This window comes from Pseudoalteromonas sp. SCQQ13, from assembly GCF_015864415.1.
GTDB classification, from domain to species: Bacteria; Pseudomonadota; Gammaproteobacteria; order Enterobacterales; family Alteromonadaceae; genus Pseudoalteromonas; species Pseudoalteromonas nigrifaciens.
Map to the genome: position 1 here is coordinate 1 of NZ_JADYXG010000023.1, position 55,457 is coordinate 55,457.

39 protein-coding genes and 1 pseudogene are annotated in these 55,457 nt (G+C 39.7%); 17 read left to right on the forward strand and 23 right to left on the reverse strand.

What is annotated here, in order from left to right; all coding sequences use genetic code 11:
* Nucleotides 1-456: 456 nt before the first annotated feature.
* Entirely contained in the window at nt 457-1,590 is a 1,134-nt protein-coding gene (locus I6F41_RS15665; RefSeq protein ID WP_197108738.1) for a DUF1570 domain-containing protein, read from the reverse strand.
* 2 nt (nt 1,591-1,592) lie between these two features.
* On the reverse strand, nt 1,593-2,069 hold the full coding sequence (locus I6F41_RS15670) for a hypothetical protein (protein ID WP_197108739.1): 477 nt from the start codon (nt 2,067-2,069) through the stop codon (nt 1,593-1,595).
* 544 nt (nt 2,070-2,613) lie between these two features.
* Between I6F41_RS15670 and I6F41_RS15675 the strand changes: the two genes are divergently transcribed.
* The gene (locus I6F41_RS15675; RefSeq protein WP_197108741.1) at nt 2,614-5,766 is read left to right on the forward strand and encodes a DUF3427 domain-containing protein; all 3,153 of its coding nucleotides are present in this window, start codon (nt 2,614-2,616) and stop codon (nt 5,764-5,766) included.
* A 445-nt stretch (nt 5,767-6,211) separates the two neighbouring features.
* Here the strand turns inward: I6F41_RS15675 and I6F41_RS15680 are convergent, their stop codons facing one another.
* Both I6F41_RS15680 and I6F41_RS15685 read right to left on the reverse strand, forming a co-directional pair.
* Nucleotides 6,212-9,367 carry a DEAD/DEAH box helicase gene (locus I6F41_RS15680; RefSeq protein ID WP_197108742.1) on the reverse strand — a complete coding sequence of 1,052 codons (3,156 nt, stop codon included), beginning with the start codon at nt 9,365-9,367 and terminating at the stop codon, nt 6,212-6,214.
* A gap of 5 nt (nt 9,368-9,372) precedes the next feature.
* Nucleotides 9,373-9,978 (reverse strand): class I SAM-dependent methyltransferase, encoded by a 606-nt coding sequence (locus I6F41_RS15685; protein ID WP_197108743.1) that lies wholly within the window; start codon nt 9,976-9,978, stop codon nt 9,373-9,375.
* Between the two features lie 570 nt (nt 9,979-10,548).
* On the opposite strand from I6F41_RS15685, the gene I6F41_RS15690 reads away from it, so the two are divergent.
* Together I6F41_RS15690 and I6F41_RS15695 are read left to right on the forward strand one after the other, a co-directional pair.
* The gene (locus tag I6F41_RS15690) at nt 10,549-12,150 is read left to right on the forward strand and encodes an ABC-F family ATPase (protein WP_011329728.1); all 1,602 of its coding nucleotides are present in this window, start codon (nt 10,549-10,551) and stop codon (nt 12,148-12,150) included.
* 923 nt (nt 12,151-13,073) lie between these two features.
* Complete coding sequence (locus I6F41_RS15695; RefSeq protein WP_011329727.1) at nt 13,074-13,967, forward strand: tetratricopeptide repeat protein; 894 nt, start codon at nt 13,074-13,076, stop codon at nt 13,965-13,967.
* Here I6F41_RS15695 and I6F41_RS15700 read toward each other — a convergent pair.
* The 5 genes from I6F41_RS15700 to I6F41_RS15720 all read right to left on the reverse strand — a co-directional run bounded on the left by I6F41_RS15700 (nt 13,957) and on the right by I6F41_RS15720 (nt 18,707).
* Nucleotides 13,957-14,277, reverse strand: a complete 321-nt coding sequence (locus I6F41_RS15700; protein ID WP_011329726.1) for a hypothetical protein — start codon at nt 14,275-14,277, stop codon at nt 13,957-13,959. The genes I6F41_RS15695 and I6F41_RS15700 overlap by 11 nt on opposite strands.
* Nucleotides 14,278-14,304: 27 nt before the next feature.
* Nucleotides 14,305-15,045, reverse strand: a complete 741-nt coding sequence (locus I6F41_RS15705) for a nuclear transport factor 2 family protein (protein ID WP_011329725.1) — start codon at nt 15,043-15,045, stop codon at nt 14,305-14,307.
* Between the two features lie 214 nt (nt 15,046-15,259).
* Entirely contained in the window at nt 15,260-16,003 is a 744-nt protein-coding gene (locus tag I6F41_RS15710; RefSeq protein ID WP_182684212.1) for a ferredoxin--NADP reductase, read from the reverse strand.
* Nucleotides 16,004-16,774: 771 nt separating this feature from the next.
* On the reverse strand, nt 16,775-17,476 hold the full coding sequence (gene deoD, locus I6F41_RS15715; RefSeq protein WP_011329723.1) for a purine-nucleoside phosphorylase: 702 nt from the start codon (nt 17,474-17,476) through the stop codon (nt 16,775-16,777).
* A 13-nt stretch (nt 17,477-17,489) separates the two neighbouring features.
* Nucleotides 17,490-18,707 carry a phosphopentomutase gene (locus I6F41_RS15720; protein ID WP_179807796.1) on the reverse strand — a complete coding sequence of 406 codons (1,218 nt, stop codon included), beginning with the start codon at nt 18,705-18,707 and terminating at the stop codon, nt 17,490-17,492.
* A 191-nt stretch (nt 18,708-18,898) separates the two neighbouring features.
* On the opposite strand from I6F41_RS15720, the gene udk reads away from it, so the two are divergent.
* Nucleotides 18,899-19,528: a uridine kinase gene (udk, locus tag I6F41_RS15725; RefSeq protein ID WP_011329721.1), complete on the forward strand. Its 630-nt coding sequence runs from the start codon at nt 18,899-18,901 to the stop codon at nt 19,526-19,528.
* A 17-nt stretch (nt 19,529-19,545) separates the two neighbouring features.
* Nucleotides 19,546-20,769: a NupC/NupG family nucleoside CNT transporter gene (locus tag I6F41_RS15730; protein ID WP_011329720.1), complete on the forward strand. Its 1,224-nt coding sequence runs from the start codon at nt 19,546-19,548 to the stop codon at nt 20,767-20,769.
* Between the two features lie 1,054 nt (nt 20,770-21,823).
* Here the strand turns inward: I6F41_RS15730 and I6F41_RS15735 are convergent.
* The 7 genes from I6F41_RS15735 to I6F41_RS15765 form a co-directional block, all read right to left on the reverse strand.
* Nucleotides 21,824-22,033 (reverse strand): cold-shock protein, encoded by a 210-nt coding sequence (locus I6F41_RS15735; RefSeq protein ID WP_002959120.1) that lies wholly within the window; start codon nt 22,031-22,033, stop codon nt 21,824-21,826.
* A 249-nt stretch (nt 22,034-22,282) separates the two neighbouring features.
* Nucleotides 22,283-23,854, reverse strand: coding sequence for a sensor domain-containing diguanylate cyclase (locus I6F41_RS15740; protein ID WP_331460890.1), 1,572 nt, complete (start codon nt 23,852-23,854; stop codon nt 22,283-22,285).
* Between the two features lie 305 nt (nt 23,855-24,159).
* Nucleotides 24,160-25,212, reverse strand: coding sequence for a hemin-degrading factor (locus I6F41_RS15745; protein WP_197108744.1), 1,053 nt, complete (start codon nt 25,210-25,212; stop codon nt 24,160-24,162).
* Nucleotides 25,213-25,257: 45 nt separating this feature from the next.
* Nucleotides 25,258-27,345 carry a TonB-dependent receptor domain-containing protein gene (locus I6F41_RS15750; RefSeq protein WP_197108745.1) on the reverse strand — a complete coding sequence of 696 codons (2,088 nt, stop codon included), beginning with the start codon at nt 27,343-27,345 and terminating at the stop codon, nt 25,258-25,260.
* A 146-nt stretch (nt 27,346-27,491) separates the two neighbouring features.
* Complete coding sequence (locus I6F41_RS15755; protein ID WP_011329713.1) at nt 27,492-27,905, reverse strand: biopolymer transporter ExbD; 414 nt, start codon at nt 27,903-27,905, stop codon at nt 27,492-27,494.
* Entirely contained in the window at nt 27,898-28,449 is a 552-nt protein-coding gene (locus tag I6F41_RS15760; RefSeq protein ID WP_011329712.1) for a MotA/TolQ/ExbB proton channel family protein, read from the reverse strand. Before I6F41_RS15760 ends, I6F41_RS15755 begins: the two co-directional genes overlap by 8 nt.
* Before the next feature lie 14 nt (nt 28,450-28,463).
* The gene (locus I6F41_RS15765; protein WP_193039094.1) at nt 28,464-29,216 is read right to left on the reverse strand and encodes an energy transducer TonB; all 753 of its coding nucleotides are present in this window, start codon (nt 29,214-29,216) and stop codon (nt 28,464-28,466) included.
* Between the two features lie 67 nt (nt 29,217-29,283).
* On the opposite strand from I6F41_RS15765, the gene I6F41_RS15770 reads away from it, so the two are divergent.
* From I6F41_RS15770 to I6F41_RS15795, 6 genes are all read left to right on the forward strand, one after another.
* Nucleotides 29,284-30,201, forward strand: coding sequence for a heme/hemin ABC transporter substrate-binding protein (locus I6F41_RS15770; RefSeq protein WP_197108746.1), 918 nt, complete (start codon nt 29,284-29,286; stop codon nt 30,199-30,201).
* Between the two features lie 5 nt (nt 30,202-30,206).
* Nucleotides 30,207-31,262 (forward strand): FecCD family ABC transporter permease, encoded by a 1,056-nt coding sequence (locus I6F41_RS15775; RefSeq protein WP_011329709.1) that lies wholly within the window; start codon nt 30,207-30,209, stop codon nt 31,260-31,262.
* Nucleotides 31,263-32,048, forward strand: a complete 786-nt coding sequence (locus I6F41_RS15780) for a heme ABC transporter ATP-binding protein (protein WP_089369029.1) — start codon at nt 31,263-31,265, stop codon at nt 32,046-32,048.
* Nucleotides 32,049-32,244: 196 nt separating this feature from the next.
* Nucleotides 32,245-34,044 (forward strand): glycoside hydrolase family 3 protein, encoded by a 1,800-nt coding sequence (locus I6F41_RS15785; protein ID WP_197108747.1) that lies wholly within the window; start codon nt 32,245-32,247, stop codon nt 34,042-34,044.
* A gap of 11 nt (nt 34,045-34,055) precedes the next feature.
* Nucleotides 34,056-34,784 carry a 5-oxoprolinase subunit PxpA gene (locus I6F41_RS15790; RefSeq protein ID WP_182684203.1) on the forward strand — a complete coding sequence of 243 codons (729 nt, stop codon included), beginning with the start codon at nt 34,056-34,058 and terminating at the stop codon, nt 34,782-34,784.
* A gap of 151 nt (nt 34,785-34,935) precedes the next feature.
* Entirely contained in the window at nt 34,936-36,954 is a 2,019-nt protein-coding gene (locus tag I6F41_RS15795; protein WP_197108748.1) for a S9 family peptidase, read from the forward strand.
* Between the two features lie 1,096 nt (nt 36,955-38,050).
* Here the strand turns inward: I6F41_RS15795 and I6F41_RS15800 are convergent.
* Complete coding sequence (locus I6F41_RS15800) at nt 38,051-39,652, reverse strand: isocitrate lyase (protein WP_011329704.1); 1,602 nt, start codon at nt 39,650-39,652, stop codon at nt 38,051-38,053.
* 238 nt (nt 39,653-39,890) lie between these two features.
* Between I6F41_RS15800 and I6F41_RS15805 the strand changes: the two genes are divergently transcribed.
* Nucleotides 39,891-42,074: a malate synthase G gene (locus I6F41_RS15805; protein WP_197108750.1), complete on the forward strand. Its 2,184-nt coding sequence runs from the start codon at nt 39,891-39,893 to the stop codon at nt 42,072-42,074.
* A gap of 224 nt (nt 42,075-42,298) precedes the next feature.
* Here I6F41_RS15805 and I6F41_RS15810 read toward each other — a convergent pair whose 3' ends face one another.
* The 4 genes from I6F41_RS15810 to I6F41_RS15825 all read right to left on the reverse strand — a co-directional run bounded on the left by I6F41_RS15810 (nt 42,299) and on the right by I6F41_RS15825 (nt 47,142).
* Nucleotides 42,299-43,024, reverse strand: a complete 726-nt coding sequence (locus I6F41_RS15810) for a YebC/PmpR family DNA-binding transcriptional regulator (protein WP_011329702.1) — start codon at nt 43,022-43,024, stop codon at nt 42,299-42,301.
* Between the two features lie 131 nt (nt 43,025-43,155).
* A complete protein-coding gene (locus I6F41_RS15815; protein ID WP_086995494.1) occupies nt 43,156-43,773 on the reverse strand; it encodes an HAD family hydrolase in 618 nt (205 codons plus the stop codon).
* A 424-nt stretch (nt 43,774-44,197) separates the two neighbouring features.
* Entirely contained in the window at nt 44,198-44,692 is a 495-nt protein-coding gene (locus I6F41_RS15820) for a DUF6702 family protein (RefSeq protein WP_058374662.1), read from the reverse strand.
* Nucleotides 44,692-47,142: a M1 family metallopeptidase gene (locus I6F41_RS15825; RefSeq protein WP_197108751.1), complete on the reverse strand. Its 2,451-nt coding sequence runs from the start codon at nt 47,140-47,142 to the stop codon at nt 44,692-44,694. Before I6F41_RS15825 ends, I6F41_RS15820 begins: the two co-directional genes overlap by 1 nt.
* Nucleotides 47,143-47,613: 471 nt before the next feature.
* On the opposite strand from I6F41_RS15825, the gene I6F41_RS15830 reads away from it, so the two are divergent.
* The 4 genes from I6F41_RS15830 (at nt 47,614) to I6F41_RS15845 (ending at nt 53,579) form a co-directional block, all read left to right on the forward strand.
* Nucleotides 47,614-47,856, forward strand: a complete 243-nt coding sequence (locus I6F41_RS15830) for a hypothetical protein (RefSeq protein ID WP_011329698.1) — start codon at nt 47,614-47,616, stop codon at nt 47,854-47,856.
* Between the two features lie 92 nt (nt 47,857-47,948).
* A complete protein-coding gene (locus tag I6F41_RS15835) occupies nt 47,949-49,196 on the forward strand; it encodes an exonuclease SbcCD subunit D C-terminal domain-containing protein (RefSeq protein WP_011329697.1) in 1,248 nt (415 codons plus the stop codon).
* Entirely contained in the window at nt 49,193-52,846 is a 3,654-nt protein-coding gene (locus I6F41_RS15840; RefSeq protein ID WP_197108752.1) for an SbcC/MukB-like Walker B domain-containing protein, read from the forward strand. The genes I6F41_RS15835 and I6F41_RS15840 overlap by 4 nt, the downstream gene beginning before the upstream one ends.
* A 73-nt stretch (nt 52,847-52,919) precedes the next feature.
* Nucleotides 52,920-53,579 (forward strand): class I SAM-dependent methyltransferase, encoded by a 660-nt coding sequence (locus I6F41_RS15845; protein ID WP_179807810.1) that lies wholly within the window; start codon nt 52,920-52,922, stop codon nt 53,577-53,579.
* Between the two features lie 103 nt (nt 53,580-53,682).
* Here I6F41_RS15845 and I6F41_RS15850 read toward each other — a convergent pair whose 3' ends face one another.
* Complete coding sequence (locus tag I6F41_RS15850; protein ID WP_011329694.1) at nt 53,683-54,135, reverse strand: Lrp/AsnC family transcriptional regulator; 453 nt, start codon at nt 54,133-54,135, stop codon at nt 53,683-53,685.
* Between the two features lie 104 nt (nt 54,136-54,239).
* Between I6F41_RS15850 and I6F41_RS15855 the strand changes: the two genes are divergently transcribed.
* The gene (locus I6F41_RS15855; RefSeq protein ID WP_011329693.1) at nt 54,240-54,884 is read left to right on the forward strand and encodes a LysE family translocator; all 645 of its coding nucleotides are present in this window, start codon (nt 54,240-54,242) and stop codon (nt 54,882-54,884) included.
* A gap of 409 nt (nt 54,885-55,293) precedes the next feature.
* Here I6F41_RS15855 and I6F41_RS18080 read toward each other — a convergent pair.
* Nucleotides 55,294-55,457, reverse strand: a pseudogene (locus I6F41_RS18080) (transposase); the annotation flags it as partial.

Sequence of the window (55,457 nt, forward strand, 5' to 3'; positions counted from 1 at the left end):
CGGGTGTGATCACGGGGAAATATCTCAGCATCAGCCTTCAAATTGTAGGCGGGAGTTTACCTCGCGCTTGGGCTTTTGATTGCAAATTTGAGTTTATATGTCGCGTTGGCGACGGCAACCAAAGAAAGGCAAACGCCGACCTCTCTTTGGAATCTCACAGCGCCCCGAGGAGCACACTATATCCTCAATTGTAATTAATAATATGAACGTAAACTCCGTGTATTCGCCGTCCATGGCAAAGTCACGGCTATCGCGCATTGCCTAAAGGGATTTAGGTACTTGGAATTTGTCGGGAACAAAATTCCGCCATGCGCAGCTATTATTCATCATTAATTCAATTTCGGGTGTGATCACGGGGAATTATCTCAGCGTCAGCCTTCAAATTGTAGGCGGGAGTTTACCTCGCGCTTTGTTTTTAGATCCGAGTTTAATTCGCGTAGTACTTTGCATAACTCCTTAAAAACTCTGTTTTCTAAATGGGGTTTTCAACCATTGTCTATAATCTTTATCCAATTGCGGAAAATGCTGATACAGCATATTTTTTAACTCTGCTGCAGTGAGTTTACTGCATGGCGATTTTTGCTCGGCTAGCATGATGCTTTTTAAAAACTGTTTGCCTTTATTAGAATCCATCAAAAAATATATAGCAGCCCAACTGCTCGCATAAAGTTTAGTGTCATCGCCTGTTTGCCACGTGTCATCTAAACCTATCAACCAATTAATAGTAAAAACACTTTGCGCTACGCGCTTATTATTTACCCAGCCAGGATGTGGCTCAACACTAACTAGTTGCATGCTGTTTTTGGTATATTCAAAATACTCAGCTAACCCCTCATTGAGCAAGCGAGGAGTCGAGCCTAATATTGCTTTGTTAACCGCATGCACCGCTTCGTGTACCGCTGTGCGCATAGCACTTTGCTCATTTCTATAATTTATTAAAGCTGAGTTGGTAGAATGAAAATACATACCATCGGTGTTTGTTGGATCGGCCCCGCGCAGTTTAATTGCTTGCTCATAGCTTCTTCGTGTTGCAAATACAGTTAAATTTAACCTTACTTTTTTTAATGCATCAACACCTATAATTTGGCCATACACCTTAAAAACAGTATTGAGCTTTATACGTAACTCTTCAGTAAACGATGGCGGTAAGTTAGCTGCATGTAGCGTTAATTCAAAGTAATCAAGCGGCTCAACAAAATCTGTGTCGAGTGTTGCTACCTCAAAGTCAGGCTTTTTATCACTAAAATGTGGTACGCCATTGCTATCTGTCCAGGTGTAAATATTGCCATTACGCTTATATTTAACTTTACCTAATGATACATCTACACAGCGCGTAGTGTCGGCTTGTGGTAAATGGTTTTGCATTGCAGTTTTAGAAGAAAATGACGGGGCAGCAGCCGTTTTTACAACGGTTAGTTCAGGCTCTTCTGCCATTTCAACTTTAGTTTTTATATCTTCGTAAATTGCCCTAAAACTGCCAATAGGATCATGATAATTGAATACCCGTCCTGTTAAATGATTAGCAATAAGTGCCGATGCAATTAACAGCACAATAAATACAAATAGCACTCGCCATTGTGTGTTTAACATATTTATGGCCGCTTATTCCACTGCTCTTCAAATAATCGTTTTTGCTCACCGCGGTACTCACTGCACCATACAAAATCGGATGACTCCATTCCCTTAGCTCGGCAACGTTTAGGTAAAGTATAAAACTCAGACCAAGCTTTAAGCTTACCTGGGTCGTTATAGCTATCACTATAAAATTGCATATTCGGCATTTTTGTGTGTAATAACGCGTTATTACTAGTGCTATAAACGGAAGATCGTTGATGTGTTCGATTGGTTTGTTTGGGGTTATCACAATGCTTTGCAAGTTCTTCAAATAAAGATTTGAATCGTGCTTTTAATCGCTCACCTTCTTTCACTCTATAGCCTTGACGCAACCGTGAACGTATTGTTTCACGTTCTTTTTCAATTCTGTCGCAGCGACTTTGTGAGTAGGATTCGTATGCTTGAGGTAACGTTGTAAATATGGCAAGTAGTATCAATAAAATCCATTTAATCATTATTTATCCTTAAATTGAGTGCTTTCTTCCTTTGAGCTCCTAGAGTGAATATAAGGGATTGGATATAAAATAGAAACAGATAGTTTAGGGGAATTACTAAGTCGTGCTTTAGCGCAATAGTAAAAGTAATTTTGTAGGCGTTAAGTTTGCTGACGCCAAAAGCGCAACTTTTGAATTGTAGGCGGGAGTTTACCTCGCACTTGGGCTTTTAAATTGCAAATTTGAGTTATATGTCGCGTTGGCGACGGCAACCAAAGAAAGGCAAACGCCGGCCTCTCTTTGGAATCTCACAGCGCCCCGAGGATCACACTGCTTCCTCAATTTAAATTAATGATATGAACGTAACCAGCGTAGATAGGCCATCCGTGGCCTAGCTACGCTTTTTAACAGCATCCATGCTGTAAATTACTCACCATTAATTCAATTTCGGGTGTGATCACGGGGGAGTTGTCTTAGCAGCTGCCTTTAGTTCAACAATGAGTTAATGCTTGTTTACATTGCATTTTTTAGTAAACTGAATGTTCGCAAACAGGGAGTGGTTTTAATGCAGCAAATTGGTATTTACGAGCAGTTAATTACGCAAGTAATTAAGCAAAACTTAAATCGTGATCAATTTTATGTAGGTGAGCGCCAGCTTGAAACGGCCGAAGCCGCAACATGGCTTTCACGCTTTTTAGGTAAGCTTGTTGAACATGCGATTGATGCAATCCCTAATTCAAAAAAGCGCTTAGAAGAACAAATTGACCTTGCCAACAACCTTGTACTTTGGCTTAAAGATCACATTCGTGATGACGAACTAATCAACGAAAATCTTATCGACAGCCAAGGCCGAATACTTACCGCGCTATTTAATACCCAAAACCCTATTGCGGCCAACCTTAAAGATTACTCAAGCGATATATTCCCACTCACAGGCCTTACACAAAGCGAATTATTTAGCGGTGCTAATGCAGGTATATCGCTCGAAACCGAGCTAAAGCGCGAGATAAAATCGTCCGACACTATTTATTGGTTGGTCTCATTTATAAAATGGACAGGGCTGCGCATATTTAAAAATGAGCTGGAAGCGTTTACCAAAAGCGGCAATAAACTCAAAGTTATTACTACTTCGTACATGGGCGCAACGGATGCTAAAGCCGTTGAGTTTTTAGCAAACCTACCAAATACCGAAGTAAAGCTAAGTTATAACAATCAGCAAGAACGCCTACATGCTAAATCCTACTTATTTATGCGCAATACGGGTTTTCATACAGGGTATATTGGCTCGTCTAACTTATCGCATTCGGCGCTTACCAGCGGCCTTGAATGGAACTTAAAAATTACCGCACAAGAAATCCCACACATAATAGCCAAAACCAAAAGTACCTTTGAAACCTACTGGGAATCAAAAGACTTCGAGCTATTTACAGGCGCTGTTGAGTGTAAAGAAAAGCTCATTAATTCACTTAACGAGCAACGCGGTGTTGGGCAACCAAGCAGCCTATTTTATTTTGATATAACACCAAAAACTCATCAACTCGCTATTTTAGAAAAGCTAAGTGCTGAGCGCAGCGTACATAAGCGTTTTAAAAACTTAGTGGTTGCCGCAACCGGCACAGGTAAAACTATAATATCGGCGTTCGACTTTAAAACCGTTTACGACAAAAACCCAAACGCACACTTTTTGTTTGTAGCCCACCGCGAAGAAATACTAAAACAAGCGCAAAGCGCTTACCGTGGTGTGCTTAAAAATAACGACTTTGGTGAGCTGTGGGTAGGTAACTACAAACCACAACGCTACAACCAATTATTTGCATCAATCCAAACGCTGAACAGCCAAATTGAATCGCTAAATTTAACTCACGATTATTACGACTACATAGTAATAGACGAAGTACATCACGTAAGCGCTGCCAGTTATCGCGCTATATTAAACCACTTTACGCCCACAATATTACTTGGCTTAACCGCAACACCAGAGCGACAAGATGGTGCAAATATACTCGATGATTTTTGTGGCGTAATAGCCGCCGAAATTCGCTTACCAGAGGCAATAAACCAGCGCCATTTATGCCCATTTCAATACTTTGGACTAGATGACGACACCGACCTAAGCCAAATAACATGGCGAGGCGGCCGTTACGATATAAGCGAGCTAAGTAACCTTTATACAGGTGAAAACAACCGCGCTAACAAAATTATATCCAGCCTTGCCGATATCGTAACCAATGTTCACGCTATTAAAGCACTCGCGTTTTGCGTAAGCCAAAAACACGCTGAATTTATGGCCTCTAAATTTAACTTAGCAGGCATAAACGCCGATGTACTCACCAGCAAAAACACCAATGAGCGCGCGGCTAAGCAACAAGCACTGCGCCAAGGCGAAATACAAATACTCTGTGTAGTTGATATTTTTAACGAAGGTGTCGATATTCCAGAGGTTGATACTCTGTTATTTTTACGCCCGACTGAAAGCCTAACGCTGTTTTTGCAGCAACTAGGCCGTGGTTTGCGCCTGCCCGATAACAGCCAAAAGCAGTGCTGTACCGTACTCGACTTTGTAGGCAATGCTCGCCCAGAATATGACTTTGCGAGTAAATTCCGCGCACTCATTGGTAAAAGTAACCAGCCAATAAAAACCGAAATCGAAAACAACTTCCCGCATCTACCGCTAGGTTGCCGTATAGAGTTACAAAAGCGCACACAACAAACAATATTAAAAAATATTCAGCAAGCCATAAACTCTAAACGCCGTTTACAGCAGCTGATAAATAGCTATTCGCAACATACCAATGACGCGCTAACGCTAAGTAACTTTTTACGCATAAACCCACAAGTCACGCTTGAGGATATATACAAACCAAAAGACGGTAGGATCGGCGGCTGGCATTGGTTAAAGGACGGTGAAATACCTGCAGAGCAAGCCGATATTTACGCCGCGTATTACCGCGCAATCAACACCCAATTACTCGGCTGCGACTCGCTCAGCTACTTATGCTTTTTACGTGATTTATGTAATAACGATTTTAGCTTTATGCCAACAGCACAAAACCAACAGTACGCACTTATGGCGCATTACAACTTTTGGGATTCCACTGGCACAAGTTTAGGCTTTAAAACGCTTGAACAAAGCTTACAAACGCTTATTCATCCAGCGTTACAGCACGAACTTGCACAAGTAATCACGCTTTTATTAAACCGCATTCACCAACAAGAAAGCGATTTAGCGTGTTTACCTAATCACGCCATAAAATTGCACAGCCGCTACACGCGCCAGCAAATACTTTCTGCATTTGGAGCGCACTCGTTTGATAAAAAATCGACAGCCCGCGAAGGCGTTTTAGAGTTTAAAAACCAAAATCTAGAGCTATTATTTGTAACGCTTAATAAGTGTGAAAAAACCTACTCACCCACCACGCTGTATCACGATTACGCAATCAGCCCCACCCTATTCCATTGGCAAACGCAAAACAGCGCTCGCCCTGAACACGGCCGTGGCCTTAGTTATATTCAGCACCAAAAAACTGGCAAAACCATCCTGTTATTTGTGCGAGAACAAGGCAAAGACGAAAACGGCAGAACTATGGGATTTGTAAACTACGGCGAGGTTAAATACCAAAGCCATAACGGCAGCCAGCCAATGAATATAACTTGGGAGTTAACAAACCCCATGCCAAGTAAAATGTGGCATGAGGCTGGGAAGTTAGCGGTTGGGTGATTAAAAATTAGAAAAGTCGTCTATGAATTATCTCCAATCTATCAACAAACACACCTTCCCCGTGATCACACCTGAAACTGAGTTAATGATGAGTAATTTACAGCATGGATGCTGTAAAAAGCGTAGCTTGGCCATGGATGGCCTACCTACGCTGGTTACGTTCACATCATTAACGTAAGTTGAAGATAAAGTGTGATCCTCGGGTGCGCCGTGGGATTCCAAAGGGTGGACGGCGGTATGCACCCTTTGGTTGCAATCGCCAACGCGATTAAACCTCGAATAGAGGCTTTTAAACCCTTTAAATCTTCATGCAAAAAAACAATTTATGAGCGCGATATAAAATAGCACCAACATATTAATTACACCGAAATTCAAAAGCTTCGCTTTTCGCGTCAGCAAGCTCTTCGCCTACAAGTTAAAGCGCGATATAAAATCGCACCTACAACTATTCCACAACTACCTGCTTAAACCGCGCAAATGTTCGCATGCTTTCATCAGCAATCATTACTTCATAATCTGGGTTTTGAGCGATTAACTCATATTGCCCATTTGGTAATTTATTAACTTTGCGCAGTAAATACTGCCCATCACCGCTTATATCGTCTCGCTCTATCGCGACTATTTGGCCGCGCAGCGATCCCGCTTTATCGGATGTTATAAGCTCAAGTAGTAGTAAGTCGCCATCAAGTATTGGGTTTTTACCGCCATTCATTGAGTTACCCGATGCATGCGCAAAAAAGTGTACTTGTGGGTCGAGCTTTCCTGCGCCAATTGGCGCAGCCATAAATTCCATATCGCTTTCATCCCCTGTTTTAAAATGCCCACAAGCAATTTTTATATTGGGGAAATACGGCAATTTGATTACTTCATTTACAGTTTTTAATTGGCTTGTAAAAAGCTCCTCATCATTACTGCTTTCTGTAGGAATAATATTTACGACTGAGTTATCAACTTGCTCTTCAAATGAAAGCAATGCTTTGAAGTGGTGGTTTTGAAGCTTAAAACCTATTTTTTGGTAATAATCTTTACCGTCTTGGATATATTGCTGCCTGATTTCGGCAAGTGCGTTCTCATCTAGCTTTTCCCACAGTACTGAGTCAAACGAAATAATGTTGAGGTCTTTTGCGTGATAAATAAAACGTTTACGCTCGAACTTTTCAAACGGGTTTGCTAATAAACTACGAGTTAAATAAGCAATATCGTTTAAGCGTTCTTTATCATTGAGTGGGTTTTTGTCTTTTTCTGCTTGTCCGAACTCTTGTTGTAACTGCTTGTAAAAACTTTGATATCGCAACACAAGTTTTGAAATTTGAGCTTCGCCTTGTGCATTACACTCACTTATAAAGGCAAGTAAAAAAGTAATTTTATATGAGAATGAATAATCTCGGCTTTGTAAAAATTCAAAGAAATCATCTCGTCTTGAATCTTCAGTACGTTCTTTAATATTTTTGTCTATTTTTATTTGTTTTAACTGTGATTCACTAAAATAGTTTAAAGTATGTTTACCAAATGGGTGCGTTTTTTCTGGGGTAATATCTCCTTTTTTAACCCAACTTTTTACCGTGCCTGTTGAAATAAATAACTCACGAGCAAGCTGCTCTTCATTTAGCAAACCTCCAAACTCATGTTCAAAAGTGAATATGTTTATTTTTTCAATACGGCGTTCACCTTCGTATAAACGATCTAACTCAATCGCTTCGCTTTCGGGTGTTGGAGCCTCTGTTTTTATTATATTTTCAAATGGCTTGTAAGTAGAAAAGTTAAATAAGCCATGTACTGACATTGGTTGCAAAGCTGCGCCATAGCTATCTACGACATCGACAACAATAAGCGCTTCTTTGTCTTTGTAATTACGCGTACCACGCCCTAATTGCTGGGTGTAAAGTACTTTAGACATTGTGGGTCTTGCCATAACTAAAATTTCAGTTTGTGGCGCATCCCACCCTTCGTTAAGTAGATCGCAAGCACATAAAAAGCGTATATCCCCTTTTTGATATTCATCAAGCCCTTTGCGATCAGAGCCATGTACTGCTTGTGCGCTAATTCCATGCTTATTAAACAATTGCGCCATTCGTTGGGCGTGCTTTATGTCGGTGCAAAACACAACACCTTGCTTTAGTGGCTGACCCTCAATTAAAGGTTCCGCAAAGTATTTATTGATTAAATCTACAATTAATTGATCGCGCGAAGGCACTAGTACGGTTTTATTTAAATCAGCCTTTACATAGTCTTTGCCGTTAAAACGTACTTGCGATAGGTCAATGTTAGATTGAAGCCGGTAAGCTCTTATTTGCGGAGCAAGTCCTTTTTGGATTGCTTGCTCTAAAGTTAAGTCGACTTTGTAGCGACCAAATATATCTTGCAGCTTTTGGGCATCGGGTCTTTCGTCTGTTGCAGTAAGCCCTAATAGTGTTTTGGGTTTAAAGTATTCAATTACTTTTCTTAACCCTGTTGCTACTGCATGATGAGCTTCATCAATCAGAATATAATCAAAAGATTGTGATTGCATGGTACTGTAATGGCGCATCATGTAAGCACTCGTTTGCACTACAACATCAAGTGTTGGATCTGTTAATAACTCACCCACTATTAATTGGGGATGTCTTAAACCTAATCGCTCTTTTAATTGTTTTTTTAAAGCTGTACTAGGTACTACTGCTAAAGCTTTTTTACATATACCAGCATCAATTTGATTTTTTAAATCTTCTATAAATACTTCTGTTTTGCCTGTACCAGTAGGTAAAACAACTAAAAAAGTACTTTTACCTTTCTCGCGCTGATTTGAAATACTATTCACAGCTTGATCTTGATGATCTAAAAGCTGAAATGATAAATCACGCTCTGCTAAGTATTTAGGTGCAGCACTAAAGCTTTTAGGATCACCGAAATAATCACGCATTTGATCACTAAATTTATAGTCATCGCTCATACCTCTGCTTGACCACCTAAAAACTAAGTAGCCATCGTAAACTAATGAGTTTTGCTTAAATAATTGCGAACGATAGCTTCTTAAACCAATTATAAGCGGGTGATGATAACGCTCTCCATTAAGTTCAATAGCTATATTACTTTGGCTTTTAGCACCATTATTTCTTGTTAAGACAAAATCTATATAGCGGACATGCCCTGCACTATCAATGTATTTACTTTCAGCTTCAAGTGCGTGTAAATATTGAGCGCCGAACACGTCTTCAAATAAGCAGGTAAAATTATACTCAGGTGGGGTTGGATCAGTGTGGGTTTCGGTGCGTTCGGCTCCAAATTTTTTTATTTTATCTAATTGTTGTTCTTCTGAACCAAGAAAAATATCAAGATCGGCTTGAAATTGCGTTTGTGTCTCAATTGATAAAGAGGTATCTAAATCATAAATAAAACGATACAAGCCTTGATACTTATGCATCAACTGGTTTTGGTGACTGGTGTATTCAACGTATTGATAGTCAGATAACTTTAATTGAAAAAGAGTTGTATCAATAAATACAGCTGGACTATTGTTTTTTATATACAGTCTGCCAACGGTATTTTGTTCTAGTAGCTTATAGCCATATTCCAGCAGCGCTTGGTCACAGTATTCAAACTGGTTTGTAATACTCATATTCATTATAGCTATTCGCCTATACTGGTTAGACGTTGCATTAGCGCATTGAGCCACACTTCACTTTCGCGCCCAGGCCGTTGATCGACTGTTTGCCATTGTTTTATTATTTTAAGTTGAGTGTGCTGATCAATTAATGCTGTTAAACCATTTTCAGTTAAATCGGTAAATTCGCGACCATTATGCACACGCTCTGTATCGCCATATTTAAACGATACATACAAAACACCATTTGGTTTTAGTGCATTTTGTAGGTTTAAAAATACCTGTGGTAATTCAGCTTTTGGCACGTGTAATAAACTGGCGCAGCACCAAATGGCATCGTATTTATTAACACAATCTAGCTGCTGGAAGGTTTTAACGTCGACGGGTTGTTGTAAGTAACTGCTTGCTAATGCGGCAAGCTCTGGGCTTGCATCAAACGCACTCACAGTAAAACCCTGCTTTTTAAAATAAGCTGCATCGCGGGCACTACCGCAACCTGCATCTAAAATATGGCCGTGTTCGGTAACGTGTGGCAAAAACTCAGCATACAGCACTGACATATCAACATTTAAGGTTGAATCACTAAAGCTTTGTGCGTTTTGATTGTAGTAACTAAGTGTGGAGTTTGACACGAGACACACCGCTCCTTGGCTTATCTGTTAATAACTAACGTATTATTAAGTTAGTATTCATTTAAAACAATTTACCTGATTGGTAAAAATAAATATAGGCTTATTAGTTATATAACCAATAAAAACTACGCCGTTATCATTAATACGCGCCTGCTTTTACAATTATGTAAATTTAGCCTTAACTTTTAAACAATTAAGTACAAGCTTTTGTTATTACTAAATTTAAAAAACCACACAACACGTTTAAATTAATCCGAAGGTATAATCGTGCCTACACATTAAAAGCTGCGCTTTTCGCGCCAGCAAGCTCAACGCCTACAGCCCATAAGCGCGAAGTAAACTCCCGCTACTCTTGTACATTAACCTTGGTTAATTTTTACCTAAAGCCTCAAGCCTGACATCTAAAACCTGCTCTTGCCATACGGGCTATTTTTTAAGTTTCTTTTACCTTTCATCTTTGGCTTTGGATCTGTATAATTCGCCAGCTAATTTACCCTATTGTCTGGTTCTTGTTTGTGGCGTTTTGCTGCAGCCTATCCCTGTCAGTACTTTTTCTAGGATTACATTTTTTTGATCTCCACCGCAAATATCACGATGCAGTTTGGCGCAGAGCCGTTGTTTGAAAACATTTCAGCTAAATTTGGTAACGGTAACCGTTACGGTTTAATTGGCGCTAACGGCTGCGGCAAGTCGACTTTCATGAAAATTTTAAGCGGGGCACTTGTGCCAAGTGCCGGTAATGTATCTATTACTCCTGGGTTAAAAGTAGGTAACCTAAGCCAAGACCAGTTTGCGTTTGAAGAATTTAGCGTAGTTGACGCTGTAATTATGGGCGACGTGGAGCTTTGGAAAGTAAAGCAAGAGCGCGAACGTATTTACTCTTTGCCAGAAATGAGCGAAGACGATGGCATGAAAGTAGCTGAGCTAGAAAGCGTATTTGCAGAAATGGACGGTTACACGGCAGAAAGCCGCGCTGAAGAAATTTTGCTAGAAGCGGGTATCGATAAAGAATTTCATTATGGCTTAATGGCAAACGTAGCGCCAGGCTGGAAACTACGTGTGCTTTTAGCACAGGCGTTGTTTGCAAACCCTGATATTTTGCTACTCGATGAGCCTACCAATAACTTGGATATTCATACAATTACCTGGCTTGCTAACGAGCTTAACAAGCGTAAATGTACCATGATTATTATTTCGCATGACCGTCACTTTTTAAACTCGGTATGTACACACATGGCCGATATTGATTACGGTGAGCTGCGTATTTACCCTGGTAACTACGAGAAGTTTTTAGAAGCTGCTGGCCTACAACGTGAGCAATTACTTGCTGAAAACGCGAAAAAGAGCGCTGAAATTGACGAACTACAAGACTTTGTTAACCGTTTTGGTGCTAACGCATCTAAAGCGAAACAAGCAAGTTCGCGTGCTAAAAAAATGGATAAAATTAAACTTGATGAAGTTAAATCGTCAAGCCGTATGAGCCCTTCGCTAAGCTTTGACGAAGGTAAAAAAATGTATCGCCAAGCGCTTGAAGTTAATAAAATTGGCCATGGCTTTGATGGCGAAATGTTGTTCTCTGGCGGCGACTTATTACTTGAAGCCGGCGCTAAGCTTGCGGTAATTGGCGAAAATGGTGTGGGTAAAACTACCTTTTTACGCTGTTTAGTAGACGAGCTTAAAAGCTTAGAGGGCGAAGTTAAGTGGTCTGAAAATGCTACTTTTGGTTATTGCCCGCAAGACAGCACTAAAGATTTTGATAACGACTTAACCTTGTTTGATTGGATGTCGCAGTGGCGCACCGCTAAGCACAACGATTTAATGGTACGTGGCATGTTAGGCCGTTTGTTGTTTACAGCAGACGATTCAAACAAAAAAGCGCGTAACTGTTCAGGTGGTGAAAAAAACCGTTTGTTATTTGGTAAGTTAATGATGCAAGACGTTAACGTACTAGTAATGGACGAGCCTACAAACCACATGGATATGGAAGCCATTGAAGCACTTAACAATGCGTTAAAAGACTTCCAAGGTACGCTTATTTTTGTAAGCCATGACCGTGAGTTTGTATCGTCACTTGCTACGCGTATTATTGATATTAAAGATAAGCAAGTAATCGACTTTCAAGGCTCGTTTGACGAGTACCTAGCCAGTTGTGAAGAGAAAAAAGTAGCGTAATAACAGCTTTTAAATACTCTATTTAAGTATTAAGTAAAAACGGTGCTAACTTTAGCGCCGTTTTTTTGTGCTTGTTATTTGCGTTTCGAGCTTGGGCTTTGGCCTGTGAGCAATTGTTTTTTAAGTAATTAACTCACAAAGAGAGTATGAGGCGCTGCGCTTTAGAGGGTGAAAAGAGCTGTAAGTTTCGAACTGCGGATAAAATGGAACAGCTCTACTCATTTACTCTCATTATCTACTCTTTGTGCAATTTTTGTAGGCGGGGCTTTATGCCGCGCATTTTAAATTTAAAAGCCTATTCACAAAGAGGCTATGAGGCGCTGCGCTTTCGAGGGTGAAAAGAGCTGTAAGTTTCGAACTGCAGATAAAATGGAACTGCTCTACTCATTTACTCTCATTACCTTCTCTTTGTGCAATTTTTGTAGGCGGGGCTTTATGCCGCGCATTTTAAATAATAGAATGATCGCTTTTAAAATAAGCGACGTAATGTAATGTGAAGGGCTTAAAAAGTTGGCTGTCGGGTAACCAAGGTCACTGTGTATATCCCCCTTCGCCATGTAAGTTAAAAAAGGTGTATTTTTTGATGATTTATACACCTTATTTATTTTTGTAACTTAATTTAAAGTATTGAATTGAGTTAAGTAATTGTTCAGCTTAGTCGCGTTATTATGCAATCTAACTTATTGTTTTTCCCTTTGACATTATGTTGTTTTAAGTAGTTTTTGCCAGCTCACCTTGAGCTGGTTTTTTTTGCCTAATTTTTATCAATAGCGTCTAAAAATGTCTAATTGCTGCAAACTAACGTTAATTACCTAACCAGCGCTATAAAGTGTTTAACGAAACAGCAACCTCCTCTAGTACCCTGAATCTGTGCATGTTAAAGTTGCCTTAGCGATTTATTGATTTTATTTATTAGGCGTACTATGCGTTACTTTTTATTACTATTGTTTATTTGCGTAACTTTTAATTCTACAGCAATCATTGCTGCTGAAGATGACCCTTTTTCGGCTCCCACCGAGCAGCAACAAAACCAAGCTGTTGATGGGCTAGCTGCTCCTATGTATAAACCGCTAATGGAGCGTTATATTCTTGATGAGCTTAGAGCTGTGCGTCAAGATCAGCAAAAACTGCGTGAGGATGTAACTAAACAAGTAACTCATGCCCAGCTAGATACCGCTGACCGTGCAATTACCTATACTACTGATACCATTAACAATGTATTTTTTATTATTACTGCTACCGCATCAATTTTAGTATTAGTTGGTTGGAACTCACTGCGCGATGTTAAAAATAAAGTAGAAGACATAGTAAATACCCGAGTAAGCGTTATTACCGATGAGTATGAAGATCGCTTAAAAATTCTTGAAGAAAAACTGCGCGTTCGCTCTGAAGAAATACTCAGTAACCAAGAACGGATTTCGGTCACTAATGAAGTTCATTCACTGTGGATGCGGGCTAATTTAGAAAGTGATTTTGCTAATAAAATTGAAATTTTTGACGAAATTTTAAAACGTAAACCCGAAGACGTAGAAGCTATTGCTTATAAAGCCGATGCACTGCTAGAAATTAACGACACAGCACAAGCTATTGAGCTATGTAACCAAGCAATAGAGATAGACAGCGATTATGGCTATGCTTATTGGCAACGTGCGTGTGCTTATGCGTTAATTCATGAACATGCCGATGCGTTAGCCGATATTAAAATGGCGTTAGATTACTCACCTAACTTACGCAATGAACTACTGCACGAGAGTGCGTTTGCTAGCCTACACGACAACGAAAGCTTTAACGAAATTTTGAGTGCGACTAGCGTTTAAAGTACAGATCTATTGCTTTACTGAGCAGCTCGTCGAGCTGCTCTTCAAACTCTACTATATTTATTTGAAAGTGATCAAAGTACAGCTTGGCCTGAACTTGCGATAAGTTGCGGCTATTTACGCTGTATTGACGTTCACTTTTTTGCTTGTCGTAACGAGGGGTAAATAAAAATTGCGCATAATATGGTGATTTAATATGCTTATTAGCATAGCGACAAAAATCTTCTATGTGGCTTAGCCCTTGTGGGCCTAAACAGCCTGGCTCTACCCGATACTCTAGGCGAATTTTTTTCTCGTCGTTTAACTGCATTTTGATACTTACTTACCTAGTTATGGGTTATCGAAAAAATAACACACGAATTATTTTACCATCTTTAACTTGATAGCTTGAAATAAGCTCTGAGCGTTTATCTATTACGTTTTTATCTACTGAGCAGGTTTCTGATAATTCATGATCAATTACTATGTCGCCATGTACTATGCGTTTAATTGGTGATGAATGAATGCATTTTAGCTTTTTAAACATTAAGCCATAACGGGCTATTAGTTTTTCTTTACCTTTAAATAGCAGCTCGTTAGGAAAAATATAAAATTCAACGTCTTCGGCATAAACCCGAATAAACTCTTCAATATTACGGGCGTTATAGGCTTTAACTAATTGTTCAATTACAGCTAATGATTCGCGCGATTGTTTGGCTTTTGTTTGCTGTTTTTGCGTTAAGGCTTCTTTAGCTTGCGTTACTACTTGCTCAGCTTTGGCAATAGCGGCGGCTTTTTCTTCTTTATTTTTAATTTTTTCAACTGGCTTAGGGGTTTCGGTGCCAAGTACTTTTGAGTCGTCTACTTTGTTAGGATCAACAACTGGTTTTGTTAATACTGCTTCTTTATGTTCTAGGGTATTGAGCCTATCTGTAGCTTGTTGCTTTGACTCGTCGGCAGCTTGCTGCTGTTTTTCAATTACAGGCTTAGCTTGCTCTGCACTGCTTTGCGCCGTTGTGTTGGTTTCTTGCTCTGTTGCGTAAACAAGTGCCGCGGCACCAATAAATATAAAAGCAAAAACGATAGGTAAAGATTTCATAGTTTTCCTAAAATGAGCACGAAATACTGTTAGGGCGCAACATAGCAAATTTTACGGTTTTGGGGTAGTGATTATCTGTTTAGTACTAGAGCATGTTTGGTATTTAGCATGGTTATTGCCCATTTAAAGGAATAACCACACTAAATAGGTACTTATTTACCTAAAAACCAAACATATTGCTACACGTTCAAGCGGGCAAAATACACACGCCTAACTACCAATATTGCTCAACCGTTATGTGGCCGGGGGTTCTACGGCGATTGCGTTGGTAATTTTGGCTTATTAGTAATTCGGTGGTGTCTTTTACCATTTGCGGATTACCACAGATCATAAACTGTGCATTTTCGGGCGTGGCATCTAGCCCAACGTGCGAAAACAATTGCTTATTAGCTATCGCATCCGTTATTCGTCCGTGCAACCCTACATCAGCTTGCTCACGACTCACTACGGGAATGTAATTTAACTGCTTAGGATGAGCTTCAAGTAGCGTGTTTATAAGCTCCTGATAGCTTAAATCGTCATTTAAACGTACACCATGTACTAGGTTTATATGCTGATACTTTTGCCATACTTCGCTCTGTTGTAGCATGGATAAAAATGGTCCCAAAGCGGTGCCGGTACTAAGCATCCATAACTGCTCGCTGGCGGGTATTTCGTCAAGGGTAAAAAAGCCCGTAGCACGGCGCTCTATTAATACATTATCGCCTGGTTGTAGCTTGGCTAAATGCGATGAGAGTAAACCGTCAACTACGTTTATTAGGTAAAACTCTAAATTGGGGTCATCGGGGGCATTAACGTAGGAGTAAGCCCGCGCAATGCGCTTATCGCCATCCATTATAGATAGCTTAGTAAACTGCCCCGCTTTAAATGGCTCAACGTCGGCATTTACCGTTATGCTAAATAACGAGTCTGTCCACCAAGTAATTGTTTTTACTGTTGCATCAACCCAATTAGACATAGTTAGCTCCTATATTATCGGCTATAAAGTATTAAGGTTACTGACTTACTTTAAATGTGCGTTTTAGAGCTTAAACCTTAACATTAAGTAACAAATACTTATAGAGTAATTAGCTGCCAAATTTTACGAGTGAAAATAGGAAATAAATAAGTAGAGCTAGATTTATTTTTCACACAATCCACAGCTCTTTTCACCCACTAAAGCACAGCGCCTCATTGCCTCTTTGTGAACAGGTTTTAATTTAAAATGCGCGACAACAATTTGCACAAAGAGAAGACAATGAGAGTAAATGAGTAGACATAAAACACATTGTTCTTGGCTTTGTTATTCCTCTAAAAGCGCAGCGCCTCATACCCTCTTTGTGAATAAAATGGGCTTAAATGTTTTTGCAAAAAGAGGAGAAAATGAAAGTAAATGAGTAGACATAAAACACATTGTTCTTGGCTTTGTTATTTCTTTAAAAGCGCAGCGTCTCATACCCTCTTTGTGAATAAAATGGGCTTAGATGTTTTTGTATAAAGAGCAGAAGGTGTGAAAGTATACAAACAGGTTTTAGCGCATTACGCCAGTAAGTTGCTTGGCTGCAAAATAATATCTGGCTTAAACTTAATTTGTAGATGCAGAGCTAACTCACGTTAAAAGCTAAAGTTTAAGCATAAAAAAAGCCGCATAAATGCGGCTTTGGGGTTTAGTCTCACTTCACTTTGGGCGTGTCTCCAAAATTTAGTGAATACGTTACCAAGGAACTGTTTTACTTAAATAGCCAATTACTTAGATAGACTCTAAAGCAATTTTAACCATTTCGTTAAATGTGCTTTGACGCTCGTCAGCAGGAGTTGCTTCGCCAGTGATCACATGATCACTTACTGTGAATAGCGCCATTGCTTTTGCGCCATATTCGGCTGCAACGCCATATAAACCGGCTGTTTCCATATCAACAGCAAGCACACCTAATTTATCTAAATCTTTATAAAAAGTGTCGTCGGCTTGATAAAATGTATCGGTAGTAAATACGTTACCTACTTTTGCTTTAATACCAAGATCTTTTGCAGCATTTACGCCGTTTAAAAGCAGGTCAAAGTCAGCAATTGCTGCAAAATCAGTACCGCGTACACGGGCACGATTTACATTTGAATCGGTACATGCACCTTGTGCAAAAATAACATCGCGTATTTTAACGTCGCTACCAATACCGCCACACGTGCCAATACGAATCAGGTTTTTAACCCCAAAAGTAACAATTAGCTCACGCGCATACAAAGACATTGATGGAATGCCCATGCCCGATCCCATAATGCTTACTGGCTTACCTTTGTAAGTGCCTGTAAAGCCAAGCATGTTACGTACACTGGTTACTTGTTTTGCGTCATCTAAAAAGTTTTCAGCAATATATTTTGCGCGTAGCGGATCGCCTGGCATTAATACTGTTTCGGCGAAATCACCTACGTTTGCATTGATATGCGGAGTACTCATTAATCTTTCCTTTTTATTTAGATGTAGTTAGCTTATCTATAAAGCCATCACCGTATTCAAGCGCAGGTAAGTTAAACCATTGTGCTAAGGTTTGACCTATGTCTGCAAAACTATTGCGCTCACCAAGTGGGGTGTCGGTCATACCCGGTTGGTAAGCAATTACTGGTACGTATTCACGGGTGTGCTCAGAACCTGGAAAGGTTGGATCGCAGCCATGATCGGCAGTAATAATTAGTAAATCATCGGCTTTTAGTGCGTTTAATATAGTTGGCAAATAATCGTCAAACTCTTTTAACGCTTTTGCATACCCAACAGGATTACGACGATGACCAAACATTTCGTCAAAGTCGACCAAGTTAGTAAATATTAAGCTGTGATCGGGCGCACTTTGCATTAATTCGTTGGTTTTTTTCAGCAAGTTTATTAACCCTGGTGCTTTATGCTTTTGGGTAATACCTTGATGTGCGTATATATCTGAAATTTTGCCAATACTTATTACTTCGCCACCGTCTTTTGCTAGTACGTCTAGCAATGTAGGAGCTGGCGGTAACACCGAGTAGTCACGGCGATTGCTGGTGCGGGCAAAATCTTGATTATTTGAACCCAAAAATGGCCGCGCAATCACTCGTCCTATATTCATTTCATCAAGTAGCGACCGTGCAGTTTCGCAAACCTGATAAAGCTTTTCTAGGCCGAATGACTCTTCATGCGCGGCTATTTGAAACACGCTGTCAGCTGAGGTGTAACAGATAGGTTTACCTGTTTTAACGTGCTCTTCACCTAGCTGCTCTAAAATAGTGGTTCCTGATGCATGGCAGTTGCCTAATATGCCTGGGATACCGGTACGAGCAATAAGCTCGTCAATAAATTCTTGTGGGAAGCTTGGCTGAGTTTTAGGAAAATAACCCCAATCAAATAAAACGGGTACTCCCGCCATTTCCCAATGGCCTGATGGCGTATCTTTACCGCTCGAAAGCTCTTTTGCGTATCCCCATGCACCTTGCGATGCTGAACGATTTGACACTAAACAAGGCTCTTTACCGGCCGCTTCGCAGGCATCAATTAACCCTAACTTTGATAAGTTAGGTAGCGATAATGCTGTGCCTGTTTCGTCATAATATGCTTTTAGCAGATGTGCTAAAGTATTCGCGCCAATATCACCAAATTTATCTGCATCTGGTGCTGCGCCAATTCCTAAACTGTCTGCCATTAGGATAATTGCTCTTGCCATTGTGACCTCCCGTTATTCAATATGGTTACTTTATCTGCTCTTCGATTTTTACGCACAGGACATAAGTCCTGTTTCATATAACCTAAACATTATAAATTTACGCCCTTAAGCGAAGCAAAAGAGATTAATCGTGTCTTTTTTGCTATTGTGATCTACCAACAATATATCTTCCTGTGTGGGTGAGAACTTTAGTGACACGAACTATTATAGCCATTGCTGGCGCATCAGCGTCGGGTAAATCTCTTTTTAGCCAAACAATTTACAATGAATTGGTTAATGAACTTGAACCAGGCGCTATCGCCATTATCGAAGAGGATGCTTATTATAAGGATCAGTCGCATTTACCGTTTGCACATCGTACGCAAACTAACTACGACCATCCTGATGCATTTGAATATAAGCTAATGCATGAGCATTTAACACAACTTCGTAACGGCCACGCTGTAGAAGTACCTATTTATGATTATGCACAACATACTCGCAGCGAAACAACGCGGTATGTAACTGCAGCTAAAATATTAATCGTAGAAGGCATTTTACTACTTAGCGATAAAGCGCTTAATAAAGAATTTGATATTAAGGTGTTTATAGACACTCCCTTAGACATTTGCTTAATGCGTAGAATGCAACGCGATATGGAGCAAAGGGGCAGAACATTACAATCTGTTGTTGAACAATACCAAGCAACTGTTAGACCGATGTTTTATCAATTTATAGAACCGTCAAAGCATAATGCAGATCTAGTTGTCACTCGAGGCGGCATGAATCGCGTTGCGATTGATATAATAAAAAGTAAAATTAAACATATTCTTCAAGAATAGTAACGGGAAACATTTGTATGACAACTTTTATGAGCGTAGTTGGCATGTTTATGCTGCTAGCTATTGCGTTTGCGGCGTCAACTAATCGCAAAGCAATAAAGCTTAGAACGGTAGGTATCGCATTTGCGATGCAAGTAATTATTGGTGGTTTTGTATTATTTTTTGATGCAGGCAAAAATGCATTAGCAAGTGTATCTTCCGCTGTTTCATCGGTTATTGGTTTTGCTAACGACGGTATAAGCTTTTTGTTTGGACCTTTAGCATCGCAAGATACATTAGGGTTTATTTTTGCTATTCAAGTACTGCCGGTAATTGTGTTTTTCTCTGCGTTAGTGGCCGTGTTATATCATTTAGGCATTATGGCGTGGGTTATTAAGATTTTAGGTGGCGGCTTGCAAAAGCTGTTAAAAACCTCACGTACTGAATCGTTATCGGCCACTGCTAATATTTTTGTTGGCCAAACAGAAGCACCGTTAATTGTTAAACCTTTTATTGCCACTATGACCAAGTCGGAATTATTTGCCGTAATGGTAGGTGGTTTAGCAACGGTAGCAGGCTCTGTTATGGCCGGTTACGTAATTATTGGTATTGACCTTAAGTATTTAATAGCAGCTAGCTTTATGGCGGCTCCTGGTGGCTTTTTAATGGCCAAAATGATTGTGCCAGAAACCGAAACGCCTAAAGACAATTTAGCTGACTTAGATTTAGATGATGAAAAGCCCGTTAACGTTATTGATGCAGCCGCATCGGGTGCTGCAAGTGGTATGCACTTGGCACTAAACGTAGGTGCAATGCTACTTGCTTTTGTAGCATTGATTGCATTGTTAAACGGTTTATTAGGCGGTATTGGCGGCTGGTTTGACTACCCGACATTAACGCTGCAAGAAATTTTAGGTTATGTATTTGCGCCTGTTGCATGGTTACTTGGTGTGCCATGGAATGAAGCAATACTAGCCGGTAGCTTTATTGGTCAAAAGTTAGTAGTGAATGAATTTGTTGCTTACTTAGACTTCATAAATTATCGCGATACGTTAAGTGCGCACACACAAGCAATTGTTACTTTTGCACTGTGTGGCTTTGCTAACTTATCATCGATAGCCATTTTACTAGGTGGATTAGGCGGTATGGCGCCTAGTCGGCGAAAGGATATCGCTCGCTTAGGGCTCAGAGCAGTGTTAGCAGGATCTATGGCTAACCTTATGAGCGCCGCAATTGCTGGATTTTTCCTCTCGCTAGCTTAGAAACTTAATGAGATGAACCACTGTTGCAAAACAATAGGATAGTGCTTTAAGGGGTTAAAGCTCTATCTGACTTGAACGATACTTCATCAAGGGCCGCAAGGCCCTTTTATCGTTTTGGGCTTATAGAGAGGTTTATAAATGAGCTTAAAGGCTAATCTTTGAATAATATAATAAAATGAAAAACCACCTGCCAACCACCACCTTTAAACACTAAAATGGTATTCACCACCGACCACATATCAACCTCAGATAACAGTCCCCTGCCATAAGCGCAATATAAAGCAGTAATAAGCAGTAAAAAGCGTGCGAGGTAAACTCCCTGCGGCTCCTATAACCATTAACTTGGGTGGGATTATAACTACTCGCTAATAATTAAGAAGTTGATAGTTGATTGATAGTTGATTGATAGCTCAAGCCTGAGCGCTGTCTCTTTTCGTATTTACGGCTAAAGCTAAACATTGAGTTTGCTTAGTTACTCTATTGAGCTTGCATGAAACACCTGACGCCTAAAATATGAAATATAAACCTGTTTTTACCTCATGCTGGCATTTCATCTCTAGGGTTTAAATCACTACTTTGTGATCTCATCACCTTTACGAATACGTTTTTCGTACTACGAGCGTGCGGCAGGTAACAAGCTACTCACCCAGGGTAAGTTTATACCCAGCACCAAAAGCACAGTAAAAAGCGCGAGGTAAACTCCCGCCTGCTTTTGCAGCCATTAATTTGGCTGGCGTTCTAACTGCTCACTGATAGTTGATTGGTTGATTGATAGTTGATTGATAGTTGATTGATAGCTCAAGCCTGAGCGCTGCCTTTTGCATTTACGGCTAAAGCTATACACATTGAGCCTGGCAAATTCTGCCTGAGATATAAATCCTGAAACCTAGAGCCTAAAGCTTGGAGCCTGGCACCTGTATTTTAGCGAAGCTTGACTAGTTAAGTTTAATACGTTGAAATACAATACTGTGGGGGGAGTTACCGAGGAATACCAAATTTTAGGCATAAAAAAAGCGCCTTAAGCGCTTTTTTTCATTTTACTTAAAAAGTAAAATTATACAGCTGTGATGTTATCAGCTTGTGGACCTTTTTGACCTTGTGAAAGAGTGAACTCTACACGTTGGCCTTCAGCTAAAGTTTTGAAACCTTCGCTTTTGATTGCTGAGAAATGTGCGAAAACGTCTGGGCCATTTTCTTGCTCGATGAAACCAAAACCTTTAGACTCGTTAAACCACTTAACTGTACCTGATACGATGTTTGACATTGTAATATCCTGATATAAAAATAAAAATATGCTCATATGAGCGGGTATAGCAAAAAATGAGATGGTACTTTAAAAACTTCAGGACGGTACTACAAGTATTACTTATACAACATCGAAATGGAGATTTATAGATTACATACTTTCTTTCTAGCTGCGGCCCACTATATAGAAGTTTTAATTTGTGTCAAGCTTATTATTCAAATAATTTAAAATATTAAACCTTGTTTAAATTAGTTAAGGGTCTTTCAGTTACTCTATTAAATTAGCAATAACGCTACGGTTACGACCATGCTCTTTTGCATAGTACAGTGCGTTATCGGCTTTTTTAAATACTTGCTCAATATTAGTGCCGTGCTCTGGGTAACTAGCAATACCTATTGATATGGTTATGTAACCAACTGTATCTATATATGACGACTCAACTGCAAGGCGCAGCCTTTCAGCTATTTTAAATGCACCTTCACTGTTTTGATTAGGTATTACAAGTACAAACTCTTCGCCGCCAATGCGCGCAACAATATCGTCTTTGCGAGCAATACTTTGAATAAGCACGGTTAATGCTTTGAGTGTTTCATCGCCTTTGTCATGGCCATATGTGTCATTTACGCGTTTAAAAAAGTCGATGTCTATTTCTAAAATGGTAAATAACGTTTGTTCGTGGATTAGTTTATCAAGCCATACTTTTAAGCTTCTGCGATTATGAAGCCCCGTTAGAGGGTCTGTTTGTGCATCGTGGCGTAACTGCCCTATTTGCAGTTGTAAAACACTTTCACCTTTTAACATTGCTGTTTTTAATTGCTGACTTTCAAAATACCATGACTTAACTTTTTTCAACTCACTTTCATGATTCAATTCATCAGTTCTATTTGCAATATCAGCTAGTCGCTTAAGTGGCTTAGAAATAAAATGCGCAAACAAGCCGATTAAAATTAATGTGATTACAACCGTTGGTAAAGTACGCTTAATAACCTGTGCAACTAACCCATCTAGCGGGCTCAATGTGCTCTTAACAGAGCGTTGCACTACAACTCCCCAGTTAGCTAATTTAACTGGGGCATAACCGGCAAGCATGCTTTCGTTTAAGCTATTTACAATGTTGGCACTGCCACTTTGTCCTTCTATAACTTTATTTATAACCTTGTTGTGAGCTATTTTAGAACCAATACGCGCAGCTTGTGGGTGATACAAAATCTGTTTGTTTTTATCAACAACATAAATGTGCGTTCCGCCTTTAAAGTAATCTTGCTCTAATAAATTATTTAAAATGCTGCGCTCATTTAAATACAACGAGCCGCCAAGATAACCTAAATAGTCGCCGTTGTTAGAAAACAGAGGATGTGAAATAAAAACAATTAAGTTACCTGCTGCCGACATATACGGCATGCTAATAATTGGTTTTTTATGTTTTCGTGCTTGTAAGGCTCCTACTGAGCCAAGCGGTTTATTAATAACCAGGGGTAAATTAGGGTAAGTTGCAACGCTTATACCGTGAATATTTATAACTACAGAGTTAAAGCTATTCGTTTGTAACTTTAACCGTGCTGCTTCCTCTTTTAAAAATGCATCATCGGTTATGTTTTGTTCTAACTTGTTTGCTGAATAAGCTAGTTGTTGCATGGCCGCTTCAAGAAAGCTGTCTGTTGCTGAAGCAAGCTTATTAGCATAAGCGTAATTACTGTGTAACGTGTAGTTGATTAACTGCTCTTTTTGCACTTGATAAGTAGCATAAAAACTACTTACTAAGGTGCCAATAGAGGCAAGCAAAACAAGTAATAGTATAAGAAACCTGAGGTTTAATGTTGGTAATAGTTTGTGAAACACCCTGTTTATACCTCACGTACAACTTGCATGCATAATATATTCAATACATTTTATACTACCTGCTTTAAAACCAAGAATCTAACCAACTTTAATAATGTGCAGTACTAATTAACCTAAGCTCCGAATAATAAACCTATCTCAAGCATTTATTGACGCGTAAATTCGCCTTGTTTTCACTGAAAACTTATGGCTAAAGAAAATAAATCTAATTATAATTCAAAACGTTAATAAATCTCTTAACCAGAGTTCCGGTTAATTATTGTCTACCTATCGGTAGACAATAATTATAAATGTGTTGTATCAAGTTAACTTTTATAACTGTCGATTAATTTATTACACAGCGTTATCCACTGCTTCGGTTGCTCTTTACCTTCAACCCTGCGGCCAAATAAGGTCATAACTGTGTTGCTGCTCTCATCAAAAAACTCTATTGAGTGCACCACAGTATTACCGTTATCTGTTGGTTTTTTAACGATAAAAGCACGCGCTAAATCTTCATTTTTAATATGTAAATTAAAGTCTTCATCAAGCACGTTATACCAAGGCCCTACTTGCTTTAAGTTATTGAGTGATCCTGAGTATATTTGCACCGCGGCATTGTTATTTACAAAAATCATTACCTCGCTTTGCTGCTCTTTTAACGTGCTAAATATTAACGGTAAGCTTGCGGTTGGTATTTCTTGTGCCCAATTGGGCTGTGCAAGTTCAAGTGCTTGTATTCTGCCTACTTTAAACTCGGTTAATAATGCCGGAAAATGATGCACATCTTGCAAGTTTTCCCATGCGGTTAAAAAGCCCGCTACATTTATATTTTCTTGCGGTGTGGTCTCAAGCTCTTGGGTTTTGATTGGCTCTACCACTAATGTAGTGCTTTGCTCTGGGTCGCTATATTTACTAATTAGCGCCTGATACGCAGTTAAATTAGTTTTATCGGTATTAAATATTTTATGAACAGCTCGGCCATGTTTATCAAAGCACTGAATGCTCACCATGTTATTTAACTTAACAGCAAATACACTGGCCCATTGCGATAAAAACAACCTTAAATCTATGCCTCCTGGGTTAATTGCTATTCCCATTTTTTTATTATTACGCTGTGAAGTATATAGTTTTTCGTAGCAGCCTTTAATTTCACTCACTACAACGCCGTTGCGTGTAAGTGCCATTACATGCTCTAGTTTTTTTAACCCTTTGAGAATGTTTTCGATTTGATTAATATTTAATTTAATTGCTTGCTGCCCTACTTGAGAAGCAATAAGTTGTGCTTCTGTGGTGCCAAGTTGTACGGCGGCATCTACACTGCGAATATTGGGCTGCGCTACTTTTAATGTTTGATATTGGTTAACTAAGGTATTCATAATTTACTCCTAAAAGGTAATGGCCTAAGTGACCATTACGGCAACTTAAAATTTAAAACTAATTTGCGTTTTAATATTACGGCCAACACCATAGTCGCCAATGGCGCCTGTAGTACCCGCTATAACTTGGTATTCTTTATCAAATAAATTATCTATTGCTAAGCGGGCATTCCAGCTGTCGTTAATATCCCAACTGGCGTTTATACCGGCTAAAACATAACTTTTATGTTGCTGCTCAATACCTGCTACAAGTACAGTGCGATCATTAACATGTTGAATATTAAAGCCTGTTTTTAGCACGTCGTTAAAAAAGTTTAACCCACTACTTAGTGCAAATTTATCTGCTGGTAAATACCAAAGTGGTTCATTGTTTTGGTTTTCACCTGATATTCGACTATAAGAAAAGTTGGCATAACCTAGGGTATGTGCATAATTAATTTCAAACTCAATGCCGTCTCGTTGGTTTTCGCCACTATTGTTATAACGCGCTGCGGGTTCGGGATTAGTGGCTATATTGGTGTTTGATTGAATTTCGTCATCTATTTTTACTTTAAAATAAATAACACGGGCAGTTAAAGCATCTCTGTTTGTAAATATATTTTGGTTTTGGTAACTCGCACCTATTTCTTTATTGGTGCTGTTTTCTACTTTAAGTTCGAGTGCCGGATCACGCCCACCATATTGATCATAAAGCTCATCTATTAATGGGGCTCTAAATCCTTGCTGATAACTTGAAAAAACAGCTAGCTGGTTATTAATTTGATAGTGAGCGGTTAATGCAGGCACCACTTGAGAGTGATCAACATCGGTATCTAAATTATTAAATGAGTTGGCAAAGCTAGAGGTTGCTGTGGTTTTATACTTTTCATAACGTAGCCCTGTGGTAAGCGTTAATGCCTGCCAAGTAAATTCGTCTTGTAGGTAAACGCCTATGCGTTTTTGAGTGCCTCCGGGCTGTGATGTTATTTCGTTTTGTATTGCTTGCTCTGCATAATCAATACATTGATAAGTTTGCATGTCTAAATTAAGGCATGGATAACTTAACTTGGTTCCCACTCGATCTTTTTCAGAATATTGCATGCCATAGGTTAAAGCATGCTGTTTAATTAAAGATGTATTCGCAATATCAAGTGTGGTTATGTTGTATTCGTAGTTAGACTCTAAGCCAATAAAATCTTTTAAAGTGCCTGAACCATCGCTTTCAACAACCTGACTTTGGGTGCGCCCTAAGCGCGCTGTTAAATTTACATAAGGATTATTGGCGGGGTTAAGCTCATAGCTTAAATTAGTAACCGACTGTTCTATTTCTCTATATACCGTACCCCATGCGCCAGGATCGGTAGTATTAAACTCGGTGCGCTGATTGTCTTCACTTTTTGTATACGACAATCCAATTAAGGAGTCTTCGTTTAAGTAGTACTCTGCTTTTAAAAGCAGCGATTCTGCCTCAATACCCGAATTATCAAGCGTTTCACCATTTGATAACTTAAAGTCGCCACTACTGCGTTTTACATACGAAGTAAGTATATCTAATGAGTCGGTAGGGCGTGCATAAGCATATACGGTACCGTTATTTTCATTATTATTGCCATGGTGACCTAGCTTAACTTTAACGCTACCTTGCTCACCCGGTGCTAAAAAGTCGCTGGCATCTTTAAGTTCCATTTCTACCACACCACCTAAAGCACCACCGCCATGCAAAACAGTACTTGGTCCACGTTTAACATTTACAGAGCGATAAAGTTCAGGATCTGAAAAAAAACTCCCCATTCGATACTTTTCAAATGTTTGAATTGCACCATCTACGCTTATTAACACATCTTCTGCGTCACTAAAACCACGCACATTAAACTTTTGCCCCATATTACGTGGGCCACCGGTTGCAGTAACGTTAGGAATACTAATAAGGCTGTCGAATACGCTACTAGCAAGTACTTGCTCTATTTGTTCTGCGTTAATAACATTAACGGCTTGAGCTGAATTTAATGCAGACTTTGCGGTACGGGTTGCCGTTACGGTTACTGCATCAAGTGCTGTAACCGGCATATTAGTGTGGTTAGGGTTTTCAAGATCAGCTGCCATTAAGGGCGAAGACAGAGTGGCAAGGCAAGCTGCCAGTTTGGTAATACGCATTATTTACTCCATTTAATAATTATATTTTGTTTACTCTTTTGCTCTACTTATATTGAATGCAAAAAAGTTACATAGCGCTTTGGGTTAGCCCCTACTGCCTAAAGCACTTTGACTATAACAAAATAAACACCAAATGATAATAGTTATCAATCGCTTTTAACTAAAATATTTGCAACTTGATACTTTTCAGCAGAAAGTTTAGCTAATAGCTTTACTAATTCGCCGCTAGGTACTTGCTGATCAACCGCTAAATACAGAGGTAAGCTTTTTTTACTGTTTTTTAAGGCGTTAATCGCTTCATTTAACGAAGTAAATGATTCTTTTTCGAGGGCGTATTGAAGTTTATTATGCTCTAACCGAATACTAAGTACCTGTACATCTGCTTGTTGTACCGGTGTGCTGGTGTTTTTACCTGTATCGGGAAGCGTTACATCAAGCATATTTAACTTAACAGCTGCTGTAAGTAATAAAAAAACCAGTAAAATAAATAACACATCAAGCAAAGCGGTTAAGTCTGGCACTAATTGCGCCGCTGTATTACGCGGTGGCAAGCTAAGCATAAGGTGAGTCACTATAGGTAAACTTATAATTTAAATGATTGATGATTCTTGTAAAATCATTTTGTAACCCTTCTAGTATGGTGTTTAATAAGCCGCTAACTAATAAACATGGAATAGCAATAACTAATCCAGCCATGGTTGAATACATAGCTTCCCACAAGCCATCAGCTAGTAAAGCAGGCGTAACCGCTTGATTAGTTTCGGCAATGCGTTTAAACATAACGACCAACCCCCACACAGTACCAAGTAACCCCATTAAAGGGCTTAAAGAGGCCAATAAACTCAATATGTTTAGCCGTTTTCGCCAATCAATTAAGCAGTCTTGTAAATACAATTGGCACCATTGAAGACGTTGCTCACTGTGCAACAACTGCTTAGCTTGCAGCGTAATTGCAAATTGACTTGTACCTAGTTTATGTTGCTTTAATTGCCACTTAGCAATAATTAAAATAGTGCTGCGCTCCAGCACAATAGCCAAAGCTATAATTGACACCAATAGTAATGGCCAAGCCATAATACCTACCGCATTAAAAGTTGACTGCATGTTATTACTCTTTGTTATACGTTTAACGAAAACCGAATTGGCACGCTAAATCGTGCTTTTATCGGGTGGTTATTTTTAACAACAGGATGAAACTGCCACTGCGCTACATTATTTAAAGCAGCTTTGTCGAGCTCAGTAAATCCGCTGCTTTTTAACACAGTTAATTTTGCTATATGCCCCTGCTTATTCAACTCAATTTGCAATAACGTAACCCCTTCGTAACCTCTTTTTTTAGCTCGTAACGGATACGTTAACATTGGCTTAGGGGCTTTAAATAATGGCAAATCAGTTACGGTAACTAATTGATTAGTAGCAGAGTGTTGGTTACTTAGTTTTGTGGTACTAGAACTAGGCGCAGCAGGCTTTATTTTATTTTTGTTTGCTGGGGCGTTTTTTACAGACTTTTTATGCTCAGTGTTTTTAGCTGTGTTAACCGGTTTGGCTTTAGCTGGTTTTTTTGGCGGGTTATCTATTATTTTTTTTATATTTTCAGGTGTTTTTTTTACTACTTTAAGGTGCTGCTTGGTGCCCGAAAACTCAGTACTAACATTATCGTTTTTAACTACAGACGCTGTTAGTTTTGGCTCAGCTGGTATTTTTTTAGCTACTTTACTGGCGTTAACCTGGGTTGAGTTAATAATATTAATTGCCACACGATCGGCTTTTTGCCCCTGCGAAAATGTCATAGCTTTAGGGGAGACAGGTTGCATAAACAACCCAATATAATGAGCAACTGCTGACAGTAATATAAAAATAGTAAACTTCATAGCTTTTAAATCTAAATGATAACTGTTATTGTTCGTGTTTATTGATAGTATCAACATTGGATTTGTTATGAAACCCCTATACACATATTTAATTACGCTTACCCTGTTAACATTTGCTTGTAGCAGTAATTCAGCTCCATTCTCGGCACAAAGAATTGTTGTTTCGGGAGGCTCAATAACTGAAATTATTTATGCCTTTAATGAGCAGCATCGTATTGTAGGTGTAGACAGCACCAGTGTATTTCCAAGTGCTGCGACTAAAAAACCGCAAATAGGGTACGTACGAAAAATAAGTACAGAGGGGATATTATCGCTCAGCCCAGATTTACTCTTAGGCGAAGCCGACACAGGACCTCAAAAGGTAGTAGAGCAGCTAAAAAGTACGGGAATAAACATGACCATACTTACACAAGAAGATAACTTTTTAGGTATTGAAGCTAAAATAAAACACATTGCACGTTTACTCAATGTACCTAAAAAGGGAGAGCAACTTGCAAATAGTTTGGCAATAGACAGAGCTGCTTTAAACACTGTTTTACAACAAAGTACTTATAAGCCGAGAGTACTTTTTATTCTTAATGTACGCAGCGGGCAACCTATTGTAGCCGGGGCAAATACCTCTGCAAATGAATTAATAAATGCCGCTGGAGCAATTAATATTGCAGCAGAGCACATACAAAATTGGAAACCGCTTTCAACTGAAGCGGCCCTTGCTCTTAATCCAGACGCAATTATTACTATGGGACGACACGGCGACACCCCTATGGAAAACGTCTCAAAACTAGCACATTTTAAGTTCTCTAATGCAGTTAAAAATAAGCAAGTATATAGCTTTGATGGCAGTTATTTATTAGGCATGGGCCCACGTACACCACAAGCGGTAGTTGAGCTTGCAAGTGTTTTACACCCTAATGCTAAATTACCTACAGCGTATAAGTTTCGCTTTGCTAAAACCTCTCAACCTAACATTGAGCTAAGTGAGTAATAACTATGCTGGCATTAGGAAGTACGCTATTAACCGAACAAAAACAGCGAAAAATGGCCATTCCCTGTTTATTTTTAGCCTGTGTTTTTATGTTTTTTATTGCACTAAGTAAAGGGGGCGTAAATTTAAGCTTAAGTGAAATAGTCGCAATAATTAACCAGCTTGAAACTGATAGCTTAAAAAACGCTATTATTTGGCAAATACGCTTACCACGCATAGTGTTAGCCATGGTGGTAGGTGCAGGGTTAGCCGCGTGCGGCTGTGCTATGCAGGCAATTTTTAGAAACCCATTAGCCGATCCGGGTTTAATTGGTGTGTCGAGTGGTGCAGCACTTGGCGCTGTAGCCACTATAGTATTAGGCAGTAGTTTATTTGCTAACTTTAGCAGTACCTTGGGCGTTTATGCGGTACCGGTTGGCGCATTTATTGGCTGTATTAGTGTATGTGTATTTATTTATAGATTAAGCGCTCACAGTGGTCAGTTTACAATTATTAGCTTATTACTAGCTGGTATTGCTGTTAATGCCATTGTGGGATCGCTCATTGGTGGGCTTACATTAATTAGTAACGAGCAACAACTGCGCGATTTAACATTTTGGAGTATGGGTTCTTTAGCCGGTAATCACTTTGCAATGATGCTGCCCTCTTTATGTATTATTGTTTTGAGTGTGGTTTTATTACTACGCCTAGCAAAACCTCTTAATTTATATTTACTAGGCGAAGCGCAAGCTAAACACTTAGGTATTAATGTAACGAGGCTTAAAAAGCAGGTATTTATTTGCACGGCATTGTGCACCGGAGCAGCTGTCTCTATTACCGGTATTATTGGTTTTGTTGGTTTTATTGTGCCGCATATTGTAAGGCTTGTTTTAGGGCCCGATCATCGTTACTTAATGCCAGCAAGTATTTTAGGCGGCGCGCTGCTATTAAGCTTTGCTGATTTATTTGCACGCACTGTAATGCTCCCTGCAGAGTTACCTATTGGCTTAATAACCAGTGCTATTGGTGGCCCTTTCTTTTTAATTATGTTGCTAAAAACTTATCAGCAACGGAGCTTATAAATGCTGTGCGCTAATAATGTATCGGCCCAAATTGGGCAAAAAAAACTACTCAAGCATATTAACTTTTATGTAAAACCTAACGAGTTAGTGGTAATTATAGGCCCTAATGGGGCGGGTAAATCGTCGTTATTAAAAGCTTTATGCGGCGATATAAAAATTAATAATGGCGATATTACGCTTAATGACCGCTTGCTTAGCGACTACTCAATAGCAAGTTTGGCTACATTACGCGCTGTGCTTACGCAAAATTACGAACTCGACTTTCCATTTAGCGTAGCTGAAGTGGTTGATATGGCGCACTTTGCCCATCAAGCAGACTATAGTAAACAGCAGCTTATGCATTTTTCAGAGCAAGTAATGCAAGCACTTAGTGTAACGCACTTAAAAACCCATACCTTTACACAACTCTCTGGCGGAGAAAAACAACGCGTACAACTTGCGCGGGTATTATGCCAAATTCAGCCTAGCCTAGTTGCCAATAAAACACCTTACTTACTAATTGACGAGCCCACCTCTAGCTTAGATATTTTTCATCAATACGATGTAATGGCTCAAGCTAAAAGTATTGCTAGCCAAGGCGCAGGAGTAGTTGCCGTGATCCACGACCTATCGCTTGCTGCCAGTTTTGCAGATCGAATTTACATGCTTAATAATGGCGAGGTAGCAGCATGTGGTACACCAAAAGAAGTGCTTACCCCTGCGCTACTTAAACGGGTATATAATATTAACGCCAGGCTTGAAAATAACACCAGCGAGGCTATGCCACACATTCAAATGTGTTACTAAAATACTTAACTAATATCAGCGTTTATTCAGCTTTAAAAATCAATAAGACTTAAACGCACCGCTATTGCGTATCTGCTTTGCAGTTGTACTAAAAAATAGATAAGCTGCATGCACTTATCTATTTTATTTAGCTTTGGAGTGTGTTTTGCTAAATAAGTATGCTGTATCGTCTATTGCTTTTTTAATCGGGTGTTTAATGCCATTACAATCTTCTATAGCTCAACCTGCGCTTACGCTTGAACAACAACTTGGCCAAAAGCTATTACTCGACTTTCGCTATTTTTGTCACCAAGGTGCAAGCAAACAGTGCCGAACGCCAATGACTCAATTACCCAATGAACTGGCAAACGCCATTAGTAAATACAATATTGGCGGGGTGATTTTATTTTCTGAAAACACCCAATCTATTGAACAAATAATTACCCTTAACCAACAATTACAACATGCTGCAAGTAAATCGAGTTCGGCATTACCTTTGTTTATTTCGGTTGATCAAGAAGGCGGCCGTGTTGCACGCCTACCGCGCGATGTAGCAACCTCGTTTACCGGTAATATGTCGATTGGTGCTACTTTTGAAAAACACGACAGTTATTTTGCCGCGCAAACCGCTAAAGTAATGGCCACCGAGCTAAGTGCTTTGGGTATTAACGTTAATTATGCGCCTTCAATCGACGTAAATATGAACCCAGATAACCCCGTTATTAATGTACGCTCGTTTGGCGAGGATCCTAAGCGCGTTGCAACTTTAGGTGCAGCTCAAGTTGCTGGGTTTGAAAATAACGGCATTATTAGTTCGCTTAAACATTTTCCGGGCCACGGCGACACTAACGTAGATAGCCATACGGGCTTACCTAGAGTTAACCATTCAAAAGAGGTTATTTACCAACAAGACCTAGCCCCTTTTAAACAGATTATTGCCACGCAAAGCCCTGGCATGATCATGACCGCACATATTCAGTACCCTGCGCTTGATAGCAGTACCTTTACCAGTGTAGATGGTAAAAGCATGATTAAGCCCGCAACTATGTCGCGTAAAATAATTACTGATATTTTACGCCATGAGCTTAATTATAATGGCGTAGTAGTAACCGATGCACTTGATATGGCTGGTATTAGTCACTTTTTCAATTCTACTCAAGCGGTTATAAACACCTTTGCTGCAGGGGTCGATATTGCCTTAATGCCAATAGAAATTCGCACCATAGATGACTTAACCAAACTTGATCAGCTCATTAAAGATTTAGTTGCTGCAGTTAAGTCTAAGCAACTTAATCAGCAAGAAATAACTGAGTCGGCGCAGCGTATTACAACGCTTAAAAGTAAGTTTAAACTTAACACCAGTTTTAACGCCATTAATGCGCTAGTTAACGCCAAGCACGTTATTGGGAGTAAAGCGCATCGCAATATTGAAGCTCAACTTGCGGTAGCGGCTATTACACAAGTTAAAAACACTCACAATACACTGCCACTTACACTTAAAGCCGGGCAACATATACATATTATAATGCCCGACACCCGCAAATGTATGGCACTACAACAAGCCCTGCAAAGCATTAGTAAACATACGCTTAACTATACTTGTAGCAGCTTGCAAGGCTTTGATCCGCAACAAGCACACACAGACATTAATAAAGCCGATGTTGTTATAGCGGGCAATGCAACGCCAAATCAAAGTGCGGTAGAAATTGGCGGTATGGATGATTTAAAAAACGGTCCTCAATTTGCACTTAGCAACGCACAGCAACCAAAAGCACTTGAGTCGTTATTAAAAGTGGCCAAAAAGCAAAATAAAAACACGGTATTTATTAGCCTAAGAGCGCCTTACGACATTGCTGAGTTTAGCGATTATGCGCATGCTGTACTTGCATCGTATGCCTATAATATTGATCACGATAAAAACGATATTGTAACAGGCCCCGCATTTACCGCTTTAGCACACGTACTGTTAGGAAAATTGCCAGCTAATGGCACTTTGCCTGTAACAATAAAAAAGTAAGGAGAACTTAAATGCTATTAAATTGCGATTTAGGTGAAAGCTTTGGTGCTTGGAAAATGGGCTTAGATGAAGAGGTTATGCCGCACATTAATATGGCTAACATCGCTTGTGGTTTTCATGCGGGTGATGCCGATGTAATGGCAAATACGCTCAAGCTGGCAAAGCAGCATAAGGTACAAATTGGCGCTCATCCTAGCTACCCAGATCAACAAGGTTTTGGCAGACGCTCTATGGCACTTAGTGCAAGCGAGCTTACAAATTGTCTGCACTATCAAATTGCTGCGCTAGAAGGTATGGCCAAAGTACAAGGCTTAAGCCTTAGTTATGTTAAGCCCCATGGCGCACTTTATAACGATATGATGCTTAACGAGCAGCTTTTAACTAGCGTAATGAGCGCGGTAGCACACTACCCTAGCCCATTAAAATTAATGATTTTAGCAACGGCTGATGCTAAAAAGCATCAAAAAATGGCCGACACTTTAGGGTTAAAATTAATATTAGAAGCCTTTGCCGACAGACAATACACCGACGAAGGGCTTTTAGTGTCAAGGCAGTTAGCAGGTAGTGTGCATAACGAGCAAGCTTTAATTGAGCAAGTAAAGCAACTGTTAGCTGATGGCAGCGTAACTACGCGTTCAGGTAAAAAGTTAATTTTAGATGCCGATAGTTTATGCGTTCACGGCGATAACCCTGCCGGTATTGCACTCATTCAACAAATAAAATTATTGTGTAAACGGTAAAGCATTATTTAATATGTTCAGTTGTAAACCCCCTTTACAGCTGAACCGTTTTACAGATTTAGCCACCCACGCAATTACTTCATCGCCCTAGCTATTATTTTTAAACCCTCTAACATATAACTATTATTATTAACAACCACAGGGATTTGAAATGAAAACATTTTTTGCGCTTAGTCTATTAATATGCACAGGTAATCTTGCCTTTGCCAATAGCAGCACCCTACAGTTAGAAGATGTATTTACGCTTGAATACGCTAACCAGCTAGACATTACCAAAGACGGTAAAACAGTTTATTTTGTACGTAACAGAATGGATATAAAAACCGACCGTAAAATAGGTAATATTTGGACAGTAGATTATAAAACACGACAAATTCAACCGCTTACTTCTGGCGTACATATGGATCATTCGCCAAAGTTGTCGCCGGACGGCTCTCGTTTAGCGTTTATTTCAAACCGTGACGGTAGCAACCAAATTTACATGAAATGGCTTAAAACTGGCGCGGTTAGCAAAATAAGTAACCTTACAAGTACGCCAAAAGCGCTAAGCTGGAGCCCAGATGCTAAGCAACTCGCATTTAGTATGTTTGTTGCCACCACATCAAGCTCACCCATTAACTTACCTGGTAAACCTGAAGGCGCTACTTGGGCAGAGCCAGCTAAATATATTGACGACGTGTATTATCGTGCTGATGGTGCTGGTTACGCTAAAAAGGGCTTTGAGCAATTATTTATTATTGACGCAAATGGCGGCAATGCTAAACAACTTACCTTTGATGAATTTAATAACGGCGGCGAAGTTAGCTTTAGTAAAGATAAAAAAGCGTTATATTTTTCGGCTAATAGGCATAACAATTACTTGTTAAAGCCAACTAACAGCGAAGTATATAAACTTAATTTAATTACGCTTGAAGTAACCGCTGTAACCGATAGAAACGGCCCCGACCGCCAACCTCAAGTATCGCCTAATGGCCGCTACCTTGCGTATACCGGTTACGATGACAAACAAACTAATTACGAAAACACCCAATTGTATATTCGCGACCTACGTTCGGGTAAAACAACTAATTTAACTGCCGACTTAGACCGCAGCGTAGCTAAAATAAAATGGAGCGGTAACTCTAAAGGCATTTACTTTAGTTACGCTGATCAAGGGCAAACCACGTTAGCGTACCAACCTCGTAGCGGTTCACGTAAAGTTATTACCGAAAAAATTGGCAGCGTTTCGTTTGGTCGTCCTTATTCTGGTGGCGACTTTGATGTGAGCGAAGATGACGAAATTGTGTTTACCCTAGCCGACACGCAGCGCCCAGCCGATGTAGCGGCAATTAAACGTGGTAAAGCACAGCGCTTAACAAGTTTAAATGACAACTCGCTGGGGCATAAACAACTAGCCAAGGTAGAAGAGCTATGGCTTAAATCGAGTCACGATCAACTACCAATTCAAGCTTGGGTAGCCTACCCGCCTGGTTTTGACAGTAATAAAAAGTACCCATTAATTCTTGAAATTCATGGTGGCCCGGTAGCCAATTACGGCCCGCACTTTAGCGCCGAGGTACAATTATATGCGGCTAAGGGGAACGTTGTATTGTATATGAACCCTCGCGGGAGTGATTCTTACGGCAAAGAGTTTGCACAAACTATTCATCATAATTACCCAAGTAACGATTATGACGACTTAATGACTGGAGTAGATGCTTTAATTGCCAAAGGTTTTATTGATGAGTCTAAATTGTTTGTTACCGGAGGCTCTGGTGGCGGCGTACTTACCGCGTGGATAGTTGGCCATACCGATCGTTTTGCCGCAGCCGTGGTTGCTAAACCTGTAATTAATTGGATCAGTTTTGTACTAACTGCCGACTTTTACCCGTTCTTTGCTGACTATTGGTTTCCGGGTAAGCCGTGGGATCATATAGAACATTATATGAAACGCTCGCCAATTAGTTATGTCGGCAATGTAAAAACACCCACTATGCTACTAACTGGTGAATCTGATTTCCGTACACCGATTTCAGAAACCGAACAGTTTTATCAAGCATTAAAGCTACAAGGTGTTGAAACCGCTATGGTACGTATTCCCGATGCATCACATGGTATTACTGCTCGTCCGTCTAATTTAATGGCTAAAGTTGCCTATATTCAATGGTGGTTTGATAAACACACTAAATAACCAAACATACCGCTTGGTATGTAAGTTAAAGCCACTTTTTTAAAGTGGCTTTTTTGCATTACCAATAAGTGTAAAGGGGGTTTACAGTAAGTAACCTAAACTCAGGTTAGGTATTTTTAATAGTAACGCAACGGCAAACCACAAACGCCGCGGCAAGTTAATTAACCTGAACTCTGGTTAAGAGATTTACTAACGTATTGAATCATATTTATATTTAATTTTATTCTCTCTAGCCAGAGGTTTTCAGTGAAAACAAGGCGAATTTACGCGTCAATAGCTGGCCTATTGCAAGTAAATTCAACGCAGTTAGCGCTGAAAATAGCTGCTTGAGATAAGTTTATTATCCGGAGATCAGGTTAATATAGCCAAAAAGTACTCACTACCCCTTTAGGGATATAGTCCACTTTAACTATATTCACCTACACGCTAACATCAGCAATATAGAGATAAAGCCATCTAAATGCTTACTAATACTTAAGCTATCTTAATGCCTAGCTTAAGTATCGGACTTAACTATTATTTGAGTTGGTAAAATTTCGGTTTATACAATTAAATACCCACTGAGTTGGTAAAAAACCGGTTTGAGCTAGTGTTTATAGGCCCTCAGTTAGTAAAAAAGTGTTTTGTGGATTGCTCAAGTTAGTAAAAAATCGGTTTATTATAAGGTGAGTGTTCACTCAAAAAGCTAAAATCAGTCACTTATGGCCTTTATTTACAGTTTATAAAGCCATAAAAGTGCTAAAAAGGTTAAATAATGGGCTTTACACTAAGCTTAGTTAAACTCTGATCCGTAATTATAGCCAGCTAGTTAAATACTGATCTGTTGTGGGTAGCTACTTAACTGAACTGGTTAAAAGGTTTACTAAAGTATTAAACTGTAATGATAATTTTATTTTCTTTAATCAGAGGTTTATTTGAGGAGTGAGGAGGAAACAAGGCAGCTTTACGCGCCCATGGCTGGCCTATTGCAAACAAATTCAATGCAGTTAACGTCAAAAAGCGACTAAAGCTAGCTTTATTACCCACAGACAGGTTACTTAATTATACGCATAAAAAAAGGGCCTTTCGGCCCTTTACGTAACACTATCTAGTTGAATTAGAATTGGTTCATGGTGTTATCTTCACCACCGGCTTTAAGCGCATTATCACCAGAGAAGTACTCTTTGTGTGTATCGCCAATGTTAGAGCCTGCAAGGTCTTGGTGCTTAACAGACGCTTGTTCGCGACGAATCTCTTGACGCTGTACATCACGTACATAAGCCAGCATACCTAAGTCACCAAAGTAACCTTCTGACAAAATATCCGTACTTAGTGCTGCTGTATGGTACGTTGGCAATGTGATTAGGTGATGGAAAATACCGGCTTCACGTGCACCATCACGTTGGAAGTTTTGTACTAGTAAATCGGCTGCTACTGCAAGCTCGGTAGCATCCATTTCTGGTGCCATAAGGCCTTTATTGTCACCCAAGCTTGGGTAAGCGCTAAGGTCACGGCCCGCTTCTTGCCATTCTTGATACACTTGCTCACGAAACTTAAGTGTCCAGTTAAACGACGGTGAGTTGTTATAAACAAGCTTAGCATCTGGCACTTGCTCTTTAACACGATTAACCAGCTCAGCAATTTGCTTAACATGTGGTTTTTCGGTTTCAATCCACAGTAAATCTGCACCCGACTGTAGGCTAGTTACACAATCTAGTACTACGCGGTCTTTTTCTGTACCTTCGCGGAACTGGAATAAACCATTATCAAGGCGCGTTGGTTTGCAAAGTTGGCCATTAAGCTTCATTGCAGTGTCGCCTTCATTTAAATCTTCAACACCGTTAATTGGCGTAGTTTCTAAAAATGCATTGTACTGGCTAGCTAAGTCACCTGGTGTTTGTGAAACCGGTACTTTTTGCGTTAGGCTGGCGCCTAGTGAATCGGTACGCGCAACAATAATACCGTTATCAATGCCCAGTTCTAAAAATGCGTAACGTACTGCGTTAATTTTAGCTAAAAAGTCTTCGTGCGGTACGGTTACTTTACCTGCTTGGTGGCCACATTGCTTAGCGTCAGACACTTGGTTTTCGATTTGAATTGCACAAGCACCTGCTTCAATCATTTTTTTAGCGAGTAGGTAAGTCGCTTCTTCGTTACCAAAACCGGCATCAATATCAGCAATAATTGGCACTACGTGCGTTTCAAAGTTATCAATTTTATCTAGTACCGCTTGTACGTCGCCGCCGTTTGCTTTAGCTGCATCTAGGTCATTAAATAAATGGTCTAGTTCACGTGCATCGGCTTGCTTTAAAAAGGTGTAAATTTCTTCAATTAGTGCCGGAACTGAGGTTTTTTCGTGCATACTTTGATCCGGAAGGGGACCAAACTCTGAACGAAGTGCCGCAACCATCCAGCCACTTAAGTATACATAACTACGCTTAGTTGTTTTTTGATGGCGCTTAATAGCCATCATCATTTGTTGCGCAGTAAATCCATGCCAACAACCTAAAGACTGAGTGTACTGGCTTGTATCTGCGTCGTATGCGGCCATGTCTTCACGCATAATGTCAGCAGTAAACTGTGCAATTTCTACCCCAGTACGAAAGCGATTTTGTAAACGCATACGTGTTGCATATTCAGGGTTAATGGTTTTCCATGCACTACCTTGTTTTTTACAAAGTGTTGCTAATGTATCTGTTTCGCTTTTATATGTAGTCATAATTAAAATCCTTTGAACGGGGTAAATTATTATAGTGTTATGAGAGTGACTGCTTTAGTTGCTCTGCAGCGCTTAATTAAACATTAGGCTTATTTTTCAGATTTAGTAAATTTATAGTTGTTATTGCGGCTATACATATCATGAATGAGCAAAATGCACTCAACCCCTCTTTTTTACGTTATGGTTACACTACGCACACTAAAATTTACAATATCGCGACCGTTTAAGGATTATTAAAATGCCCCATACTCTCACTCACTCAGGACTCAGCGTAGACAACCAACTAGCTGACTTTGTTAAAAACCAGCTATTACCTGGTACACATTTAAATGAGCAGCAATTTTGGCAGCGCTTTGCGCATATTGTACAAACATTAACGCCAGTAAATAGAGCTCTACTTGCTAAACGCGAACAGCTACAACAGCAAATTGATGAGTATCATCTGGCTAATAAAAGCTGGGATAAAGCCCAGTACCAGACGTTTTTAACCGACATAGGTTACCTTGTAAACGAACCTGAAAATTTTAGTATTGAAACAAAGAATGTTGAGCCCGAAATAGCACAAACAGCGGGACCACAGCTAGTAGTGCCGGTAAGCAATGCACGCTTTGCACTTAATGCTGCAAACGCACGTTGGGGTTCGTTATACGATGCCCTATATGGCACTGATGTACTAAGCGAAGAAGATGGTGCCGAAAAAGGCCGTACTTATAACTCAGTTCGTGGCTTTAAAGTAATGGCATACGCGAGGCAGTTTTTAGATAAAGCCTTGCCACTAGAAAACGGCTCGCATATAGAGAGCACTAATTATTCTGTTGTTGACGGTGCGCTGTCAATTACTCTACGCGACAGCTCACAAACCAAACTAAAAAAGCCTGAGCAATTAGTGGGTTACCAAGGTGAAGCACAAAATCCTAGCGTTATTTTGCTCAAAAATAATGGCCTACACCTTGAGCTACATATAGATCACCATCACCCAATAGGCCAAGCAGATAAAGCTGGCTTAAAAGATGTGGTACTTGAAGCTGCACTTACCACTATTATGGACTGCGAGGATTCTATAGCTGCGGTTGATGCAGAGGATAAAGTACAAGTTTATAAAAACTGGTTAGGTTTAATGCAAGGCAACTTAGCTGAATCGTTTAAAAAAGGCGATAACACAGTTGAACGTACCCTGCAAAGCGATCGCCAATATACGGCGCTAAATGGTGAAACCCTAAGCTTAAAAGGCCGCAGCATGATGTTTGTGCGCAATGTAGGCCACCTAATGACCAATCCAGCAATTACCGACGTAAGCGGTAACGATGTGTTTGAAGGCATTATGGATGCCATGTTTACTGCAACAGCGGCGCTGCATGATTTAAATTCTAGCAGTGCGCTTAAAAACTCCAGTGCGCAAAGTATAAATATTGTAAAACCTAAAATGCATGGTCCTGAAGAAGTGGCATTAACTAACACGCTATTTAACATGGTTGAAGAAGCACTTGGCTTAGAAAAAAACACCATTAAAATGGGCATTATGGATGAAGAGCGCCGTACTTCAGCTAACCTAAAAGCCTGTATTCATGCAGCAAAAGAGCGTGTAGTATTTATTAATACCGGATTTTTAGATAGAACAGGTGATGAAATTCATACCTCAATGCACGCCGGTGTGGTACTGCCTAAAGCCGCTATTAAATTAGAGCCGTGGATCAGCGCCTACGAAGATCGCAACGTAGACATTGGTTTGGCTTGTGGCTTAAGCCATAAAGCACAAATAGGTAAAGGTATGTGGGCTATGCCCGATAAAATGGCATTAATGATGGAGCAAAAAATAGCTCATCCTAAATCAGGTGCTAATACCGCGTGGGTGCCCTCCCCTACTGCAGCAACTCTGCATGCTATGCATTATCATGATGTAGATGTATTTAGCGAGCAGCAAAGCATTGCAAAGCGTGCTATTGCCAGCCTAGATGAGCTACTTACCCCGCCATTAATGGACGAGCCTGAGCTACTTAGCAAAGAAGATATTAAAACCGAGCTTGAAAACAACGCCCAAGGTATTTTAGGTTATGTAGTACGCTGGATTGACCAAGGGATTGGCTGCTCTAAAGTGCCCGACATAAACCACATTGGCCTTATGGAAGACAGAGCAACACTGCGTATTTCAAGCCAACATATGGCTAACTGGCTGCATCATGGTATTTGCAGCGAGCAACAAATTAGATCAACCATGGCCAAAATGGCAAAAGTGGTAGATGGCCAAAATGAACACGACAGTGCTTATAAGCCTATGGCAATTAGTGAACAATCACTTGCTAATAATATTGCCTACCAAGCGGCACTAGCCTTAGTGTTAGAAGGAGCTAAGCAACCAAGTGGCTACACTGAGCCTTTATTGCACAGCTACCGCTTAAAATATAAAGCGCAGCAAGGTACTTAACACTTAACTTCAAGTAATAAAACACCCTAGTTAGCATACAAAAACCAGCCAAAGTGCTGGTTTTTATTTATTTGCCAAAAATACCAGCCAATATTAATAACTAAGGTGAATGGCTAACATTCATCTTAGTAGCCGTTATTAGTTTTTAACCACAAAAAAGCGCGTTTTGCTTACACAAAACACGCTTTTTCTAAAATTATTACCGCTTTAATATACAGCTTTAATTAGTTTTTGATGATTGCGTTGTGATAAATATTTTGTACGTCATCACAATCCTCAAGCATAGTGATGAACTTATCAAAGTTAGCAATTACTTCTTCATCTGTAATTTCAATATGCACTTGCGGGACAAAAGTAATTTCGTCTACTTCAAAATTAATGCCTTCAAACGCCTCTTCAAGGGCTGTTTTAGCTTTAAAGTATTCTGTATGTGGGGCAAACACCGATACTTTACCGTCTTCTACTTCAACATCGGTTACATCAACGTCAGCCATCATTAGTGCTTCTAACACAACTTCGTCGTCATCGCCTGAAAAACCAAGCACAGCAAAATGATCAAACATATGCGCTACACAACCCGGTGTACCAATTTTTGAATCTGTTTTAGTAAAAGGCAAACGTACATCTTTAATAGTACGATTTGGGTTATCGGTTAAACAGTCAACAATAACCATACAATTTCCAGGGCCATAACCTTCGTAACGTGCAGTTGAGTAATCCTCCCCTGCTCCACCGGCGGCTTTTTCAATTGCTTTTTCGATAACATGCGCAGGCACTTGATCTTTTTTTGCCTTTTCGATTAAGCGGCGCAAAGTTTGGTTTACATCTGGGTCAGGTTCGCCGTTTTTAGCTGCAACGTAAATTTCTTTGCCGTATTTTGAATTTACTTTAGTTTTTGCGTTAGCCGTTTTAGCCATCGAACTTTTACGAACTTCAAATGCTCTGCCCATCATGTACCTCTAATGAATACGTTAAACTTGTCGACATTTTACCAATTCAAAACGTATTGGGCTAGCACCACGTTAATATATAACGTTTATAACACCACACTAATTACATAAAAAAATAAACAAGGCGCTATTTAACATAACACAACTTTTTGTGCGTAATTGTCAATTAAAGTAACTAACTGCGTAAAATCATGTAATACATAATCGGCCTGGCTAGCATAACTAGGAGTAACATCGGGGGCGTATAAACATGCACGCATATTGGCATTATGCGCTGCCTGAATATCATATAAAAAATCGCCCACATACAATAAATTACTTGGGCTCATATTCCACAAGGTAGCAATATTATTTAATGCACTCGGATCGGGTTTTGCTGGCGCGTCACTTCGGGTAAGCACTATTTCTATTGGCAGTGGATTATTTTGTAACTTAATAGCGGCCGCTTTGTCAAAATTGCGTGTAACTATCGCCATTGGAATGTTTTTAGCTTTAAGGGCATTTACAGCCTCACTCACACCGGGTAGCATTTTGGCATGTTGAGCGTCGAGTAACTCATGCTGATGTACAATATTCATTGCTTCTTCGCGCATATATGCTGAAGGCAATTGGGCAATATAATCGAGTAAGTCTTGCTCACACGGGCACCCTATTTGCGCTTTAATTAATGAAAAGTCTAATTCTGATGACACTAAAGTGCCATCTAAATCAAAAATCACACCTTTAATCGCTTCAATCTGCATTTCTATATCCTTCCTTGTATTTAATACCCATTGAATTAAACCCTATATAAAAATAACTTCATCGTTTATAAAACTAAATCACTGATGAATAACAAAATTTATATACCTAACCTGAACTCTGGTTAAGAGATTTACTAACATACTAAATCATAGTTATATTTAAATTTATTTTCTCTAGCCAGAGATTTTCAGTGAAAATAAGGCGAATTTACGCTTCAATAGCTGGCCTATTGCAAGTAAATTCAACGCAGTTAGCGCTGAAAGTAGCTGCTTGAGATAGATTTATTATCCAAAGTTCAGGTTACCTAGCTTGCTAAAAAGCACACTAATATACAAGGTATATTAACGTAATTTAGTATTAAGTCGATCAGAAAAACGGGAATGAAAATAACAAAAACGCGCACAGTGACTGTGCGCGTAGTTTGTAGGATTATTGTTGCTCAAACCTTGCTTCAAGCCAAGTATCGTCTTGAGTAAAGTTTAAGGTTTTTATTTTTCCTTGTCCTTCAACGTTAACCATATTAACTTGCGAAGGCCATAAGTCGCGCAGTGCACCGTTACTCATTTTAATTCCTGCAATTTTTACCGGAATTGGCGCTTCTTGGTAAACCCAAAAAAACTTGCCATCAACTTGTGCTCCTACAAAGTTAAGCGGCAGTGGTTCACCGTTTAACGTTTGTAGCGCAACATGCGACTCTACATACTTAGCAAAGCGTTGTTGATCTATTTTATTGCTAATAATATCAACCTTACCTTTAAATAAGTGCGCCACAGCATGCTCAGTATCGTGCAAATAAAAACGATGCATTAGCTCAATATTATTAGTACGTTTATTAAAAAGCACAGTAGTAACAGACGACTTTAATTGATGCGCCATACTAGGCGCAGCAATTAATAAACTAACAATAATTAGCAATATGCGCATTATTGTTGCTCCTCACTGCTGTTATTTTCGTCGCCTTTAGGTTCGTCTTTTTTAAGCTCGGTTTTAATATCTTGCATAATATCGCGGCTTACTTTTGCTTTGCTCTTTTCTTTTTTAAATACTTCTATGCGTGATGGAATAATACGACGCGGGTAGTTATTATTTTCAATATCTACGTCAGCCGTTTCCCAGCGCGGATCGATAGTAACCGACACCAGCGATTTATTTTTGTCAGTCACTATTAATTTTTGCACCTTTTTATAATTACGACGCCAAATTTCGGCCGCAATATAACGCTCTTCTTTGCTGCCATCTTCAAAAGTCAGCTCTAATAAAATAGGCATTACTAAGCCGCCTACGTTAGAAAACTCCATTACGTAGTAGTTTTGGTCTTCTTTTATTGCACGCTCAAGCGTTTTACGCTCCCACGGCTCTAAGCCCTTTAAAAACTTGTTGTACGCGTTGCGTTCTTTATTAGTAACGGTAAAACGGTCGTTTTCGTCATAAAAGTCGGTAACATCGGGATTTTCTTCTACCCAGGTTTTTTTACCTTGTGCGCGGTTACGCTCTACAAACAGCGAAGTTGGCTTATTTGCTTCAATATCGCGTAGGCGACTAAAATCAATATCAGGGTTTTTAGTGTCTAAACGCAGTTGATATACCTTATCTAAAGCAATATCTACGTGATCTGTGGTAAAAAACCAACCACGCCAAAACCAATCTAAATCAACACCCGAAGCTTCTTCCATAGTACGAAAAAAATCAGCTGGGGTAGGGCGCTTATACTTCCAGCGCTGGGCGTATTCTTTAAACGCAAAATCAAACAGCTCTCGGCCTAAAATAACTTCACGTAAAATATTAAGTGCAGCAGCGGGTTTAGTGTACGCGTTAGGGCCTAAACGCAATACGCTGTCTGACTGGGTCATTATAGGCACTTGAATTTCTGACTTCATATACGCCACTATATCGCGCGGCTCAACACCCCATGGAATGCTCGGGTCCCACTCTCGCCCTGCAACACCGTCTAAAAAGCTATTTAAACCTTCATCCATCCAAGTCCATTGGCGCTCATCTGAGTTTACTATCATCGGAAAGTAAATATGACCCACTTCATGGATCACTACACCGAGTAAAAATCGTTTTTCTGCTTGAGAGTAAGTACGAGTTCCATCATCTTGCAGCTTAGTGCGCGGGCCATTAAAGGTGATCATTGGGTATTCCATACCACCAACAGGGCCATTTACTGACTGCGCGGTTGGGTATGGGTAATCAAATGAATACTTTGAATACACTTCCATAGTGTGAATAACAGCTTCGGTTGAATATTTTTTCCATAAATCGCCCCCTTCTTTAGGGTAAAACGACATAGCCATAACCAATGGCTGCTCATCACCGCCTTGCTGATAGCCTTTAGCATCCCACATAAATTTGCGTGACGACGCCCAAGCAAAGTCGCGTACGTTATTAGCTTTAAAGTGCCAAGTTTTAGTTTTATCTGTACTGGATTTTTCGTTATCGAGCGCTTCTTCTTCACTAACAATAAACACAGGGCGTTTAGCATTTTCGGCTTGCTTTAAACGTTTGCGTTGCGTGCTCGTTAATACGCTACTTGCGTTATTAAGCTTACCCGTTGCCGACACGATATGGTCCGCAGGTACGGTAATTTCAACATCGTAATCACCAAACTCTAAGGTAAATTCGCCGCCACCTAAAAATGTTTTATTAGTCCAAGCTTCGTAATCAGTATAAGCAGCTAAACGCGGAAACCACTGCGCCACTAAAAATATATCGTTACCATCTTTTTCAAAGTGCTCATAGCCCGAGCGTGCGCCTACTGCATCTTCTTCAACTAAATTAAATGCAAAGTTCATGCTAAATTCGGCTTCTTTACCTGGCTTTAACGGCTTATTTAGGTCAATGCGCATTAAGGTATCAACCACGGTTACACGTAACTCGTTGCCATTGTCATCTTTTACATTGCTAATTGTATAGCCAAGCTCGTTGTCACTCATAAACTGTTGACGACGAAGGTCGCCTAAACTTAACTTGGCGGGTTTATCGGCTGGTAAACTTGTTAAAGTACTTTTAAACGTTTGCGTAGTTTCTGCAATTGAATCATTTTTAAAAACGTTTTGATCTAACTGTAACCATAAGTACTTTAATGTGTGTGGTGAATTGTTTTTATATTCTATTTTTTGGCTACCGCTTATACGGCGCTTTTTTTCGTCTAATTGTACGTCAATATCGTAATTAACGCGTTGCTGCCAATAATTTTCGCCAGGTTCTCCGGCAGCACTTCTATAAACATTTGGTGTTGGCAATGCTTCGTCTAGTTGACGAAACTTATCGATATAGCTGCCTTTGGTTTGCTCAATAGCAGACGCTAAAACAGTGCTCGACATTGCTATTGGCAATATAACCGCACTTAGCGTATAAATTATTTTTTTCATTATTAAACCTGTTAGATTTTAGTGTGCGCACTTTGACAAAATTATCGTTTTTCTTCAATAAAATAACGATAAAGTGCGACTTTTTCAGGCTAGTTTTCACTATTTTTTTACAATTAAAGCGCATTATTCTTTTTGATAAAATTAATTAAACGTGAATTAAAATAATAAAACTGTAAAGGGGCTTTACAGTTTGTCGTTTTAAATAAAAATAATTGCCAAATATCAGCTAAAAATAACGGCTTACAGCTACTAAATCTCCCTCTGTATTTTGGCTTCAAAGGTAGCCAAATGTAATTATTTAGCAAAAAAGTTAATCCCTTTGTATGAGAAACCGCCAATAGTGAAGTTTAAGGTTGATCTTTGTATCCATTTGTACTTAGAATCGCCCACTTTTTTCATTTGAGGGTAATTTAATATAATTATTTTCAAATATGTTTATTAATATTTTAGTGTTGAAAAGTGTGGTGGTGTATGGATTTTTATGTTCTAAAAAAGCAGCAAAAACTAATTGCTATTCCAGCAGACGCGCAAAACTGTAAGCAGTATTTAAACTCAGGTTATTTGTATATTGACAAAGTGGCCGCTTGTAACGAAAAAAATGCATTGAAAGCGTTACAAGCTAAAAAAGCCAAAGCAATTAAACTGCCGTTATTTATGGCACTTTTAGCCTTGCCTCTTATTTATGTTGGTTGGTTTAGCTTAGGAGCTAGCTAAAGCCCATTCACCCTAGCAAGATGAGCCTATAAGGTTGCATCTTTAACTGCCTTGGGTATATTGGCGCTCTTACGATTTTTTAAGAGCGCTACATGAAAGTTCTGCACACTTCTGATTGGCACCTTGGCCAACAATTTTATGAATATGACCGTCGTCATGAACACCTTGCTTTTTTCACTTGGCTGTTAGCCACTCTCGTTGAGCAACAAATAGATTTACTGCTCGTTGCTGGCGATATTTATCATACTGCAACCCCCAGTGCTAGCGCCGAGAATCAACTCTATCAATTTATTAAAGATGCCAAAAAGCAGTGCCCTAATTTACATGTAGTAATTATTGCTGGGAACCACGACTCTGCAAATCGTATTTTAGCCGCGCAACCGTTACTCGCTCAATTTGATACCCATGTTGTAGGGCGTTTTGAGGCAACAGCAGCGGCTGATACCGTAATCACTATTAACACTAACAAAAAACGCGCTGTAATCGTTGCCATGCCATTTTTGCGCGCAAGCGATGTAACTACACTCAGCCAAACCAAAAGCGGCCCTAGCTATGCCCAAGGCGTTAAAAAGGCATATGAACTTGCCCTTGAGCATGCAGCTACTTTACAAAGTGAAAATACCCCGTTAATTGTTATGGGGCACCTTCATGCTAAAGGCGGCGATATATCGAGTGACTCTGAGCGCAACTTAGTAATAGGCGGCGAAGAAGCCATATCTGCCAACGTATTTGGTAAACAAGCACACTACGTTGCGCTGGGGCATTTACATAAAGCGCAGCAAGTTGCTAAAAATGAATGCATTAGATACAGCGGTACGCCAATTCCTATGTCGTTTTCAGAGCGAAATTACAGCCACCAAGTAAATGTAGTTGAATTTAATAGCGATGAAAAACAGCAAATTAGTGTAACTGTAAACCCCCTTTACATTCCTCGTTTAGCCGATGTAATAGTTTTACCAAAAGGGGAGTGCGTACCATTAGCTGAGCTATGCGAGGAAATTAAAGCCCTCGACACCACAGCCAATACAATAGCACCATATTTACGGGTAAAACTTAAATCTAGCGATACCGACACCACCTTCAGAGAACAAATAGAACAAGCTCTTGAGGGTAAACATATTCGTTTTTGTGGCATAGAACGCGTGCGCGAACAAGCAGCTAACAATGAAGGCGGCGCAGTATTTGAAGATTTAACTGAAGTTGAAATGCTCAACCCACTTAATTTATTAGAACAAGCATTTGCAAACGACAAAGATATGCACGGTGAAAGCGTACCCGACGCACTAAAAAATCTATTAAACGATGTTATTAACGAACTAGAGGAGCAACAGCAACTATGAAAATAACCGCTGTGCGTATTCATAACTTAGCTTCTATTGTTGATGCCGAAATAGACTTTTTAGCAGCCCCGCTAAAAGACGCCGGATTATTTGCAATTACCGGCGATACCGGCGCAGGTAAAAGCACTATTTTAGATGCTATTTGCTTAGCTTTATATGCTAAAACCGCAAGGTTAGGTGGCGATAGAGGCAATAAGGTAGAGTTTCAAGGCGACAGTATTAGGCTTAATGACGCGCGTAATTTACTTAGGCGAGGAACGTCTAATGGCTTTGCTGAAGTAGACTTTGTAGGACAAGATAAAGAAAGTTACCGAGCGTGTTGGAGCGTTAATCGCTCGCGAGGCAAAAGCGACGGCAATTTACAAGCAGCACAGCATACGCTTTATTTGTTACCTGATGATACGTTAATTTCATCAGATAAAAGTAAAACAGTAAAACAAATAGAAGCCAAAATAGGCTTAACCTTTGATCAGTTTTCGCGAGCAGTGTTATTAGCGCAACACGAATTTGCCGCGTTTTTAAAAGCCACCGGCGATGAGCGCGCACAGCTTTTAGAATGCTTAACCGGTACCGATAAATTTAGCCGTATTGGTGTACGTATTTTTGAGCGTAATAAAGAGCTAAAAGAAAAGTTTGAATTACTCCAAGCGAGTTTAGCAAGTTACACATTACTAAGTGAAGATGAATTAGCCGCTAAACAAATTTCGCTTAATGAATTAAAACTGCAAATTGAACACACTAAAAAAACCTTAACAACTACAGAGCAAAATTTAAATTGGTATAAACAAGCCAATACGCTTGAGCAAGCACTTAAACAAGCACAGCAAAACCAGCAACAAGCGCAAAACGAGCTTAATGCTATTGCTCAGCAAAGTGAGCAAGCTAAACAAGCACAAAGCGCACTTGAAATTAAAGATAACCGCAGTCGCTTTAAAAGTTTAACAGCTCAAAATATTGAGTTAAGTACGAAAGTAAGTGACTTAAAAAGTATAGATCACACTGCAATAATTACTGCGCATGCTAATACGCTTAGTAAGCACCAAGAGATATTACAAACAGCTAAAGAACAAAAACAAACTGCTGAGCCTATTATTGCTAAAGCGCGCGAGCTCGACAGTCAATTAGCGATTCAAGCACAAACCATTGCAAGCCTTACCCAGCAAAGCGAAAAAGAGCAATTACAATTAAACGATTTGCAGCAGCAATTTAAGCAAAGCCAATCTGTGCTTGATGAAGCTACAAAATTAAGTGCCCAGCATCAGCGGTGGTTAACTACGCATACACAATTAAAACCTTTAGCCAATGATTGGAATTACTATCAGCACAGTTTTAATCAGTTTTTAAACGCAACTGAGCAATTAAAAACAACGGCACATCAAAACCAAAAGTTAGTGGCTGAGCAGGCTAAGCAAGCGACGCTTTTAACCGCGCAAAATGCAAAGGTTGAGTCACAAGAACAGCTACTTGCTAGTGAGCAAAAAAATCTTAACCAATTAAATGAGCAGCAACGCCAATTTAATATTGAACAGTGCGATGTAAAGCTTAAAAATATTGATTACTTAAAAGATCAACGCGAGCGCTATAAACAGTTTAATCATGAACTAAAATACAGCACACAACAGCAAACACGCGTTGCAGAAAAACTTATCCAAAGTGAGCAAGCGCAAAACGCATTATTACAAAATTTGGCTTCGTGCGAGCAAACGCTTAAGCACAACGAATACACGCTTAGCCAAGCACGCCTTCGCGCCAGTGAAAATGTAGAACACTTGCGTACACAACTTGCTCCTAACGAGCCATGTTTAGTGTGCGGTGCAACTGAGCACCCATATGCAAGCACTCAAAACCAGCAATTAAATAACTTAATAGCCGACTTTGAAGCAGCTTATAACAATGCAAAACAGCAACGCGATAGCGCCCAAACCCAGCTGCATCAGCACCAAACACAACATGCTGTGTTAGTAGCCGAGCAAACGCAACATAGCCAAGCAATACAAACTGCACAGACTAAGCAGCTAGAAATTAAAACGACCATGCAAGACGCACGCACCGAGCTTAACGATTTAACAACCGAGAAGCTTGATGAAACCTATAAGCAACTCAGTGAGCAAAAAACTCAGTACTTTGCAGTACAAACACAGCTGCGTACCTTACAAGAAAAAGTAAATCAGCAGCTTAATGCTTTAAAAACCGAGCAACACGCACAGCAGCAATTACAAAACCAGCATGTTGAGTTAACTAATCAGCTAAACCAATTAAGCAGTAAACATAACGAGCTAAGCGTACAAATAAACGAGCTAAGCGCAGCGCTTAACGCGCAATTTGAACACAGCGATTTTTGGCAGCAGCTGCAAAGTGAATCGCTTACCCTAAGCGATTTAAACAAACAGGTTGAGCAATACCAGCAAACACTAACGCAGCTTGAGCAAAGCCAAAAACAGCTCGACAGTGCAAACCAGCAACTACAGCAATTAACGCCATTAATGACTAAAAGTGAGCACGCACTTAAAGCATTAAATGACGATTTAGCCAAAGCGCAGCAACAGCAAAATATTACGCAAAGCGAGCGATTAGCTTTATTTAATAATGAGCAAATAAGCGCAAGCGACTATCAAACCAAACTAGCCATGCAGCTTGAGCAATGCCAAACACAGCTAAATGCCAGCCAACAAGCGCACGATAACGCAATTAAACAGCGCGACGAGCATGCCATAACACTTAAAAATGTTGAGCAACGCTTGCAAGAGCACGCCCAGGATCTAACCAACCTTGAGGCACGTTACTTAGAGTGGTTTACTGACTTTAAAGCGCAACATAGCGATGCAACACACGAACAGGTCACTATTTTACTAACCTTAAGTAGCGAGCAAATTAAAGCGCACTTAAAACAGTTTGAACAAGTATCACAAACGCTAACCGATACAAATGCGGCGCTTAAACAGCAACAAAAATCGTACACTGAGCATCAAAATACTGACAAGCCTTCAAAAAACCACGATGAGTTAACTGAGCAGCTAAATGTATTAAATACCCAGCAAACAGAGCTACAAAATAGCTTGCTTGCCACTAATACCGCTATTGAGCAGCACAACCAAAATGCTAAAACGCTCAAAGGCAAACAAGCTGAGTTAACTACGCTTAAAACGCAAGTTGATCAGTGGCATTTACTTAATAAAGTATTAGGCGATGCAACCGGTAAAACAATGCGTAATTTAGCGCAAACGCAAACTTTAAAAATACTGCTGCACTATGCAAATAGTCATTTAAAAACCCTTAATAAACGCTATGAATTAACCGCTATTGAGCACTCTTTAGATATTGCTATTATTGACCGCGACATGGCCGATGAGCAACGCTCTGTAAATACGCTCTCTGGTGGTGAATCATTTTTAGTCTCTTTGGCGCTGGCTTTAGGGCTTGCTTCATTGTCGTCAAACAAAGTACAAATCAATTCTTTGTTTATTGACGAAGGGTTTGGTACGTTAGACAGCGAAACGCTCAGTGTTGCAATGGATGCACTTGATTCATTACAAGCACAAGGGCGAAAAGTAGGTGTTATATCGCATGTAAGCGAAATGAGTGAGCGCGTAGCAACACAAGTCCATGTGGCTAAAAAGCCGGGCGGTTATTCTAGCGTAGAAATTGTGTGATATTAATTTATATTGATAACACCCATTGTATTTATGATCCCCAAAAAACTTGGGGTCTATAAAGGAAGTAATAATGCCAACATTTACAGATGATCAAGCAACACAATACGATAGCCGCATTACGCGACTAGTACCAGGCTACGAGTTATTGCATCAACTAACTAATGCGCAACTGCAAGCCACATTAAAAGATAACGCACATATTTTAGTGGTAGGGGCGGGGACTGGCAAAGAGGTAATTGAATTAGCTAGCATTAATCCAACATGGAAGTTTACCGCACAAGATACCTCAAACGACATGCTTAGTGTTGCTAGCGATAAGTTTGCTGAGCAAGGAATAAGCGATAGAGTAACTGTACATTGCGGGCCTTTAGAAAAACTTAAAACTAAAGCCGATGCAGCCTTATGCTTATTAGTGCTACAGTTTGTAGAAGATAATGGCGATAAAAAGCAAGTTCTTAAAAACATTAAAGCAAGTCTGAACAAAGAAGCTGCACTGTATATTGCTGATTTAATGCGCCCAGAAACCTTATTTGAGCGTGACGCGCAACTTTTAACTAGTGCAAAACTAGGCTTAGGTGAGGCCGGACAAACTCATATTCGTCATAGCCTAGAAAATGAATTTTATCCGTTAGATCGCATGCGTTTTAGCGAGCTACTGCATGAGTGTGGATTTAGCACTATTCCTAAATTGTACTTTAAAGCGCTAGGTTTTAGCGGCTATGTAATTTAGTAACTGCTTAACTTAGTAACTTAGTAACTACACCACTTAGTAGCTAAGCTTTAAATATTAAACAGCCCCGCCTAGCGCAGGGCTTTTTTAATGGGGTATATAATTAAAAATGCAGGTTTCGGGCTCGAACAATATCTTTCATCACAATGGTTGAGGTTAAACGTTGCACGCCTGGCAGCGCCGATAGTTTATCATCGTATAATTTTTGAAACGCGCCTAAATCTCTAGTCACCACATGTATTAAATAATCAGGTGTACCAAACAAACGCTGCGCATTAGTTATTTGTGGAATATCTTCAACAGCTAATTCAAGTTTAGCCAACGATGCTTTATCACCTTCTTTAATAGTAATAAAAACCAACGCAGAAAAATTAAGCCCTACTTTTTCTGGAGAGATCTCTGTCCTGTAGCCCACAATTGCTTTGGTTTTTTCTAATTCTTTAACTCGGCGGTGACATGGCGAAACACTAAGCCCCACGCGATCTGCAAGTTCTGAAAGAGTGAGTCGGCCATCAACTTGCAGCTCAGCAAGAATTTTCCGATCTATGCTATCCATATTCAATTGTTTCCTAATAATGGCGTTTAATAAGGTAAAATATAGTATTTTTTCCCCATAAGAAAGCAATAAAATAAGCTCCCAATTATTTTAGGTTATTGTTGATGGATATTAATGTTATTTTTTCTTTTTGGCTGGTGTCAATATTGTTTGTACTTACCCCTGGTGCTGATTGGGCGTATACCATAAGCGCAGGAATTGCGGGAGATAAAATTATTCCGGCAGTTTCAGGGCTCTTGTTAGGCCACCTTATTGCCGCGCTGATTGTAGTGGTAGGTTTGGGTGCTATTTTAGCTTCACATGTGATGTTAATGAAATTTTTAACCTTATTTGGCGCACTGTATGTTGTTTGGATCGCGGTTTCGCTTTATAAAAACCCGCCAGTACCCGCAGTATATAATGGCGCTGCTAGTGAATTAGGCGAAACACCATTAAAGTGGATGAAAAAAGGCTTTATTATTAGCGGGTTAAATCCTAAAGTAATGCTGCTATTTTTAGCATTATTGCCACAATTTGTATTTCCGACCTTTTCATTTTCGATCACCGAGCAGCTGTTAGTATTAAGCGTAATTCATTTAATTGGCTGTGGCTTTGTATATTGGTTTATTGGTGTTAGCGCCCGAAAAATATTAAGCAATAACCCGGCACTTGCGATTAAATTTGGTCGACTTTCTGCCATTATATTATTTATTTTAGGCTCTTTAATGCTGTTTGATAGCGCACAAAAGCTACTAGTACACTTACAGTAATACACGCATAAAAAATAAAGCCTAAGCAGTACTTTAAACACCGCTTAGGCTTTTTTATTACTAATATTATCTTGCCCTCAAATATATTTAAAAACGTAGGTCGGTTAAGCGAAGCGCCACCCGACGGGCGAATATCACCATTACTTCAGATCATTGTTATATCAACTTAAAATAGTTCTCACTTAACACTCAAAGCCAAAAAATTAAAATGACACCCACTCTAATTATTAATCCCTTCAGTCTTTATCTAAACAAACATTGCTAGGCTTAAAAGCATCCTTAATTTTTAAAATCCCTCTGCTTATTCAAATAACGCTGTATTAAACTGCTTTTTTATTCATTTTTAGGCATGCGAAATACTGTGCTTTCACAGTGAGAGGGAATTACGGAGAGTTTTTGAAGTGAAATTTTAAGCCAGTAGCTTTTCGCAGTTACTAACGTTGGCGCGCCGCTTTCTGTTTAGGTGTTCGCAGTATCCTTCGTGCGACGCTGGGCAACCTACTGCACCATGAAATACGCGACTAAATTGTGTGGTGAGTTTTAGCCAGTTTTCGGGGGTAATGTTTACTCTTT

Coding starts and splice junctions, on each gene's coding strand:
- I6F41_RS15665 (WP_197108738.1), bottom strand. CDS start 1,590: ATGTTAAACACACAATGGCGAGTGCTATTTGTATTTATTGTGCTGTTA.
- I6F41_RS15670 (WP_197108739.1), bottom strand. CDS start 2,069: ATGATTAAATGGATTTTATTGATACTACTTGCCATATTTACAACGTTA.
- I6F41_RS15675 (WP_197108741.1), top strand. CDS start 2,614: ATGCAGCAAATTGGTATTTACGAGCAGTTAATTACGCAAGTAATTAAG.
- I6F41_RS15680 (WP_197108742.1), bottom strand. CDS start 9,367: ATGAATATGAGTATTACAAACCAGTTTGAATACTGTGACCAAGCGCTG.
- I6F41_RS15695 (WP_011329727.1), top strand. CDS start 13,074: ATGCGTTACTTTTTATTACTATTGTTTATTTGCGTAACTTTTAATTCT.
- I6F41_RS15700 (WP_011329726.1), bottom strand. CDS start 14,277: ATGCAGTTAAACGACGAGAAAAAAATTCGCCTAGAGTATCGGGTAGAG.
- I6F41_RS15705 (WP_011329725.1), bottom strand. CDS start 15,045: ATGAAATCTTTACCTATCGTTTTTGCTTTTATATTTATTGGTGCCGCG.
- I6F41_RS15710 (WP_182684212.1), bottom strand. CDS start 16,003: ATGTCTAATTGGGTTGATGCAACAGTAAAAACAATTACTTGGTGGACA.
- deoD (WP_011329723.1), bottom strand. CDS start 17,476: ATGAGTACTCCGCATATCAATGCAAACGTAGGTGATTTCGCCGAAACA.
- I6F41_RS15720 (WP_179807796.1), bottom strand. CDS start 18,707: ATGGCAAGAGCAATTATCCTAATGGCAGACAGTTTAGGAATTGGCGCA.
- I6F41_RS15730 (WP_011329720.1), top strand. CDS start 19,546: ATGACAACTTTTATGAGCGTAGTTGGCATGTTTATGCTGCTAGCTATT.
- I6F41_RS15735 (WP_002959120.1), bottom strand. CDS start 22,033: ATGTCAAACATCGTATCAGGTACAGTTAAGTGGTTTAACGAGTCTAAA.
- I6F41_RS15745 (WP_197108744.1), bottom strand. CDS start 25,212: ATGAATACCTTAGTTAACCAATATCAAACATTAAAAGTAGCGCAGCCC.
- I6F41_RS15750 (WP_197108745.1), bottom strand. CDS start 27,345: ATGCGTATTACCAAACTGGCAGCTTGCCTTGCCACTCTGTCTTCGCCC.
- I6F41_RS15755 (WP_011329713.1), bottom strand. CDS start 27,905: ATGCTTAGCTTGCCACCGCGTAATACAGCGGCGCAATTAGTGCCAGAC.
- I6F41_RS15760 (WP_011329712.1), bottom strand. CDS start 28,449: ATGCAGTCAACTTTTAATGCGGTAGGTATTATGGCTTGGCCATTACTA.
- I6F41_RS15765 (WP_193039094.1), bottom strand. CDS start 29,216: ATGAAGTTTACTATTTTTATATTACTGTCAGCAGTTGCTCATTATATT.
- I6F41_RS15770 (WP_197108746.1), top strand. CDS start 29,284: ATGAAACCCCTATACACATATTTAATTACGCTTACCCTGTTAACATTT.
- I6F41_RS15775 (WP_011329709.1), top strand. CDS start 30,207: ATGCTGGCATTAGGAAGTACGCTATTAACCGAACAAAAACAGCGAAAA.
- I6F41_RS15780 (WP_089369029.1), top strand. CDS start 31,263: ATGCTGTGCGCTAATAATGTATCGGCCCAAATTGGGCAAAAAAAACTA.
- I6F41_RS15785 (WP_197108747.1), top strand. CDS start 32,245: ATGCCATTACAATCTTCTATAGCTCAACCTGCGCTTACGCTTGAACAA.
- I6F41_RS15790 (WP_182684203.1), top strand. CDS start 34,056: ATGCTATTAAATTGCGATTTAGGTGAAAGCTTTGGTGCTTGGAAAATG.
- I6F41_RS15795 (WP_197108748.1), top strand. CDS start 34,936: ATGAAAACATTTTTTGCGCTTAGTCTATTAATATGCACAGGTAATCTT.
- I6F41_RS15800 (WP_011329704.1), bottom strand. CDS start 39,652: ATGACTACATATAAAAGCGAAACAGATACATTAGCAACACTTTGTAAA.
- I6F41_RS15805 (WP_197108750.1), top strand. CDS start 39,891: ATGCCCCATACTCTCACTCACTCAGGACTCAGCGTAGACAACCAACTA.
- I6F41_RS15810 (WP_011329702.1), bottom strand. CDS start 43,024: ATGGGCAGAGCATTTGAAGTTCGTAAAAGTTCGATGGCTAAAACGGCT.
- I6F41_RS15820 (WP_058374662.1), bottom strand. CDS start 44,692: ATGCGCATATTGCTAATTATTGTTAGTTTATTAATTGCTGCGCCTAGT.
- I6F41_RS15825 (WP_197108751.1), bottom strand. CDS start 47,142: ATGAAAAAAATAATTTATACGCTAAGTGCGGTTATATTGCCAATAGCA.
- I6F41_RS15830 (WP_011329698.1), top strand. CDS start 47,614: ATGGATTTTTATGTTCTAAAAAAGCAGCAAAAACTAATTGCTATTCCA.
- I6F41_RS15835 (WP_011329697.1), top strand. CDS start 47,949: ATGAAAGTTCTGCACACTTCTGATTGGCACCTTGGCCAACAATTTTAT.
- I6F41_RS15840 (WP_197108752.1), top strand. CDS start 49,193: ATGAAAATAACCGCTGTGCGTATTCATAACTTAGCTTCTATTGTTGAT.
- I6F41_RS15845 (WP_179807810.1), top strand. CDS start 52,920: ATGCCAACATTTACAGATGATCAAGCAACACAATACGATAGCCGCATT.
- I6F41_RS15850 (WP_011329694.1), bottom strand. CDS start 54,135: ATGGATAGCATAGATCGGAAAATTCTTGCTGAGCTGCAAGTTGATGGC.
- I6F41_RS15855 (WP_011329693.1), top strand. CDS start 54,240: ATGGATATTAATGTTATTTTTTCTTTTTGGCTGGTGTCAATATTGTTT.